57 protein-coding genes, 1 pseudogene and 1 riboswitch (1 of these 59 running past the window's edge) are annotated in these 57,671 nt (G+C 52.2%); of the genes and pseudogenes, 31 read left to right on the forward strand and 27 right to left on the reverse strand.

The features are described from left to right. Both LBJ36_09785 and LBJ36_09790 read right to left on the reverse strand, forming a co-directional pair. Positions 1 to 227: hypothetical protein (locus tag LBJ36_09785; GenBank protein MDR1379323.1), on the reverse strand; the 227-nt coding region annotated here is incomplete at its 3' end. A 387-nt stretch (positions 228 to 614) separates the two neighbouring features. Then, the gene (locus LBJ36_09790) at positions 615 to 740 is read right to left on the reverse strand and encodes a DUF3781 domain-containing protein (GenBank protein ID MDR1379324.1); all 126 of its coding nucleotides are present in this window, start codon (positions 738 to 740) and stop codon (positions 615 to 617) included. Between the two features lie 102 nt (positions 741 to 842). On the opposite strand from LBJ36_09790, the gene LBJ36_09795 reads away from it, so the two are divergent. Then, on the forward strand, positions 843 to 1,076 hold the full coding sequence (locus LBJ36_09795; GenBank protein ID MDR1379325.1) for a hypothetical protein: 234 nt from the start codon (positions 843 to 845) through the stop codon (positions 1,074 to 1,076). A gap of 502 nt (positions 1,077 to 1,578) precedes the next feature. Here the strand turns inward: LBJ36_09795 and LBJ36_09800 are convergent. Continuing rightward, complete coding sequence (locus LBJ36_09800) at positions 1,579 to 2,838, reverse strand: DUF2157 domain-containing protein (GenBank protein MDR1379326.1); 1,260 nt, start codon at positions 2,836 to 2,838, stop codon at positions 1,579 to 1,581. Positions 2,839 to 3,496: 658 nt separating this feature from the next. On the opposite strand from LBJ36_09800, the gene LBJ36_09805 reads away from it, so the two are divergent. Continuing rightward, positions 3,497 to 3,655, forward strand: a complete 159-nt coding sequence (locus tag LBJ36_09805; protein MDR1379327.1) for a hypothetical protein — start codon at positions 3,497 to 3,499, stop codon at positions 3,653 to 3,655. Here LBJ36_09805 and LBJ36_09810 read toward each other — a convergent pair whose 3' ends face one another. Further along, positions 3,656 to 4,309, reverse strand: a complete 654-nt coding sequence (locus LBJ36_09810) for a PAS domain-containing protein (protein MDR1379328.1) — start codon at positions 4,307 to 4,309, stop codon at positions 3,656 to 3,658. Between the two features lie 381 nt (positions 4,310 to 4,690). Between LBJ36_09810 and LBJ36_09815 the strand changes: the two genes are divergently transcribed. From LBJ36_09815 to LBJ36_09860, 10 genes are all read left to right on the forward strand, one after another. Next, complete coding sequence (locus LBJ36_09815) at positions 4,691 to 5,902, forward strand: amidohydrolase (protein MDR1379329.1); 1,212 nt, start codon at positions 4,691 to 4,693, stop codon at positions 5,900 to 5,902. Between the two features lies 1 nt (position 5,903). After that, entirely contained in the window at positions 5,904 to 6,977 is a 1,074-nt protein-coding gene (locus LBJ36_09820) for an MFS transporter (protein MDR1379330.1), read from the forward strand. Then, positions 6,974 to 7,126 carry a hypothetical protein gene (locus LBJ36_09825; protein MDR1379331.1) on the forward strand — a complete coding sequence of 51 codons (153 nt, stop codon included), beginning with the start codon at positions 6,974 to 6,976 and terminating at the stop codon, positions 7,124 to 7,126. The genes LBJ36_09820 and LBJ36_09825 overlap by 4 nt, the downstream gene beginning before the upstream one ends. A gap of 29 nt (positions 7,127 to 7,155) precedes the next feature. After that, positions 7,156 to 8,073 (forward strand): phosphate butyryltransferase, encoded by a 918-nt coding sequence (locus tag LBJ36_09830; GenBank protein MDR1379332.1) that lies wholly within the window; start codon positions 7,156 to 7,158, stop codon positions 8,071 to 8,073. Positions 8,074 to 8,300: 227 nt separating this feature from the next. Further along, positions 8,301 to 9,512 carry a hypothetical protein gene (locus tag LBJ36_09835; protein ID MDR1379333.1) on the forward strand — a complete coding sequence of 404 codons (1,212 nt, stop codon included), beginning with the start codon at positions 8,301 to 8,303 and terminating at the stop codon, positions 9,510 to 9,512. Next, positions 9,512 to 9,730, forward strand: coding sequence for a 4Fe-4S binding protein (locus LBJ36_09840; GenBank protein MDR1379334.1), 219 nt, complete (start codon positions 9,512 to 9,514; stop codon positions 9,728 to 9,730). The genes LBJ36_09835 and LBJ36_09840 overlap by 1 nt, the downstream gene beginning before the upstream one ends. Before the next feature lie 36 nt (positions 9,731 to 9,766). Further along, positions 9,767 to 10,846 (forward strand): 3-methyl-2-oxobutanoate dehydrogenase subunit VorB, encoded by a 1,080-nt coding sequence (gene vorB / locus LBJ36_09845; protein ID MDR1379335.1) that lies wholly within the window; start codon positions 9,767 to 9,769, stop codon positions 10,844 to 10,846. A gap of 22 nt (positions 10,847 to 10,868) precedes the next feature. After that, positions 10,869 to 11,621, forward strand: coding sequence for a 2-oxoglutarate oxidoreductase (locus LBJ36_09850; GenBank protein ID MDR1379336.1), 753 nt, complete (start codon positions 10,869 to 10,871; stop codon positions 11,619 to 11,621). Between the two features lie 12 nt (positions 11,622 to 11,633). Next, entirely contained in the window at positions 11,634 to 12,215 is a 582-nt protein-coding gene (locus tag LBJ36_09855) for a 2-oxoacid:acceptor oxidoreductase family protein (GenBank protein ID MDR1379337.1), read from the forward strand. 86 nt (positions 12,216 to 12,301) lie between these two features. Continuing rightward, the gene (locus LBJ36_09860; protein ID MDR1379338.1) at positions 12,302 to 13,021 is read left to right on the forward strand and encodes a hypothetical protein; all 720 of its coding nucleotides are present in this window, start codon (positions 12,302 to 12,304) and stop codon (positions 13,019 to 13,021) included. Between the two features lie 219 nt (positions 13,022 to 13,240). Here LBJ36_09860 and LBJ36_09865 read toward each other — a convergent pair whose 3' ends face one another. The 5 genes from LBJ36_09865 to LBJ36_09885 all read right to left on the reverse strand — a co-directional run bounded on the left by LBJ36_09865 (position 13,241) and on the right by LBJ36_09885 (position 17,339). Further along, complete coding sequence (locus LBJ36_09865; GenBank protein MDR1379339.1) at positions 13,241 to 14,038, reverse strand: ATP-binding cassette domain-containing protein; 798 nt, start codon at positions 14,036 to 14,038, stop codon at positions 13,241 to 13,243. 17 nt (positions 14,039 to 14,055) lie between these two features. After that, positions 14,056 to 14,934 carry an ABC transporter permease subunit gene (locus LBJ36_09870; protein ID MDR1379340.1) on the reverse strand — a complete coding sequence of 293 codons (879 nt, stop codon included), beginning with the start codon at positions 14,932 to 14,934 and terminating at the stop codon, positions 14,056 to 14,058. Next, a complete protein-coding gene (locus tag LBJ36_09875) occupies positions 14,931 to 15,776 on the reverse strand; it encodes an ABC transporter permease subunit (GenBank protein MDR1379341.1) in 846 nt (281 codons plus the stop codon). Before LBJ36_09875 ends, LBJ36_09870 begins: the two co-directional genes overlap by 4 nt. Before the next feature lie 72 nt (positions 15,777 to 15,848). Beyond that, complete coding sequence (locus tag LBJ36_09880) at positions 15,849 to 16,679, reverse strand: phosphate ABC transporter substrate-binding protein PstS family protein (GenBank protein MDR1379342.1); 831 nt, start codon at positions 16,677 to 16,679, stop codon at positions 15,849 to 15,851. A 189-nt stretch (positions 16,680 to 16,868) separates the two neighbouring features. Next, positions 16,869 to 17,339: a hypothetical protein gene (locus LBJ36_09885; GenBank protein ID MDR1379343.1), complete on the reverse strand. Its 471-nt coding sequence runs from the start codon at positions 17,337 to 17,339 to the stop codon at positions 16,869 to 16,871. Between the two features lie 80 nt (positions 17,340 to 17,419). On the opposite strand from LBJ36_09885, the pseudogene LBJ36_09890 reads away from it, so the two are divergent. The 3 genes and pseudogenes from LBJ36_09890 to LBJ36_09900 all read left to right on the forward strand — a co-directional run bounded on the left by LBJ36_09890 (position 17,420) and on the right by LBJ36_09900 (position 20,194). After that, positions 17,420 to 17,565, forward strand: a pseudogene (locus tag LBJ36_09890) (transposase). A 255-nt stretch (positions 17,566 to 17,820) separates the two neighbouring features. Continuing rightward, positions 17,821 to 19,245: a Na+/H+ antiporter NhaC gene (gene nhaC, locus LBJ36_09895; protein MDR1379344.1), complete on the forward strand. Its 1,425-nt coding sequence runs from the start codon at positions 17,821 to 17,823 to the stop codon at positions 19,243 to 19,245. A gap of 10 nt (positions 19,246 to 19,255) precedes the next feature. Continuing rightward, the gene (locus LBJ36_09900) at positions 19,256 to 20,194 is read left to right on the forward strand and encodes an acetamidase/formamidase family protein (protein MDR1379345.1); all 939 of its coding nucleotides are present in this window, start codon (positions 19,256 to 19,258) and stop codon (positions 20,192 to 20,194) included. Between the two features lie 396 nt (positions 20,195 to 20,590). Here the strand turns inward: LBJ36_09900 and LBJ36_09905 are convergent, their stop codons facing one another. Continuing rightward, positions 20,591 to 20,782 (reverse strand): hypothetical protein, encoded by a 192-nt coding sequence (locus tag LBJ36_09905; protein ID MDR1379346.1) that lies wholly within the window; start codon positions 20,780 to 20,782, stop codon positions 20,591 to 20,593. A gap of 217 nt (positions 20,783 to 20,999) precedes the next feature. On the opposite strand from LBJ36_09905, the gene LBJ36_09910 reads away from it, so the two are divergent. From LBJ36_09910 to LBJ36_09940, 7 genes are all read left to right on the forward strand, one after another. Beyond that, positions 21,000 to 22,094, forward strand: a complete 1,095-nt coding sequence (locus LBJ36_09910; protein ID MDR1379347.1) for a sugar-binding protein — start codon at positions 21,000 to 21,002, stop codon at positions 22,092 to 22,094. 66 nt (positions 22,095 to 22,160) lie between these two features. Continuing rightward, on the forward strand, positions 22,161 to 23,729 hold the full coding sequence (locus LBJ36_09915) for an ATP-binding cassette domain-containing protein (GenBank protein ID MDR1379348.1): 1,569 nt from the start codon (positions 22,161 to 22,163) through the stop codon (positions 23,727 to 23,729). Next, complete coding sequence (locus tag LBJ36_09920; GenBank protein ID MDR1379349.1) at positions 23,726 to 24,919, forward strand: hypothetical protein; 1,194 nt, start codon at positions 23,726 to 23,728, stop codon at positions 24,917 to 24,919. Before LBJ36_09915 ends, LBJ36_09920 begins: the two co-directional genes overlap by 4 nt. A gap of 122 nt (positions 24,920 to 25,041) precedes the next feature. Next, complete coding sequence (locus LBJ36_09925; protein MDR1379350.1) at positions 25,042 to 26,658, forward strand: carboxylesterase family protein; 1,617 nt, start codon at positions 25,042 to 25,044, stop codon at positions 26,656 to 26,658. 424 nt (positions 26,659 to 27,082) lie between these two features. Next, on the forward strand, positions 27,083 to 27,793 hold the full coding sequence (locus LBJ36_09930; GenBank protein ID MDR1379351.1) for an amino acid racemase: 711 nt from the start codon (positions 27,083 to 27,085) through the stop codon (positions 27,791 to 27,793). 36 nt (positions 27,794 to 27,829) lie between these two features. Continuing rightward, positions 27,830 to 29,254, forward strand: coding sequence for an NCS2 family permease (locus tag LBJ36_09935; protein MDR1379352.1), 1,425 nt, complete (start codon positions 27,830 to 27,832; stop codon positions 29,252 to 29,254). Between the two features lie 37 nt (positions 29,255 to 29,291). Beyond that, positions 29,292 to 31,145: an amidohydrolase family protein gene (locus tag LBJ36_09940; protein MDR1379353.1), complete on the forward strand. Its 1,854-nt coding sequence runs from the start codon at positions 29,292 to 29,294 to the stop codon at positions 31,143 to 31,145. 57 nt (positions 31,146 to 31,202) lie between these two features. Here LBJ36_09940 and LBJ36_09945 read toward each other — a convergent pair whose 3' ends face one another. From LBJ36_09945 to miaB, 9 genes are all read right to left on the reverse strand, one after another. Further along, on the reverse strand, positions 31,203 to 32,006 hold the full coding sequence (locus LBJ36_09945; protein MDR1379354.1) for a prolipoprotein diacylglyceryl transferase: 804 nt from the start codon (positions 32,004 to 32,006) through the stop codon (positions 31,203 to 31,205). Between the two features lie 55 nt (positions 32,007 to 32,061). Continuing rightward, entirely contained in the window at positions 32,062 to 32,745 is a 684-nt protein-coding gene (locus tag LBJ36_09950; GenBank protein ID MDR1379355.1) for a Jag N-terminal domain-containing protein, read from the reverse strand. A 138-nt stretch (positions 32,746 to 32,883) separates the two neighbouring features. Further along, positions 32,884 to 33,702, reverse strand: coding sequence for a YidC/Oxa1 family membrane protein insertase (locus LBJ36_09955; protein MDR1379356.1), 819 nt, complete (start codon positions 33,700 to 33,702; stop codon positions 32,884 to 32,886). A 13-nt stretch (positions 33,703 to 33,715) separates the two neighbouring features. Beyond that, on the reverse strand, positions 33,716 to 33,979 hold the full coding sequence (gene yidD, locus LBJ36_09960) for a membrane protein insertion efficiency factor YidD (protein ID MDR1379357.1): 264 nt from the start codon (positions 33,977 to 33,979) through the stop codon (positions 33,716 to 33,718). Positions 33,980 to 34,067: 88 nt separating this feature from the next. Next, a complete protein-coding gene (locus LBJ36_09965) occupies positions 34,068 to 34,433 on the reverse strand; it encodes a ribonuclease P protein component (protein MDR1379358.1) in 366 nt (121 codons plus the stop codon). Next, positions 34,415 to 34,555, reverse strand: coding sequence for a 50S ribosomal protein L34 (gene rpmH / locus LBJ36_09970; GenBank protein MDR1379359.1), 141 nt, complete (start codon positions 34,553 to 34,555; stop codon positions 34,415 to 34,417). The genes LBJ36_09965 and rpmH overlap by 19 nt, the downstream gene beginning before the upstream one ends. A 980-nt stretch (positions 34,556 to 35,535) precedes the next feature. Next, positions 35,536 to 36,987, reverse strand: a complete 1,452-nt coding sequence (locus LBJ36_09975) for a ComEC/Rec2 family competence protein (GenBank protein ID MDR1379360.1) — start codon at positions 36,985 to 36,987, stop codon at positions 35,536 to 35,538. 33 nt (positions 36,988 to 37,020) lie between these two features. Continuing rightward, positions 37,021 to 37,803, reverse strand: coding sequence for a helix-hairpin-helix domain-containing protein (locus LBJ36_09980; GenBank protein MDR1379361.1), 783 nt, complete (start codon positions 37,801 to 37,803; stop codon positions 37,021 to 37,023). 98 nt (positions 37,804 to 37,901) lie between these two features. Then, entirely contained in the window at positions 37,902 to 39,212 is a 1,311-nt protein-coding gene (gene miaB, locus LBJ36_09985) for a tRNA (N6-isopentenyl adenosine(37)-C2)-methylthiotransferase MiaB (GenBank protein ID MDR1379362.1), read from the reverse strand. Positions 39,213 to 39,811: 599 nt separating this feature from the next. Here miaB and LBJ36_09990 point away from each other — a divergent pair. The 9 genes from LBJ36_09990 (at position 39,812) to rnc (ending at position 47,189) form a co-directional block, all read left to right on the forward strand. Continuing rightward, a complete protein-coding gene (locus LBJ36_09990) occupies positions 39,812 to 40,036 on the forward strand; it encodes a hypothetical protein (protein MDR1379363.1) in 225 nt (74 codons plus the stop codon). A 197-nt stretch (positions 40,037 to 40,233) separates the two neighbouring features. Next, positions 40,234 to 40,812, forward strand: coding sequence for a transcription factor FapR (fapR, locus tag LBJ36_09995; GenBank protein MDR1379364.1), 579 nt, complete (start codon positions 40,234 to 40,236; stop codon positions 40,810 to 40,812). Positions 40,813 to 40,962: 150 nt separating this feature from the next. Then, complete coding sequence (gene plsX / locus LBJ36_10000; GenBank protein MDR1379365.1) at positions 40,963 to 41,961, forward strand: phosphate acyltransferase PlsX; 999 nt, start codon at positions 40,963 to 40,965, stop codon at positions 41,959 to 41,961. Between the two features lie 70 nt (positions 41,962 to 42,031). Further along, positions 42,032 to 42,973 carry an enoyl-[acyl-carrier-protein] reductase FabK gene (fabK, locus tag LBJ36_10005; protein ID MDR1379366.1) on the forward strand — a complete coding sequence of 314 codons (942 nt, stop codon included), beginning with the start codon at positions 42,032 to 42,034 and terminating at the stop codon, positions 42,971 to 42,973. Positions 42,974 to 43,041: 68 nt separating this feature from the next. Further along, positions 43,042 to 44,034, forward strand: a complete 993-nt coding sequence (fabD, locus tag LBJ36_10010; protein MDR1379367.1) for an ACP S-malonyltransferase — start codon at positions 43,042 to 43,044, stop codon at positions 44,032 to 44,034. Positions 44,035 to 44,060: 26 nt separating this feature from the next. Beyond that, positions 44,061 to 44,843, forward strand: a complete 783-nt coding sequence (gene fabG, locus LBJ36_10015) for a 3-oxoacyl-[acyl-carrier-protein] reductase (protein ID MDR1379368.1) — start codon at positions 44,061 to 44,063, stop codon at positions 44,841 to 44,843. 29 nt (positions 44,844 to 44,872) lie between these two features. Next, positions 44,873 to 45,124 carry an acyl carrier protein gene (gene acpP / locus LBJ36_10020; GenBank protein MDR1379369.1) on the forward strand — a complete coding sequence of 84 codons (252 nt, stop codon included), beginning with the start codon at positions 44,873 to 44,875 and terminating at the stop codon, positions 45,122 to 45,124. Positions 45,125 to 45,221: 97 nt separating this feature from the next. Beyond that, the gene (fabF, locus tag LBJ36_10025) at positions 45,222 to 46,460 is read left to right on the forward strand and encodes a beta-ketoacyl-ACP synthase II (protein MDR1379370.1); all 1,239 of its coding nucleotides are present in this window, start codon (positions 45,222 to 45,224) and stop codon (positions 46,458 to 46,460) included. Between the two features lie 36 nt (positions 46,461 to 46,496). After that, positions 46,497 to 47,189: a ribonuclease III gene (gene rnc, locus LBJ36_10030; GenBank protein MDR1379371.1), complete on the forward strand. Its 693-nt coding sequence runs from the start codon at positions 46,497 to 46,499 to the stop codon at positions 47,187 to 47,189. Between the two features lie 4 nt (positions 47,190 to 47,193). On the opposite strand, the gene LBJ36_10035 is transcribed toward rnc, so the two are convergent. From LBJ36_10035 to LBJ36_10070, 8 genes are all read right to left on the reverse strand, one after another. Beyond that, positions 47,194 to 48,336 (reverse strand): isocitrate/isopropylmalate dehydrogenase family protein, encoded by a 1,143-nt coding sequence (locus LBJ36_10035; protein MDR1379372.1) that lies wholly within the window; start codon positions 48,334 to 48,336, stop codon positions 47,194 to 47,196. Between the two features lie 20 nt (positions 48,337 to 48,356). Beyond that, positions 48,357 to 48,872 (reverse strand): 3-isopropylmalate dehydratase small subunit, encoded by a 516-nt coding sequence (locus LBJ36_10040; protein MDR1379373.1) that lies wholly within the window; start codon positions 48,870 to 48,872, stop codon positions 48,357 to 48,359. A gap of 431 nt (positions 48,873 to 49,303) precedes the next feature. Then, entirely contained in the window at positions 49,304 to 49,465 is a 162-nt protein-coding gene (locus LBJ36_10045) for a helix-turn-helix domain-containing protein (protein MDR1379374.1), read from the reverse strand. Continuing rightward, positions 49,425 to 49,889 carry a MerR family transcriptional regulator gene (locus LBJ36_10050; GenBank protein MDR1379375.1) on the reverse strand — a complete coding sequence of 155 codons (465 nt, stop codon included), beginning with the start codon at positions 49,887 to 49,889 and terminating at the stop codon, positions 49,425 to 49,427. Before LBJ36_10050 ends, LBJ36_10045 begins: the two co-directional genes overlap by 41 nt. An 81-nt stretch (positions 49,890 to 49,970) precedes the next feature. Next, the gene (locus LBJ36_10055; protein ID MDR1379376.1) at positions 49,971 to 51,227 is read right to left on the reverse strand and encodes a 3-isopropylmalate dehydratase large subunit; all 1,257 of its coding nucleotides are present in this window, start codon (positions 51,225 to 51,227) and stop codon (positions 49,971 to 49,973) included. Positions 51,228 to 51,509: 282 nt separating this feature from the next. Beyond that, complete coding sequence (metK, locus tag LBJ36_10060; protein MDR1379377.1) at positions 51,510 to 52,715, reverse strand: methionine adenosyltransferase; 1,206 nt, start codon at positions 52,713 to 52,715, stop codon at positions 51,510 to 51,512. Positions 52,716 to 52,810: 95 nt separating this feature from the next. Beyond that, positions 52,811 to 52,912: riboswitch (SAM riboswitch) on the reverse strand. Positions 52,913 to 53,135: 223 nt separating this feature from the next. Continuing rightward, complete coding sequence (locus LBJ36_10065) at positions 53,136 to 53,399, reverse strand: hypothetical protein (GenBank protein ID MDR1379378.1); 264 nt, start codon at positions 53,397 to 53,399, stop codon at positions 53,136 to 53,138. 71 nt (positions 53,400 to 53,470) lie between these two features. Continuing rightward, positions 53,471 to 57,671, reverse strand: the 3' portion of a protein-coding gene (locus LBJ36_10070) for an acyl-CoA dehydratase activase (GenBank protein ID MDR1379379.1). The gene runs 221 nt beyond the window's last position; the window shows 4,201 of its 4,422 coding nt (coding positions 222–4,422); its start codon lies beyond the right edge, outside the window — the gene reads right to left on this strand; the stop codon is at positions 53,471 to 53,473.

Here is a 57,671-nt window from a genome sequence, read left to right on the forward strand (position 1 = left end):
ACATAAAGCAGCCCGAAAGCCCAGTTAACCAAAATAGAAAGCATCATGACGAACACAAAAAGAGGCTCGCCCCACGCGTAAAAGAAAAGGCTCGTCAAAAGCAAAACCGTATTGCGAAATGTTCGCCCTTTATGAGGTGAGTTGAAGAACAGGAAAAACGGGTTATAGTAAAGAAACAGCAGTCCGGGTAAAAACAGAAAAAGAAACACCGTGGAGGAGAAAACCAAAGGTCATCGCCTCCTTTCGTTGTCGTAGGCACATTTATCCTCGACCGTTTTGAAAGCGAGCATGAAAGCGAGCATCAAGAAAGACTTTTTATTTCTTAAATTAAAAAAGGGAAAACTGAAAGAAGGAGAGTAAAAAAGTTTTGAAAGAAAAGTAAAAACTAGCCTCTGGGCCTCTGGGCCTCTGGGCCTCTGGGCCTCTGGGCCTCTGGGCCTCTGGGCCTCTGGGCCTCTGGGCCATTATTGAGTTTTTGACGTGTTTGTCAAGATCTTTGTACACAATTCTCAAACTCCCCAGTTTGAATTTTAGGTATTTCCCCTAGGTAAAAATCTTAAACGGACTCCGCTTATTTTGCAACCCTCAATTTATTTTGCAACCCTCGATGGAGGTCAAAATATAAAACGCCGTTTCGGGATGGGCGAATGACTGCTTGCATTGATGGTCAGAACAAACCCTTCGCCGTAAATATACCAATTCTTGCCCTTGTGGATGATAGAATCCCTTGATAGTCTCATTGCATCTATTGTGTTAGCTTATGTTAGCTTTTACTTATTTATCATAACATACGTTATCATATATTGCAAGACATTTTTAGAAGAATAATATCATGGGAAACGATGCCTTTCGAGAAGGCCCGCGGCGGAACCCCACTGGGATTCGGGACTGCGACCGCGCCCAACAAGACCGAGACGCCTTTGTCCTTGGACATGATGAAGGCCATCGAATCTGAGAACGAGTCGGTTTTCGACCGAGAAACGACGGCGGATTTAACCGAGCGGACGGCGGAACTACTGTCTGTCTTTGATCGGGAGCTGAAGTACGAGGTCCTAGAAGAGGCGGGCATGGTGTAGCTTTAGGTGATCGACGCTTGTGATGGCCGGGTGTTGCGCAAGGTCCCGGCGGACGAGGTGATCAAGTTCATTCAGACCATGCAAGTTCATTCAGGCCATGAAGGAAAAACTTGATAATCGAGTGGACATGTGAACATAGGGAAAGGTTTAGTAAAAGTTGAGAGACGCGCGACTGTGCGCCTCCTAAACTCTTACGATAAAGCGATTCTCATCCAACGACTTCAGCCGTTGGATGAGAATCGCAACACCGTCGTTAGCGGCGTTTGTTTTGTATTTGGTTTCTTGCCATATGTCTACTTTCATGTTAAACTCCTTTTATGGCTTATTAACGCGAGATGCGGGGCGGAACACGACCGGGATATTAATGCGGCTGTAAATATTCTCAGAGTGAGGGCATCCACTCTTAAAGGAGAAGACGTAAGACCGGTTTCAGTCGGCTGTCTTTGTCGAATTTAGAATCCCACAACTTTAGTCGTGGAAGTATGTCAACGAAGCGAGAAACTTAAAGACCGTGCGCATCGCCGCCGCTCCTTTCCGTACTTTCCGAATCGGCCTCGGGCTTCTTTCCACTTCTTTTTCTTTTCCTGTTCCACCGGTGGCAGGCAAACGCGGTCAGAAGCAGCAAAACCCCACCCAGCGTGAAGAACAAAGACTTCGAGATGAAGTTGTAGAACATATCGAAATACCACCGCGCCAGAATCACGCAAAACAGAAACACCGAAAACGCTATGTTTCTTCGTTGCTGGGCGATGCGCCAAAGGAGGTACGCGCCCAGCGCGGCACTCGCCAGTACCTGACGGAAGAGGAACCTCTGAGAGTCATCAGAGTAGTCGTGATTCCACCCCGCCCACACAACCCGGAGCGTCAGGGCGAACCCGGCCAGCCCCACACACAACAGCCCTTGCAAGTCGAGATCCGAGGCGTCCAGTATCCACGCCGAAAGAGAAATCAGGGTCCCAATGACCAGAATGCCCACCACGTAAGGCAGGAAGCTTTCACGCGTCGAATTAATGATGCAGAGCCATGTGAACCAGTCGAGGATGAAGAAATTGCTCAGGAAAATTTTTCGAGTACTTCCGCCCGCGAACACCGTTCTGAGCATCGACCTCGGCGCGGAATCGGAGTCCCGTTCCATGCGCCAGGACCACCACGCTGCTGTGACGAGCAGGATCAGCAACAAAGGTGCCTGGTAGGGCATGATGAGCGTGGCAAGGCCGTGGAAATTACCGGAACGCCAAAAGGGGGAATCGATGTACAGCATGTTCATGTAAACGAGTCCAACGCTCTCGTACAGGGTGTAGATCGCGACGCTACGCGCCAACAAAAACGTCGGCAGGTAAATCAGGAGCCACGTCGCCAGAAGATCAATGAGGCTTCTCTGAAGGTGAAATATCTGAGAAATCAAGGCGAGCCCGCCCAAAAGCAGAAATCCCGACAGGAGTAGGAACGTGTCGGACATGACGCCCCAGCCCCGTTTTGCGCAGAAGTACGCGCCCAAGACGCTCACTGTGTAAGAACCCACAATCAGGGCGATTTTCACTTCGTTCGGCAGGGTTTTCCAGTTTGCCGCGATGAAACTAAGGACGCCGAGGCCGATCATCGTGACCCCAAGCGCCAGAATAGCGGTTAGGAAAGAGCCTGGAACGTCGTAGCTCCTCATGATCTCGTCTCTTTGGGTCTCAGAGATCAGGTTCTGATCAACCCACGACCGGGATTCATCCGTCAGGAAGCGCCATCGCATACGCGATATCTTGCGATCCAAAAAAAAACCTCCTTCAAGTCAATATTAGTCAATATTATTGACACACTCCCACGATTAAAGTTGTGGGATTCTAAGATCGACAAAGACAGCCGACTGAAACCGGTCTTACGTCTTCTCCTTTAAGAGTGGATGCCCCAACTCTGAGAATATTTACAGCCACATTGATATCCCGATTGATATCCTGATTGATATCCCGGTCGCGTTCCGCCTCGCATCTCGCGTTGATAAGCCATAAAAGGAGTTTAACATGAAAGTAGACATATGGCAAGAAACCAAATACAAAACAAACGCCGCCGTTGGCGGCGTTGCGATTCTCATCCAATTTCATTCAACAGTTGAAGCCGTTGGCTTTCTCATCGCTTTATCGTAAAATATATTATAATAATCATAAGCGTTCAAGGGGGGTACTAAAGGTGGGTACTACTAGATAAAAATGGATCAAAGTAATAAAGTAGCGTAATAAAAGAGAATATTTCATTTGCAAAATACTAAAACCTCTTCTAATAGGAATTGAAAAAATTAGCTTATTCGAACATCTTTTTAAACCTAACGCCGGGCAGCTAGGTTAGGCCTAAACAATCGTACTATCTACTCCATAATTTTTGATCGGGGTGTTTGAAATTAGGGAAAAGTCTATATCTGGAACGCAAAAACGGGAATAAGCAGTGACATGACAGTTATGGCTCTATTGAACCTTGGGACGAAGCAGAAAAAATTAGAAAAAGTATTGAAAAACCTGCAAAATGTACCACTTTACCTCAATGAATTTATGTCAGTAACACAAAAGACCATTATAGTACCGGCTAGACCCGTATAACTATACCTGTTTTTCATTTTTTTCGGCCCGCAACTCATTGAGGTAGTTGTAGACTGTGTAACGAGAAATTGCCAAGTAACGAGCGATAGTTTGCACACTTTTTTGTATTTTGAGGATACCTTGTTTTTCCAAGTAAGCAATCACTTCGAGCCGCTCTTTTTTGTTCATCAAGCGCACAGGCTTACGTACGATTTTTATGGCTTTCCTGACAGCGTGCTCGATATGCTGAGAGTAAGGAAGCTCTTCGTCTATATCTCTATCGCTTTGCATGGACAAAAACTCGTCCAAGGAATGTTTGAACGCTTCCAAATATGTGTAGTCATAATTGATGCAAAAGGCGATATTACGTCCACCTATACGAGCGCTGATCGTCGACGCCTTGACCAGCTTATTCCCTTTGGTTTCACTTTCATTTCGGTTGATGTAATACCCATCGGCGCTGTTGCGTATTCGTTCGAGAGCCTGAGGGATAAGCGGATCGCCTACCTTTCGCCCGGTGACGTGGCCGTTGAAAATAGCCAAAATAGTGGATTCTGGGTGATCCAAGTCGGATATGACAACCTCGCAGTTGCTCCCGAAGGTTTCGGCCACAAGGCTCGCTAATTTTTCCAAGAAGTCAACAAATTCATCTTCCACGTGATTTTTCACATCCATACAGCGCGCCCCTCCAATCAATATAGTCTAATAGGATTATGGTCTAATAGGATATTGACATTTTTATCATTAATCGCTACTATTTCTCTCATCATTGACATTTTGTTTTAAAATTTTTAGTTTACACTTTTTGTCAAATAATGTATGACAAAAAGTATGACAGAATTGTTCTCATTTTTAAAGGGGGGTGTGGACAATATAGGTGTTTTGCCTCATGCTGTCTTCATTCAATTTCATTCAAGTAAATGACTACTCCTATATCCAAATCTAAGGGATTATGATTTTATTTTCACTTTAGCTTTACTTTAGCTTCACTTTAGCTTCATGGAAGGGATGGATGATCGATGGAGATGATGGAGATGCGGAAACAGGATAAAAACCATGGATAGCAAGTATATCGAGCAAATTAAAACCGCGGCCGCCGGAATGGCGGAAGATTTGACCGCGCTGCGGCGACACCTGCACATGCACCCGGAAATTTCGTGGCAAGAGGTGGAAACGAGCCGCTTTATCGCCTCGAAGCTGGAGAAAATCGGATTGAACTCCCAGATTGGATTGGGGGGGAAACCCGTGGGGGTTCTCGCTGACTTATACTGCGGCGGGGAAAGCCCATGCCTGGCTTTGCGCGCGGATATCGACGCGCTGGGATTCGGCGAAGAGAACGACATGGACTACAAGTCCCTCAATCCTGGAGCTATGCACGCCTGCGGGCACGATGGCCATATCGCCATGCTGCTGGGAGCGGCGAAAGTTTTATATTCCATAAAAGACCGTCTTTCTGGACGAATCCGGTTTATCTTTCAGCCCGCCGAGGAATTTGGCGCGGGGTCGGGCGCCCAAGTGATGGTGAGGGAGGGCGTGCTGGAAGGAGTGGACGCCATCGCTGGGATGCACCTGTGGTCCCACGTTCCATCGGGGAGAGTTCAATGGCGTTGCGGCCCCGTGATGGGGACTGCCGACACATGGGAGGTTTGTTTTCGGGGCAAAGGAGGTCATGGGGCTTTGCCTCACCAGGCCATCGACCCGACCGTCATCGCGGCTCACTTTATCCTGGCGATTCAGAATATCGTCAGCCGGGAAACTGACCCCCTCCAAACTTGCGTCATCAGTACGGGCAAGCTCCACTCTGGAAATGTCGTCAACGTCATTCCAGAGACGGCGGAGTTGTGCGGCAACATCCGCGCCCTTGTTCCTGAAGTCCGCGCTCACGCTGAAGAAGCCTTCCTGCGCATGGCGAAGAACGTAGCCGAAACCTACCGAGGTTCCGCCGAGACGAAATACGTTTCCGTCTATCCTCACCCTGTGAACAACGATGCCGCGTTGACGGAACTTTTTCGAGAAATCGCCGTGCGGGTCGTCGGTCAGGAGAACGTGGAAGAGTCCCCGATACGGATGACCTCTGAAGATTTCAGTTTCTATCAGACCGTGATCCCTGGGGTGTTCTTCTTTTTGGGCTCAGGAGACCCCGAAAAGGGAACGACCGCTCCGCATCACTCTTCTCGTTTCAACGTGGACGATAGTGTTTTGCCCACGGGCGTCAGCTTATTGGCCTGTTTTGCCGTCGCCGCGCTGGAAAAATTGGCGAAAGCCTAGCGTGAATCGCCGGCAGTTCAGGATGAAACACCTCAATCGTTGGGTATACGCTGTCGTAGGCGTTTGTGTCTTGCTGTTCGCTGGCCTGATTTACGCTTGGAGCGTCTTTTCCGTTCCGATAGAGAGCGAATTTTCCACTTGGTCGAAGGCCCAGCTCTCTATGACGTTTACCGTCGCGATGATCTTTTTCTGTCTGGGTGGCCTTTTGGGCGGGGCTCTCGTTGGAACGGCCAAAATCAGCGTCAAGATCAACGTTGTCGCGTCGGGAATATTGTTTTTGGCGGGCTTTTGGCTTACAGCTCGGACCCAAGCTACCTGGCAACTCTACACCGGTTTCGGGGTTATGATAGGATTGGCCTCCGGACTGGCCTACAACGCGGTGATGGGGACCATGTCGAAGTGGTTCCTAGATAGACGGGGGCTGATCTCCGGAATTTTATTCATGGGGTTCGGGCTTAGCAGTCTTCTGATGGGTAAAATCTTTCAGATATATACCGCCGCTGCTCCAGACGCGTGGCGAGTTTCTTTCAAATCTTTGGGCGCGCTTCTTTTTGTGCTCATAGCGGGTAGTAGCGTCTTTTTTGAAAACGCCCCCGAAGATGTTATCGAGGCGGGGAAAAGCGCGGCGCGCGAACGGGAAAATACGGGTTTGCCTCCGGAGCGGATATTGAGGCATTCCTCTTTTTGGCATGCTTATTGCTGGTCCATATTGGCTGGGGCTGGCGGGCTTGTTCTCGTGTCGCAGGCCAGCGGGGTCGTCATGGAGGTAAAACCCCTGACTGAAAGCGGCGTCGTGACTCTCGTGGGCTTGATTTCCGTTTTTAATGGAGTGGGAAGAGTCGTGTTCGGTCTTTTATATGACGCGAAGGGATACCGTTTTACAATGGCGCTCGATGTCTTGCTTTTGTTGGTTGCCGCGGGCTCGTTGTTTGGAGCGATAATCATCGGACGATTTTTCTTGGTGCCGCTGGGTTTTATTCTTGGCGGGCTTGCTTTTGGCGGCGTGCCTACCTGTGTGTCGGCGCTCACCGGTGATTTTTACGGGATGCAATATTGCTCATTTGCACGAATTTGATCTTCGCGTCATTCGGCAGCGCCATTGCCGGGAGGTTGTACGATCTCAGCGGTTCTTACGCGAGCGCGATGCTCATGGCGGGAGGCGTCGGTATCGCAAGCGGACTCTGCCTGTTGGGAATACACCGCCCCAACACAATGGCGGATTAGCGGATCATATCGGAAAGTGGGGTTGTGAAATGATTTTACGCAGTTTTGATGAACTGATTGAAAAAACAAAGGGGTTCTCCAGCCCCCGAAGGGTGGTCGTGGTCGCCTCCGCCGCCGAGCACGCTTTAAAAGCCGTGTTGCGCGCGCAAAAAGATGGCCTTGTAAAACCCGTTCTAGTGGGTGATAAGGCAAAAACTCTGGAAATTCTTTCACATTTGGGCGCGGTTGCACCCGACCAGGATACTTACCAGGATATTTACGACGTTCCCGACGACGACGAAGCAGCGCGAAAGGCCGTGAGTCTCATCCGGGAGGGCAAGGGCGACTTCCTCATGAAGGGCAAATTGGAGACGGCCCAAATGCTCAAACCGGTTGTCAACAAAGAAACCGGTCTTGGAACGGGCGGGCTGATGTCGAATTTTGTGATCTTCCAGGCGCCTCGCTATCACAAACTTCTCGTCGTTACGGATGGCGGCATGGTGACGTATCCCACTTTAGAGCAGAAGAAAGCGATCATCAAAAACACCGTCGAGACGTTGAAGGCTCTGGGATATGAAAATCCCAAGATAGGCGTTTTGGCGGCCGTGGAGAAACTCAATCCCAAGATGCCGGAAACCGTGGACGCCGACGCGCTCCGCCGCATGAACGCTGAGGGTGAAATAAAAGACTGTATCGTGGAGGGACCCATTTCGCTGGATTTGGCCCTTGATCCCGAAGCCGCCGTGATCAAGGGTTACAAAAGCCCTGTCGCGGGAGACGCGGACGTCCTTATCGTCCCTAACATCCATACGGGAAATGCTCTAGGCAAGAGTATCCTCCTGTTCGGCGGCGGTCGGATGGCGAATTTCATCGTTGGGGCGAAAGTGCCCATTGTTTTGGCGTCAAGGGCCTCGTCCGTGGAAGAAAAGTATTTATCGCTGATGGTCGCGGCGACAGTGTCACCTTGATAGTTGCGGCGACGGTGTCACATTGATAGTTGCGGCGATGGTGTCACCTTAATGGTCGCGGCGACGGTGTCACCTTGATGGTTGCGGCGACGGTGTCACCTTGTAAGTCCAAAGCTTGAAGGGAGATGGGTGAGAAATAGTGATTTTTGAAACAGTAATTTTTGAAATGTGGACGGGTACGAGCGTGTTGTTTTGCGGTTATTTTCTAAAATTCAGGAGGTAAGAATATGAATCCGACTCAGGCTTTGACAGTGATGTTGATTGTTTTCGCGCTTGGCGAAGTGGTGGCTGAAAAAACAAAAGCTATTCTATCGGCCACGCTGGTTATCGCCTTTACGCTTCTTATGGGCTTTTGGGCCAAACTGCCAAGCGGTTCTTTCGTTTTTCCTCACGAGTTGTTCACCATTTCCACTATCGGACCTACGGCGGGCGTGTTGATTGGAATCCTCATCACATCCCTGGGAACACTGATGGACGCTCAAGAGTTGATGCGACAATGGAAAACCGTTTTGATTGGGGGCATCTCTGTCGTGATTGCGACAGGGGCTATTTTGATCGTCGGCTCTTTCATTTTCGGGCGAAATCTGGCTTTTGCGGGAGCTCCTATTTTTGCAGGGGCCAACGTCGCGAGCTTGATCATGCTTGATGCCGTCAAACAGAAAATCATCGAGCCGGAGATTGTTCAAAGCCTTTCCTCGTTTATCCTGCTCGTGTTGGTTTTTCAGAACTTCGTGGGGATTCCAGTTTCCTCGTTCCTGCTCAGAAAAGAAGCCAAGCGATTTGTCAAGGACACAGAAAGCATGAACCTTTACCTGCAAAATGAGATTCCGTTGCAGGGTACCGCCGCTCCGAAAAAAAATCTACTGCAATTTCCCGCTTCCTTCAACAGGCCTATCGTCATTCTCGCCAAACTGGCCATTGTGACTTGCATCGCCCAATATTTGGCTGGGCTGACCAATGGAAATGTCCATTTCTTTGTGGTGTGTTTGTTGGCGGGTATTTTCTTCACGGAACTGGGTTTTTTGGAGAAGCAGGCTCTGAGCAAATCGGGCTCAGGTACGCTGATCATGTTCGCCACGACGATGGTCATCTTTGCCAACCTCACTCAAACCACGCCTGAGCTTCTCATGAGCCTCATTTTCCCTCTGGTGGTCTGCCTGGCTGTGGGAACTCTCGCTACGGTCGTTTTCGGCGCCATTGTCGGCAAGGCTCTGGGCGTGAGCCCTCTTCTGGCTATCCCCATCGGGCTGACCTGCACTTTCGGTTTTCCAACAACTTTGTTTATTTCTCAGGAGGTTGCGGCGGCTATCGGCAGTACTCCTGAAGAGAAGAAGGCCATCGAAAATTATATCCTGCCGAAAATGATCACAGGGGGCTTCGTGACGGTCACTATCGCTTCTGTTCTTGTCGCGGGGTTTGTCGGCAATAATTTACTGTAATGCCGCTAGGAAAAATGGCGCGGGTCGAAATACGAGCGGAAAGCTGCAAAAGCTGCGGATATTGCGTAAAGTTTTGCCCCAAAGAAGTTTTGATTATTGGGAAGCAAGTCAACTCGAAAGGATACGAATATGTGGAGGTCCAGAATGGGGATTCTTGCGTCGCGTGTACAATGTGCGCGGCGATGTGCCCTGACGCCGCAATCGAAATATACAAGTAATTGAGGTAATTGAAGTAATTGAAAAGGAGAAGAAAAATGGCAAGGGTATTTATGAAGGGCTGCGAAGCCATCGCGGAGGCGGCTGTCCGTGCCGGGTGCCGTTTTTTCGCGGGGTATCCCATCACGCCCCAAAATGAAATTCCGGAATACTTGGCGAGAAGAATGCCGGAAGTGCATGGAGTCTTTATTCAGGGCGAAAGCGAAGTCGCCTCCATCAGCATGGTCTATGGAGCCGCGTCCGCGGGAACTCGGTCCATGACGTCCTCCTCCAGCCCAGGGATATCCTTGAAAAGCGAGGGTATTTCTTATTGTGCCGCGGCGCGCGTTCCGATCGTGTACGCGAATATTTGCAGGGGCGGACCAGGCGTTGGCTCGATTCAGCCGGCGCAGATGGATTATTTGCAGGCGACAAAAGCCTCCGGCAACGGAGGCTTCGAGATGATGGTCTTCGCGCCCTCCTCGGTGCAGGAGGCGGTGGACATGACCTATAAAGCCTTCGACTACGCGGATCGCGACAGAAACCCCGTTCTTGTGCTTTGTGACGGTTTGATCGGCACCCTGATGGAGCCGGTCGAGTTGCCCGATATAAAAACAGACCAGGAGGTCGCGGATATCAAGGAATCTAAAAGGCCGTGGGCGTGCGTAGGGCACAAACTGGACTACGCGAACCGTTCGTGGATTCAACCAGGGCATTGGTCCACTATCGCTATGCAACAGTTCAATGAGAGGGCGGCGGCCATGTACGACTCATGGGAAAATGACGTTCAGGCAGAGGAGTCTGGACTGGAGGACGCCGAAGTCGTACTTACCGCCTATGGCGCGTCTGGCCGCGTCGCCAAGTCGGTGGCCGAGCTCCTGAAGACGCGGGGGGAAAAAGTCGGCTTGATACGCCCGCAAACGATACACCCCTTTCCCTTCGCTTCTTTCGAGAAACTCGATTACGGAAGGGTAAAAGCGGTGCTCGACGTGGAAATGTCCATACCGGCGCTGATGGTGCAAGATGTGGACCGGGCCGTGAAAAATCGCTGTCCTATCCATACCTGTCTTTGTTCCGGCGGCAACATTATGAAAAAAGGCCAAGTCCTGGAAGCAGCCGCGAAAATCTTAGAACTATAGGGGATAATAGGAGACAGTCGATATGGAAAAAATTTATTCGAGGACTCAGGGAATCCGCGATGGTATGGTAAGCGGTTTTTGTCCGGGATGTATGCACGGCACGGCGATGAAATTGATCGGGGAACTCCTGGAAGAGATGGATCTTTTTCACAGGGCGGTCGCTGTATTGGGTATCGGCTGCGGCGGGCTCCACATGGACTATATGGCTTTCGACAATATCACCGCCCCCCATGGCCGAGCTTGCGCGGTGGCGACGGGCATCAAACGCTCGAATCCAGAGTCTCTCGTGTTCACCTACCAAGGCGATGGGGATTTTGCCGCCATCGGTCTCGCGGAGTCTATTTCCGCGGCGAACCGCGGCGAAAACATCAGCGTTGTTTTTGTCAACAACGGGATTTACGGCATGACGGGCGGACAGATGGCGCCTACCACGCTTCTGGGAATGAAAGCTTCTACCGCTCCGAAGGGACGCGTCGCGGAAGAGCACGGTTACCCGATGCACATGTGCGAAATATTGAACCAGCTCGAAGCCCCTGTATATTTGGAGCGCACGAGCTGCAACACTCCGCAAAATGTTTTCAAGACAAAAAATGCCATCCGTAAGGCGTTTCGGAATCAACTAGAGGGCAGGGGTTTTTCGATGGTCGAAATCGTCACAAGTTGTCCTACGAACTGGGGAATGGACGCTTTGGCCGCTCTGGGGTACATCGAGGAAAAAATGCTACCGGAATTTCCACTCGGCGTTACCCGCGATAAAATTCCAGGTCAGCAGTAGGAGGGGATAAGCATGGAGACCAATTTGCTCGTGGCCGGATTTGGCGGACAGGGCATCATGATGTTGGGAAAACTGCTTTCCCACGCGGCGTGCGACTCCACGCGAAAGAATGTCACGTTTTTTCCCTCTTACGGCGCGGAACAGCGGGGCGGTACCGCCAACTGTTACGTCGTGATCTCCGACGAGCCGATAGGGGTCCCGGTGGGAGACGTGATGGATGACCTCATCGTCATGAACGGCCCTTCGCTCGATCGATTCATCGGCGTATTGAAAACGGGAGGCAGGCTCTTCATCAATAGTTCCATTGTGAAAGAGAAAATTATGAAAGAGAAAATCGCCCGTGAAGACGTGGCTGTCATCAAAGCGCCGGTGACGGAACTGGCTCTTGCAATGGGCTCGCCCAAGGTTTTGAACGTTATCATGTTGGGGGTTTACATCGGCTACACCGGTATTCTGGACGAGAAGATCATGGAGGAGACTCTTCTTCAGCAGCTGGGCAAAAAACAGGATCTGATTTCACTCAACAAAGAAGCCTTCCATAAGGGCCTAGAGAGTGGAAAAAAACAGCGGCGACATCAATTAGGCGACATTTAAGGCGACATCTAATGAAAGAAATATGATTAAAAGAATATGATTGAAAAAATATGATTGAAAGAATATGATTCGAGGTCGATGAAATCGTGACGCAAATCCAGAATTTCCCAAATTTGACAGACGCCTGCAAAAATTTTGTCTTCATCGGCGAAGCGGGCAGCGGGAAAAGCGAGATTTCTCTCAACTTCGCAAAACGCCTTGCGGAACTGGGCAATTATCCCGTGCATTTTTTCGACATGGACATGGTCAAGCCTCTGTTTCGTTCGCGGGATGCCAGAAAAGCGGTTGAAAAAGAAAACGAAAGGAAAAACATCGTGTTCCACTATCAGGAGCAGTTCATGGACGCTCCCACGTTGGTGGGAGGAGTCGTTGCCTCGCTGAAAGACAGAGATCGGTATGTCGTCATGGATGTTGGTGGAGATTATATTGGGGCGCGCGCCATAGGAGGGTTCGCGCCCTACATTGATAACGACGATACGAGGGTTTATTATGTTCTGAACGTGTTCAGGCCGTGGTCCTGGGACATCGAGCACATTGACGCGACGCTTGGGAAAATCCTCGGCGTCTCTCATATTCGCGCCGTGAAATTGCGTATGGTCAACAACCCCAACAACGGTTACACGACAACGAAGGAGGAGTTTCTCTCTGGATGCCGGCGAATGTCCAACATCGTTTCCCCCTACGCTGTCATCGATTTCGCGTGTGTGCACGAGGAACTGTACGTTCAGGTGAAAGATGAACTAAAAAATGAACTGGACGTTCCCGTTCTGCCTATTCACCTCTACCTACCTGATCTTTGGAACTGACGCGGGATTCCGAACTCTCTTCGGATACGGTAAGGCGTTTTTTCACGAAAATATAAGCTCTCCACGCCAGAGGGTTCAGCCTTGCGCAGATAGTCGGAGAAGTTATCGAAGCTCTGTGTCATTTCGGCTGAATGACGGTCAGCGCGCAAGTTCACCAGCTCGAAACTTCAGATTTGAGGAACCTGTCGGATATAAAAATACTAAATCAGCCTTTCCAAATCAGTCTCTCCAAATCAGTCTCTCCAATAGTAATTCCGCTTCATTGCTGTTGGGCAATGCCGACGCCGATAGGGTTTCTTCAATTCTACCTTCTGTTAAAATGGCTATAAAATCCGCCAGTTTACGGGCTTGAGACAGGCTGTGGGATATCATGATTATGGAATATCGACCTTTGAAAGAGAGGATAAGTTCTTCTATTCGAGACGCGGCAGCGCGGTCCAGAGAAGCTGTGGGTTCGTCCAAAAGCAATATTTCGGGTTTCAAAGCGAGGGCGCGAGCCAGGCAAAGCCTCTGCTGCTGACCTCCAGAAAGCGCCTGAGCTGGGCGGTCAAGGCGGTCGCGGACTTCATTCCACAATCCTACTTCGTTCAAGACGCGACTCATGGCTTCCTCGGCCTCGTCTTTTCCAAGTTCCGCGACCAACGTCAACGGCAGTATGATATTTTTGCGGATGCTCAGAGGCAAGGGATTGGGGGCTTGAAAAACCATTCCCACAAGACGCCGCAATTGATCGAGCGGCATTGCGCTTTCTCTATTTTTTGCATGAACCGACCGGATATTTCCGTTCAGAACGACTGATACTTCTCCCTGCCCGCTGTAGTTTTCGAAATGTTCGTTCAGTCTGTTAAGTGAGCGAAGCAAAGTAGTTTTTCCCGATCCCGACCGCCCAAGAAGGGCACTCACTTGCTTGAATGGAAAATCCACGTTAACGCCATGTAGTACCTCGTGCTCGCCGAACGACACGACTAGGTTGCGGACGGACACGCAGTATTTCCGATGCTCATTATCCCTCTCCATCGTAAAAAGCCTTTCTCTCATCGAATCCCTTTCCATTTTCGTTCCAGGCTTCTTTGTAGGCCCCATGCGCAAAACAGCAATCCACCCGAGAGCAAGAGCAGAACGAGAGCCGCGCCGAAGCCGGAGCGGAGTTCCTGTTGGTCGGTATACTGTGCGGCAGTATAGTAAATACGGAACGGCAGCGCCTCGAATTTGGAGGTTAGTCCCGCAGGAAGCCCAGCGTTAGCCACTACGCCGGTCAGCATGATGACGGCGGTGTCCTCCGCCGCTCGTCCCATAGCGAGCATGATTCCCCCCAAAATGCCCTTTCCCGCCGCAGGAAGCAGAAGGCGGCAAACCGTTTGGTCGTGAGAAAAGCCCAATGCCGCGCCCGTAAGGGCAAGATTGCGCGGAAGAGCCTCCAGCGCACCACGGGTAGCCACGACGAGCGCGGGTAAGACCAAAAGCGACAGACAAAAAGCAGCCAGTAAAAGACAGGTGGTTCCTCTGGGAAGGAATGTCCGCCGCAGGTAGACGATAAGAACAAAACCAAAAAGCCCAATGACGATCGAGGGAATGCCTGCCAGAAGATCGACGGCCAAACTCAGCCAATATTTTTGCCGGGGCGTAGCGTAGCAAGCCAGAAAGGTTCCGCACCCGATGCCCGGAAATAGCGCGAAAAACATGGTCACGCAGAGGAGAGAAAGCGTTCCTGCAACAGCGGGCCAGATGCCGTCCCACACGGGTTTGAAACCCAACAACGCCTCTGCCGGGGAAACGGCCCCGAAAAATAACTTTTTCCCCAACATGGGAAAACCTTTCGCAAAGAGGAATATCAACAGCACCGCCAATGTCCCGCAAACAACGACAGCGGCAAAGCAGCTCACCAGCGTTAGCAACATTTCGCTCTTTTTCATCGTCCATGGGTTTCCTGTTTTGAAAAAAGCGCCAGGAGACTGACGGCCGCGCTGCCCGCGAGAAGCAAACCTCCAGCCAGCAATAAAGAAAGATTCTCGCCTCCACCGATATTCGAAGAAAGGACCAGACTGATGTGCGCGGTGAGGGACCGCATGGAATCCAGAGGCGTAGATGCGAATTGCACGGCGTTTCCGGCCAGCATCGTCGGCAGTAGGGCATCTCCCAAAGCTCGTCCAAATCCGAGGATCGCGGCTGACAGCAACCAGGACCGGGAAGCGGGAATCACGACACGATTCAGGTTCTGTATGGGGTTCATCCCCAGCGCGGCAGCCGTTAAAGAGGTTTCCGCCTCGATAGTTCGCATCGCTCCATCCATAACCACGGTCATAGTTGGAATCCCTTGGAAGGCAAGCATCACTCCTGCCGCCAACCAACAGAAACCCGAACCTCCTAATGCGTCACGAATCAGGGGCACGAGAAGAAATACGGCGGTAAAACCATATACCACGGTCGGAACGGCTGTCATAAAGCGCAGAGCGACATTGAGCACTGCAGAAAGCCACCGGGGCCCCAACCCTCTGAGCACACAGCAACAGCCCAGGGAAAGCAGCCAGCCGAGGCAAAGGGCGGACAGGGAAAGGAGAAATGAGGCATGAATCATGGCCGCAATTCCGAATTTGCCCCTCTGAGGGCTCCATACGGCCCCAAATAGAGAAAGCCCCCGTCCGACCCAGAGAGCTTCCGTTGCGGAAAAAAAGATAAACGCAAACATGGTCGAAAGCAAAGCCCCCACAGAGAGCGCTAACACGCGCAACCAGAAAGAAGCTGACGTTTGGTGCATTGTTTCCCTCCAAATAGGGGTCTTTTCCGACACTTTTCACCGAAAGACCCCTATTTTTCTTGATAAACTGAATCAGTCTTTGGGGATAGGAATATAGCCGTTATCTTCGATGATCTTCGCCCCATCCTTGCTGTAGATATAGCCGATGAAAGCCGCAGTTAAGCCGGTAGGTTCTCCTTTGGTATTCATATAGAGGTTACGCACGATCTTATAGGTACCGTCAGCGGCGTTTTCCTGCGAGGGCACCATTCCGTCCAAGACCACGCCCGTAATGGAGTCCTCAATATGTCCGATTCCGACGTAACCGATGGCTCTTTTATCCTGAGCAACGGCTGTTTTCATCGCGCCATTGGAAGCAACGACGTTGACGGATGGGGCCAGTTCGGTTTCTCCCAGTATTTTTTCGGTGAAGGTTTCTCGGGTGCCGCTGCCGTCCTCACGTCCGTAGACGTTGATTTTACCTGCCTCACCACCAAGTTCCTTCCAGTCCGTTATTTTGCTGGAGTAGATGTCGGAGACCTGCGCGGATGTCATTTCCTTAACGGGATTGGCGGGGTTGACCGTCACAGCGACTCCGTCAATAGCAAAAGGAAAAGTCTTCAAACCGAACTCGGCAATTTCGCTGTCCTTGAGCGGCCTTCCAGTGTTGCCGATTCCAACGAGGCCCTCTCCCACCTGTTTCACTCCGACACCTGAACCGCCGCCCGCAACGGTGATTCGAATATTGGGATAAGCGGTCATAATCTCCTGAGCCGCCTGCTTCATGACAGGAATATGGGCGGTCCCTCCCGCAATGTCCAAGGCGCCTTTGATATCTTTGAAGACGTCTAGAGGCGCGGCAAATGCCGCCGCCGTAAAAAGAGAAAGCACAAAAGCAACGATCAGAGCTTTTTTCAGGTTCATACCGATCCACTCCTTTAATTTTTTGGATAAATTATACAAGTACAATAGGCTCGTTCGTTAAACCTCCTTGCGGCAAAGGTTTCGTGAAGTACAAAGGTTTCGTGAAGTATATGATAGCACAGTGGAGAGGAAGCACCTGTCTATTTCTGCTGAAATAACCCGATAGTCGCGGTAAAAATTAGCGGGTCTTCAGCTTCTTAAAGTAGCCGTTAGCCGGTTTTGATGGATAAAGAGGTCCAAGGCGTCCAATATATCATTGACAACCACGTCGGAAACGGCAAAATTCGGCGCGAAGCACCCTTCCGCGCCGAATACTGTGATTGCCAATTTGCTTTCTTTCAACATCTGTAGATCGTTTTTGCCATTGCCCACGGCGGCGGTAACATCGGGCCCCAAGAAACAGAGCAACTCTTGTTTGCGTTCGGCGATGTCCTGTCCATGATGAATTTTTATTTCCACGGGTAGCTTGCCGCATTGTTGAGAGACGCTGCCGTTGGTGTCGGCGGTAACAATAAAAATTTTGACTTCCTGTTTGGCGATTTCCCAAAGGCGTTCTGCCACTCCATCAAGCAAAACTCCGTCTTTCGCTATCGTTCCGTTGAAATCCAAAACTAAATATTCAATCTTAAAATGATTGCCATCCGGCATTAGAATTTCCAAAGTTATCTCTCCCACTGCTCAAGATTGTTTTTAACTTGATGTTCATTATTATACGGTATTATTATACGGTATTGAAAATCTCACGGTACGAACGCAGCATCAGACCTTTCGTCATTGGGCGTAAAAATTGGTTATTTTCCTCCACGGTCGATGAAGCGAAAGCCAGCTCTGTAATCTATTTGTTATAGAAACAGCGAAGAAAAACTCACTTAAGCCTTTCAAGTATCCTTTTCCTGCTCTTTCCATGTCCATTTTCTTTGACGTTGACGTTTACGAAAATTTCGTTGCGAAAGTTGAGTGGCAATTTAGAGATTTACCATTCAATTTTAAGAATATAAAAAATGCTATACTATGCTATACTATAAGAACGGTGAAGTCTTTTATCATTACTATGAGAAAATAGCAGTTTAACAACGCCTTAGAGATAATTATTTTTTATTTGGCTAATGGCTTCGCCTCAAACATTTAGGAGGGATGAATCATGACGAAGGCACGAACAAAAAAAACTCCGAGTCTTTTGCTGGCTCTTATGCCGGTAGTGCTTACCGTGTTTATACTGATCCTCTCGATCACGACATTCGGTTTGGATGTTCAAGTTCCGCTGATCATCGGTACGTGTATCACGGCTTTTATCGCTATTGTCTTTCTCGGCTATACTTGGCAAGAACTGGAAGACGGCGCCATTGAATCCGTAAAGAGCGTCATGCAAGCAATCTTACTGTTGATCGTGATCGGCGCTACAATCGGCACTTGGATCGCTGGCGGTGTTGTCCCTGCCCTCGTTTATTATGGATTGAAAATTATCACGCCTGGCTTGTTCCTGGTCGCTTCTATGGTCATTTGCAGCGTGGTTTCCATCGCTGCGGGAGGATCTTGGGCTACAGTAGGAACAATAGGCGTTGCGCTTATCGGTATTGCACATGGCTTAAATATCCCAGGAGAAATGGCTGGCGGCGCGATCATTTCGGGGGCTTATTTCGGGGATAAAATGTCGCCGTTGTCCGATACGACAAATTTGGCTGCCGCAGTCGCCGGTTCCACACTTTTAGATCATATCAAACACATGTTTTACACCACAGTTTTTGCGTATGGCATCGCCCTAGTCGTTTTTGGAATTATGGGTGCGCGTTTTGCTGATCAACCCCTCGATTCAGCGCAGATCAACGGTATTTTGGATGCTCTTTCCAGCAAATATGTCATTTCCCCTTGGCTATTGCTGGTTCCTGTGTTGGTTATCGTTATTGTGGGCATGAAGGTCCCCGCCATCCCTGGATTATTCGCCGGAACCATTTTGGGTTTGCTTTGCGCTATAGGCGTGCAGCATTCTGGTTGGAGCGTCGCGTTGAACTCCATCATGTACGGTGTTGTTTCCGAAACTGGACATGAAATGGTAGACGGTCTTTTGACCAACGGTGGATTCATGAATATGATGTGGGTTATTTCACTGATTATCTGTGCGCTGACCTTTGGCGGCATACTGGAAACGGCAGGTATGATGAACGTTATCGCCATGAGTTTGCTTAAACTGGCCCACAAAACCGGTTCCTTGATCATGGTGACGGTGGTTTCCGCAATATTCTCCAATGTTTTATTGGGGGACCATTGCATTGCCATAGCCATACCTGGCCGTATGTATAGAGGCGAGTATAAAAAACGCGGTTTGGCGCCGCGCAATTTATCCCGTGCGTTGGAAGACGGCGGCACGGTCACTTCGCCATTGATTCCCTGGAATACCTGCGGTGCTACCATGTCCAAATTTTTAGGGGTGCCGACCCTGAGTTATGCGCCATACTGCCTATTCAATATCCTCTGCCCCATTTTTTCCGTCATTTTCGGATATACTGGATTTACGATTATGAAACTGGAAGATGACCCTTCTGCTGAGGAATACACGAGTAAAAAATGAGGAGACGATTATGAACTTGGATCAATCCGCGCCGGTGTCCAGCGGTCATACCGATCACTATTTGAAACGACACAGCGTTATCCACTCTATGAGTCGCGCCAACAACCCGGCGCTGTATATGTGTTCTGGGGAAACTGTAACAGTGGAAACTTATGATTGTTTCCATGATCAATTGCTGGATCCACAGGCTGTCTTCGAAGATATCGATTTTTCGAAGCTCAACCCTGCTACCGGACCTATCTACGTAGAAGAGGCCGCTCCGGGAACCATGCTGAAGATCGACATACTAGACATACTATTGAATGAATGGGGCTGTACGGAAATTGATCGAGAATATGGAACTTTGGCCGACCTCGTCGAGCAACCTGTTGTCCGGCGTATTCCGGTGCGACAAGGAAAGGTTCATTTCAGCGAACACTTGCGGTTGGACCTGCATCCGATGATTGGTGTAATCGGCGTAGCGCCTGAAGACGGAGAAGTCGCGACGGATTGTCCCGCCTCCCATGGCGGCAATATGGATTGCACTTTGATCGCTCCGGGTGCCACGTTGTATTTACCTGTTTTTGTCCCAGGCGCGCTGTTTGCCCTAGGGGATTTACACGCCTGTATGGGCGATGGTGAAATCGGAGGTTGTGGTTTAGAGGTCGCCGGACAGGTAAAATTGCGATTGAGCATACTCCATCAGCGCGTACAGGGCTTTCCTATTGTAGCCAACGCGACTGAGCTAGCTGTGATCGCCTCCGAGGCCACAATAGAAAACGCGTGGACCCTGGCTGTACGACAAATGTACACTTTGCTGCGAAACGAAACCAGCTTATCCTCAGATGAAGTCATCATGTTGCTTTCTCTTTGTGGGAATTTGGCTATTTGTCAAACGGTAAATCCCCAAAAAACTGTGCGCATGTCCATTCCGCTTCGATACGCGCTGGATAGCGGCTATAGTAAGTAGATAAGTAGAATGGAGAGTACATGGACTAGCATTTTCGAAGGCCCCAAAACTAATTGGGGAATCTTTGACGTTTTTTGCTAATCCATTAATATCAATCATTATGAAAAGTTACATTATGAAAAGTTACGGTGCGGAGGAATTTTTCTCAATTATTTTATCTCCATTTTTATACGTTTATCTCATAAAGGGACCTTCATAAAACGAATCTCAGAAAACCTCTGGAAAGATTGTTAAAAGCTTGATAAACTGTAAAAGACGCCATGACGGTATTTCTGTCCAGCAGCGCGGTCAGTGTGAAGGAGGCGCGAGAAAGTTGTTCGTTGACCACGAAAAAATCTGATAACAACTCCCTCAGCTTCCGATTCCGATTGGATCTCGTGTTGAAGCGTTCATTCATTAGACAGCCTGTGTGATCCGCAGACAGCCTGTGTGATCCGCGAAAATGACCTGAGAGATCCCGCTGACGTTTAAATTGCGGATTTGTTCGAGCAGGGTATCCGCTTCGAAGCAGCAGCCCAACACGGCGTCGTTCGATCGTCGGCGCTGTTGCGGAGATAAAGGTTTACGGAGAAATTGAGATATCGGCATTCAATCAAATCCCCTTCATCATATCAGTTCATCATATCAGTCAGAGAGAAACTCTTTTCAGTCAGAGAGAAACTCTTTACGCAATAGTTCGAAGGTGAAAATATTTTTTATATTTTTTATAACAATATTTTATGGGAAAAAAAACGTCGATGATTTATACTAACATATTGTCGGCTGTAAGTTATTTTCAATATATTAAGCAGAGAGGTGGAATATCATGAGAAAATCGCTGTTTGCGGTAATGCTCGCGCTTGTTCTTTCTCTACCTGGCCTTGGAGTTTGGGCGGAGGCGGCAGGTGTGGACGTCGGAATCGTCCTCCCTACCAAGGACGAACCGCGGTGGCTTCAAGACCAGGCCCGTTTCGAATCGGTCATAGCGGATACGGATTACAATGTGGAGGTTTTGTTCAGTCAGGGATCGTCCGCCACTGAACGCACAAACGTGGAAACATTGATAGCCAGGGGCATCAAGGTCCTCATCATTTGCGCTCACGACGCGGCGGCGGCCAGCCTGACGGTTGAGACGGCAAAAGAGGCCGGCATTACGGTCATCGCGTATGACCGTCTGATCACTGAAACGAAGGCAGTGGACTACTACGTGACGTTCGATTCTGTGGCGGTGGGAGAAGCGATGGGTCGGTATCTCGCGGACAACGCCTCTGGAAAAAACCACTCCCTGTATCTGTACGCGGGCGCCGCGACGGATAACAACGCGTTCCTGTTCTTCGAGGGCGCCTGGAACATTCTACAGCCGAAGATCACCGACGGGACGTTCGTCATTCGCAACTCCTCCGAGGCCGCCACGCTTCAAGGGGAGGCGAAACTGACCCGTGATCAGCAAGCCCGCATCATCGGTCAGATTACGACCGATTGGGATTTTAACGTGGCAAAGTCCAAGGCCGAATCCAACCTGACCGCCGTCGCCGCGGATCAGAAGGGGCTCTGCTTTGTGCTCGCGCCAAATGACGGGACCGCTCGTTCCATTGCGGATGTGTTCGCGGCTGACGCCGACGTGAACGGCTATTTTGTGACGGGGCAGGACGCAGAACTCGCCTCCGTGCAGTATGTTATTGACAGCAAGCAGTCCATGACCGTTTTCAAGGACACTCGGACGCTGGCGCAGGACGCGATGGAGATGGCCATTGCCGTCATCAAAGGAGAGAAGCCCTCCACCGACACGACGTACAACAACACGACGGTGGATGTGCCGGCGAAACAGACCCCGGTAGTCGTGGTGACGAAGGACAATGTAAAGTCTGTTCTCATCGACTCTGGTTATTACGCGGTTTCTCAGTTTACAGGAATCAATTGAAAGTATGATCGAAAGTTTCGGGGCCGGCTCGCGCGCGAGGCGGCCCTTTCGAAGGGAGCGTCGGCAGTGAGCGATTTCATTCTCGAAATGAAAAACATCGTCAAGACATTCCCTGGAGTGCGTGCACTGGATAACGTCAGTTTTCAGGTCAAACGCGGAGAAATTCACTGTCTTGTGGGGGAGAACGGAGCCGGCAAATCTACCCTCATGAAGGTGTTATCCGGTGTTTATCCGTTTGGTTCTTATGATGGGGGTATCTATTTAGACGGTTCGCTCGTGCGTTTTCAGTCGATCAGGGACAGCGAAAAAGCGGGCGTCGCCATCATCTATCAGGAACTGGCACAGTTTCCCGAACTCTCGGTTTACGAAAATATTTTTATGGGGCATGAAATAATGAATGGACGCGTGATCGACTGGAACAAGACGATTGTCCGCGCCGGAGAAATCCTGAGGCGCGTCCGTCTCGACGTCAATCCCGCGACCAAGATCATACGACTCAGCGTGGGGCAGCGGCAACTGATCGAGATAGCCAAAGCGCTCTCCAGGGATGTCAGTCTGCTGATCTTCGATGAGCCCACCGCCGCGCTCAACGAAAGCGACAGCGCCAGCCTTCTCGATCTGATCAGAGAGCTCAAGTCACAGGGAATCACCTGCATCATGATTTCCCACAAACTCAAAGAGATTGTTTCCATAGCGGACAGCATCACCGTCCTGAGAGATGGAAGCACCGTCTGTTCTTTTGACGTCGCCGACGGCTCTATTTCGGAGGGCGAGATCATACGGCACATGGTGGGCCGCGAGATAAACGAAATTTATCCGAAACGCCAGCGTACCGAGTTCGGAGAGATATGCTTCGAGCTGAAAAATTGGTCCGTGATCGACCCTGTCACCGGACGAGAGACCCTGCACGACGTCAATATAAACGTGCGCAAAGGCGAAATAGTTGGACTGGCGGGTCTTATGGGATCCGGACGCACGGAACTCGCGCTCAGTCTGTTCGGAAACACTCGCGCCTATCGCATCACGAACGGTGAATTGACCGTGAATGGCAAACGGGTGAGATTCGCGCATCCCGGGGACGCCATCAAAAACGGCGTGGCTTACGTGACCGAGGACCGAAAGCGCAATGGATTGATTTTAATCCAGGATATTCGTTTCAACATCACGATTGCGGCTCTGGAAAAGCTGGTAGAAGGAATCGTCCTCAACCTGAACGAGGAAATCCGGATGGCAAACGACTACAGGGAGCGAGTCAACATCAAAGCGACGGGCATTCATCAGGCAGTCGGCAATCTGTCCGGCGGAAATCAGCAGAAGACGTCTTTGGCCAAATGGCTTTTCGCGACTCCTGAGATACTCATTCTGGACGAGCCGACCCGCGGCATCGACGTCGGCGCGAAATTCGAGATTTACACGCTGATGAACAGGCTGGTGGAACAAGGTATGAGCATCATCATGATATCCTCCGAACTTCCGGAAATCCTGGGAATGAGTGATCGGCTGTACGTCATGTCCGAGGGAACCATCGCCGGAGAAATTTCAGCGGCAGAGGCCACGGAGCGGAAGGTAATGGAGATTGCAACCGGAACCATGAAAATATCGGCAATATCGGAGATATCGGAGGCGTCGGTATGAACGCAAGCAGTCAGAACGCAGGGCAGATCTCGACGGTAGGATTGTCTTCTTTGTTCAAAAACAATATCCGCGATTACGCGATGTATTTTTCTCTCATGTTCATTTTTGCCATATTCGGTTTTCTCACGAACGGGCTTTTCTTGTCCCCACGCAATTTATCCGACCTCATCAATCAGACCGGTTACGTGGCCGTATTAGCGATAGGCATGACCTGCGTGCTCATCATCGTTCAGATCGACCTCTCCGTGGGGTACGTGGCGGGCTTCACAGGAGCGCTGGCGGCGATGCTGATGAACAGAGGGTGGAGCACCTTTGCCGTTATCCCGTGCATCATGTTCGTCGGAGTGCTCATAGGCATGTACCAGGGTTTTCTGGTGTCCTTCGTCCACGTTCCCGCGTTCGTCACCACGCTCGCGGGGATGTTTATGTTCAGAGGACTTCTTTCGATGGTGACAGCGGGCACGGGCACTATCATTGTGCGGGACGAAGTTTTTCGCTCTCTTTCCAACGGCTTCGTCCCGGATCCCTTCGGCGGAAGAGGGCTGCACGTTCTGACGCTGCTCATAGGTATTGTCGGAGCCGCTCTGATCATCGCTAGTGAAACGCGCGCCCGGACTAACATGTTACGTTATCGTTTCAATGTGATATCAACTCCTCTTTTTTTGGTAAAAATAACGATGTTTGCCGCTATTTTGCTCACGATCACGTGGATCTTGGCTTCATATAAAGGACTGCCGTGGACGGCGGTCATCGTGAGCGTCGTTCTGTTGATTTATAATTTCATGCTCAATAAAACACGTTTTGGACGCAGTATATACGCTATCGGAGGAAACGCGGAGGCTGCCGAGCTGTCAGGTATAAAGGTCCAAAAGGTGACGTTCATGGTATTCGGCTCCATGGGTATGTTGGCGGCTCTGGGGGGAATCCTTTACACGTCGCGCCTCGCGTCCGCTACTCCGGCGGCGGGTCTTGGCTTCGAGCTCGACGCCATCGCCTCTTCTTATATAGGAGGCGTATCCGTGCGGGGCGGGGTTGGAAAAGTGACCAATACGATAGTGGGCGCTCTGGTCATTACGTCGCTGACAAACGGAATGAACCTTCTAGGCGTCGATATTTCTTTCCAGTATGTCGTCAAAGGCGCCATCTTCATACTTGCTGTCGCGTTCGACGTCCTCTCCAAGAAAAAGTGATTCCGAAAATGATCCGAGTCGAAGGGAGGTAGATCGACAGATCAATCGTAAATGAGACGGCAGAGCACGTGGAGCGGTTATTTGGGCTAAAAAGTTTGTTGCAAACTGAAGGGAGAATGAAAATGAAAAGAACGACAGTAGCGTTTTTGAGTTTGTTTTGCCTCGCGTTCGGTATTCTTGCCGTAACGTACACAATGGCGCAGGCTGCCGACGGCCCTAAGCCAAGCCTCTTGAATCCCCCCATCGCTCAGGTGAAGAGCGGACAACTCCGCGGCTATATGAACGGCGACATTTACGTTTTTGCGGGAGTTCCCTACGCGAAAGCCGAGCGTTTCGAGATGCCGAAGTCGGTCGATGCATGGGAAGACGTCAAAAACGCCCAGAGCTACGGTACCATCGCCCCAATCCAGCGCATGACCAGGGTAGGCGACGATGAGTTCGTATGGCCGCATCGTTACTGGGCTCAAAGTGAGGAATGCCAGAACCTGAACATCTGGACCAAGAAGCTGGACCCCGATGCAAAGAAGCCGGTTTTGGTCTTTTTCCACGGCGGCGGTTATACAAACGGTTCCGCAATAGAGTCCTGGGCCTATGACGGAACGAACCTGAGCGATTACGGAGATGTCGTGGTCGTGACGGTGAACCACAGACTCAACGTCCTCGGTTATCTTGATCTCACCGCTTACGGTGATCAGTATAAATATTCCCCGCATGTGGGCTGGGCCGACCTCGAGATGTCCCTCAAATGGATCCAGGAGAATATCACGACGTTCGGCGGCGACCCCGGCAACGTGACCATATTCGGTCAGTCGGGTGGTGGTGGCAAGGTCATCACCCTTATGCACATGCCCTCCTCGAAAGGTCTCTTCCATAAAGCCATTTCTCAGAGCTCTGGGTCGGGGTTCAACTTCGGGAAAACCACGAAGGCTATGTCCACCAGGATAGCCGCCCTCACCTTCCAGAATTTGAACATTAAGGAAGGCGACGTGGACGCACTGAAGAAGGTCCCGTACGATACGCTGATCACGGCGGCAGACGCGGCGATCGCGAAAGTGCGGGAGGAAGACCCGCAGAACGTCGCGTATATCAACTGGAACCCGATCCCCGACAACGACTACGTTCTCAACGACTACTGCGACTGGGCGAAGGACATGCCCTTCATGAACGGAAGCGTGTTCAGCGAGCAGATACCGACGTTTAGAATTGGCGACGGGCGGAAAAACGAATGGAGCGCTGACGAGACGAAGGCAAATCTGAAAGCGCGTTTCGGCGACAACGCGGAAGCGGTAGCGGCCGAGTTCGCGAAGCTCTTTCCGAACAAGAGAGTGGGCGACGCCTATTTCTACTCCACTAACGGGCGCAACAACATACGCAAAACCTCCGATATAAAGCATGCCGCTGGCGGTAGTGGACTAATCTACGAGTATCTTTTCGCCTACGAGTTTCCGGTCAACGGAGGAACGACGGCTTTCCACTGCAGTGAACTCATATACGTCTTCCATAACGTGAGCATACCGATCATCTCGATAGCGACGGGCGGCACCGAAGAGTCCTACAAACTGCAGGATGTTATAGCCACGGCATGGCTCAACTTCGCGAAGACCGGTAACCCGAGCCAGGAAGGACTAGAGTGGAAGCCCTACACCGCCGAGGGCAAAGAAACCATGATATTCGACGCCACGAGCGAGCTGCGTTCTTTCGACGACAGCAAACTCTTCGAGCTGATGCCCCTGCAATAGGCCCTCAAGACTGCTTAAAAAAGTACTTTGACATACTCCCACGACTAAAGTCGTGGGATTGTAAGATCGACAAAGACAGCCGACTGAAACCGGTCTTACGTCTTCTCCTTTAAGGGTGGATGCCCCCACTCTGAGAATATTTACAGCCGCATTGATATCCCGATTGATATCCCGGTCGTGTTCCGCCCCGCATCTCGGACACGTCCATCCGTCCATCCGTTCATCCACGGACGGACACTTGAGCTTACCTGAAGCACGGTGCATAGGTGCATAGGTGCTAGGTGCATAGAAAGAGGCGACTCAATCTTTTTCTTTTCTCCCTCCGACGTGCTGAGGATCGTAAGATGCCTATATTTTCCGCCTCCCAATTCTGGTAAACTCAAAAGATAAGCAAAAAAACAAAAGTTGGATGAGGGGAAGGATAATGGCTTTGAAACTGGAAAAAACCTTGGGGATTCTGGGCGGCATGGGACCGGCGGCGACGGCTGAATTTTTAAGGCTCTTGGCGCAAGACGTTCCAGCCCAATGTGATCAGGAGCATCCCCGTGTTCTTTTACTATCGGAACCCGCTACGCCGGACCGGAGCCGGGCGATTCGTGGAGAAGGCGAAGACCCCACGCCCTTGCTGCGGCGAGGAGTGGAGCGCCTAATCGAGTGGGGAGCGGAGGTTTTGGCTGTTCCTTGCAACACGGCGCATTTTTTCATTGATCGCTTTCGGCAAAACTTGACCGTGCCCCTCATTCATATTGTCGAGGCGACGGTAAATCAGGCGAAGAAGCGGAGCGATGGAGGCGCGTGGCTTCTCTCCACCTGCGGAACTCGGCAGAGCGGTCTCTACGCCGAGTACGCGCACCGGGTGGGTTATCGGTTTCTGGACCCCACGGATGAAGAACAGGAGCGCGTACAGCAAAGCCTAACCTACGTCAAGGCTGGGCGAATCTCGGAGGCGGGAGTGGTCCTGCGTGAGGTCATAGAGGCGCTGTGGAAGCGGAATGACACGTTGATCGTCACGGCTTGTACGGAGCTGCCCTTAGCTTACGCCTCATCCGGTCTTCCTCCAGAAAAGGAGATTTCCAGCCTCCAGGCCCTCAGCGCAGGCTGCGTTGAATTTCTCTATCCCAGCACCCTATCATGAAGCAAATATAAATAATTTAAAGGAGGCGGAAGAAAAATGAAGCGTGGTTTCATCGACGGGTATTTCATGATTTCGGAGCGCGGGAGCACTGTCTGGACGGAGATTTTGGGCGGAGTTGTAACTTTCATGGCTATGGCCTATATTTTAGTGGTTCACCCCAGCATCATGGCTGCCGGCGGGAAGGGAATGCCCAGAGAAGCGGTGTTCACGGCGACGGCGATAATTGCCGCAGCGTCGACGATCCTCATGGGTTTTTGGGCGAAACTCCCTTTCGCCTTGGCTCCGGGTATGGGCAGCAACGTGATCATGATCGGGCTGGTGACGGCGGGCTTGGCCACGTGGCAGCAAGGGATCGGCATGGTGGTCATTTCGGGCGCCTTATTCATGCTGGTGAGCTATCCTTTTCTCAGACCGCTGCAGCTCTTCGGCGTTCAGGATAAAAAGATTCTGGACTTCAATCTGCGGAAGATGGTGGTGGACGCCATCCCTATTAGCGTAAAATTCGGCGTCAGTTTCTGTATTGGCCTGCAATTGGTGATTTTGGGAGCGGGTTCGTCGGGTATCCGCCTAGCTCTGGTGGAAAATAACGCCTTCGTGCTGGGAAACCTAACGGACCCTCGATTGATTTTGGGCATTGTGGGTCTGATCGTTATTTTGGCGATGGTGTTTTTGCAGAGAAAGGACGGACGTTCGCTGGTCCCGGGCGGCTACCTCATTGGGATGCTGCTGATCACGGCGGCGGCCATCTATCTGCAAATGGTGAGAACGCCGGAAGCAATGGTCCAAACCCCACCCAGTGTTCTGCCGGTTTTCTGGGCCTTCGACTTCAAAGGCGCTTGGGCGCTGGAGTATTTGCCCTACGTTTTGGTGTTTTTCATGGGCGACTTTTTCTCGACGGCGGGCACTGCCCTCGCCTGTGCGGAAAAAGCCGGTCTGATGGATGAAAAAGGCAACGTGCCCAAGCTGAACGAGGTTTTTTGGGTGGATTCGCTGGCGACCGTAGTAGGGGCGTTCTTCGGCCTCACGGTGGTGACCACTTTCGTGGAGTCCAGCGCGGGCGTGGAGTCGGGCGCCAAAACGGGTTTCGCCTCCTTGGTCACTGGAATTCTGTTCATCGCGTCGCTGTTTTTGTCCCCTCTCTTTTTGATGATTCCACCCATCGCCACGGGAGCGGCTTTAATCGCCGTGGGCATCGGGATGATGATGGGGATACGTCGTATTGTGGCTCAGACCCAAAATGACCAACTAGAGTTGATTTCCGTGCTGCTGATGGCCTCCTATTATGCGCTTCTGCGCAATGTCGCTGGAGCGATGTGTTTCGGCATCGTTATGAATACGGTGCTTAAGTCCATTCAGTACACCTACCGCCGGCCCCCGTTGGATTGGGTGAAACTCACGTCGGGCATCGGACTGTTTTTATTGGGAATCAGTTATTTTGCCGTCCAAATTTGGTCACGATAAATAAGCAAGCAATAATAGACAAGAACGGAGAAAACTCATGAGAAAACTGGACCTATGGCGGTACGCGGATATGGTGACGCTTCAACGCGCCGCGCGAGGAGAGACGCAGGCGGACCTGGCTGTCGTGCGCTGCCAATTAGTCAACGTGGCGACGCATCAGATCTATCCAGTGGAGGTTTACGTCAAAAACGGCGTGATCGTCTACGTCGAGAGTGACAAAAACGCGTTTTGCGAGTTGAAGGCCAACGCCGCGAAGGTATACGATGCTGGGGGTTCTTTCTTATTGCCTGGGTTGCTAGATTCTCATCTGCACGTGGAAAGCTCCATGCTGACACCCTACAACTTCGGGTGCGGCGTGGCGGTTCACGGCACCACTTGTGTGTTCACCGACTGTCACGAACTGGTGAACGTGGCGGGTAAAGAGGCCTTCGTTTATATGCTGGAGGACGGCAAAAGATCTCCCATTCGGCAGTTGATGCTGGTACCCTCCTGCGTTCCCTCGGTTCCCGGTCTGGAAAACGCCGGGGCATCTATTACGGCGAACGACGTTCGGGAAATGGCCCGACTGGACCCGGAACGAGTGGTGGGTTTGGCGGAGGTAATGAACTACCCCCAGGTGATCGGCGGCGAAAAGCTCATGCGCGACATTTTGCAGGCGGCCAGGGAAAGCGGCCTCTACCTGCAAAGCCATTATTACGAACTCTTTGGCCGAAACCTGGCGGCCTATCTGATCCATGACCTGGGCGGCAATCACGAACTTCGCACCGCCAAAGAAGTGGACGAGGTCTTGAGACAGGGCGGCTGGGTGGACCTCCGGGGAGGCAGTTCGATCAGCGCGAACTTCAAAGAGCTTTTAGAATCTGTGAAACGGTTTCCCCACCCTACGAGCCTCCGCGTGACGGTTTGCACCGATGATCGGCACGCGAAGGATATTTTAGACGGGCATATTAACCTGGTGGTGGCCCGAATGGTGGCCGAGGGAGTGGCCCCCACGGTGGCAATCGCCTGCGCCACGCGTAACATTGCCCAAGAATATGACATTGCCAACTTGGGAGAGGTGGCAGTAGGCAAACTAGCGGACATGATTGTCGTTCCTCGCTTGGAGGACATGCGTCCTACAGCCGTATTCGTGGGCGGAAGCCTCGTGGCGGAGAACCGAGTATTGCTGACGAAGGGCGAACCCAGTGTGCCTAAGCTGAGGCACAGCGTGAAGCTGAAACCAATAAAGCCGGAAGACCTGTTGATCGCCGCTCCCAAGGTCGAAACGTCGGGGAATGGGGCAAATAAAACAGTAAAAATAAACGCGATCGACTTCACCGCGAAAATCACCACCTTGGCGCCCACGGAGCTGCCGGTGGACCGAGAGGGTCATCTGGCCTTGCCGCCAAGCGAAGACCAAAGGAAAGATCAAAGGAAAGACCAAAGGGAAGACCTTGCGTTCATTATGGTGTTCAACCGATACGGCAAGGGGACCAAAGCAGCCGGGGTCGTTCGGAACTTTGGTTTGACGCAAGGTGCAGTGGCGACCACTGTTTCCCACGACAGTCACAATCTAGTGACGGTATGGAAGAACGCCAACGACGGAGCGATGGCAGTCAATGCGTTAATCGAAGCTGGCGGTGGAGAAGTGACCTGTATCGACGGCAAGCTGGCGCTAATCGAGCTTCCCGTGGGCGGACTCATGAGCGATCTGCCGGCGGATCAGGTCGCGGCCAAGCTGGAAACGTACCAGGAGCATTACTACAGAGCTTTCGGCGGGGCAAAGGTTTCCCTTCTCAGACCCGCTACCACCTCTTTAATTGTGTCGCCGGAGTATAAAATATCCGACATGGGAATCGTGGACGTGCTCAAGCAGAAAGTGATCCCCCTTTTCCCCGACCAAGAAGTCTGAGGGTTTCAAGTGGATAAAATATTCGCCGTTGAGCGCGTCAGTTGCTCAGCGGCGAATCTAAAGCTGTTGTTCCTGGACCTCGCGAGTTTTACGAAACGCCCTCCAGGATGTCGCCAACCATAGGACCTCTAAGGGCATCGCCGCGATCAGCGCCCCATGGGAAAACGACAGGCCGCCCGATCCCGTTTCGAGTCTCAGAGAATCTATCGAAAGTCGCATGATCGAATATAGAAGAAGCCCTAGCGGAGTGATCAGCGCGTGTGTCCATAGTTTTCCTTTTTTTAAGATCTCTCTTTCTTTTAAGATCCCTCTTTCGATAGCCAGCAGCGACAACAAAATCGCTCCGGCGGAAAGAGAGTAATAAATCTGAGTAGGGTGCCGTGTCACCGACAGAGCGTCATAAGGAAAATGAAGAGCCAGCGGGGAAGCGCTTTGGATACCCACGCAACATCCCGCGAAAAAACACCCCCACCGTCCCAAGGTCATCGCGAGAAGAGCGGGAGGGCTTCCGGCCTCGCAAAGGTGGTTGAAGGACACCCCCGTGCACCGGCAAAGGACGAGCGCTGTAAGGACAGCCCCGCTCAACGCCCCCACCTCCGCAAGCCCCCCTCTGTTTAAGTCCAGAATCAAAGACGGGTCATTCCAGTAGGTGGAGAAATTCCAGATATATTCAAAAGCACGAGCACCCAAGAGCATCCCCATAAAGCTCCAACTGATGACCCGTCGCCCTTGGTCGTCGTCAATTTCGTAGATTGCCAGGCGCCGAATCATCCAAGCCAAGGCTACAGATAGAGCGGAAAACCACAGGACATAGTAGGTCTCCACTGGAATGCCGCTGATACGAAACAGCACGGGATACATCAAACCACACCCTTCTCGTCATGTACGGCATCTCGGTGAAAACCCCCAGTGGGGCTTATCTTCTGCCTCGGTATTTGCTGCTCTTTTTCCTTGCTCCGCATTGACTCTCCTGGCGCTCCTTGGCTCCCAGCTTCGGTATAACCACAACCTTGCGGTCTGGCGCCTCACCCACCGACTGAGTTTCCACGTCGGCGTGATTCTTGAGCGCCGTGTGGATCACCCAGCGTTCCCAACTAAGCATGGGATCTAGGCGCAAGGGAGCTCCCCGCTCCACAACCCTACGGGCCGTTGCTTCCGCCAGGCGTTCGAGGCTCTGCTTGCGGCGTTCTCGGTAGCCGCCTGAATCCAGGCGAACTCGCGGCTCGTCTCCTGGTGAGCGGAGAGATAAGTTCAGCAGGTATTCCATGGCCTTCAAGCTGTCGCCGTGGCGTCCCACCAAAATATTGGCGTCCTGCCCCTCCAGGGAGATCATGTGGTTATCGCGAAGTTCAGGGGTTACGCGTAAATTCATGCGCTCCAGCACATCCGTCAAAAAAGAGCGGCTTTTGAGCAGCAATAAAGGATTTCTCGGGGTCACCTGTACTTTTAGTTTCCTGCCAAAGAGACCGAAAAAACTTTTTTCCTCGCTTAGGATCTCCGCGCTCAAATCCTTGACCGATACACCCCACTGATCGGACGCCCGCCTCAATGCTTCTTCAGTAGACGTTGTTTCAAAAACAAGATATGTCTCCTGCTCCACAGTTTTATCCTCTTTTCCGATCTTTTAGCGTCCTAATACCTACTTACTTATAACTAGTAGATATGTCTTATTCAAGCGTTCAAAACGATTTTTACATCGCGTTCAACTTAAATCACTTCATCTTGTCGACGATCTGATTCAATCGGCCTTATGAGGTTTTTCCTTCAACAAAATCGGCTTATCTTGCATCTCCAGTTTGGTTTTGCGCACGATACGAAGCTGGTGCGCCACGCCCAAAAGAGAGGAAACGCCCCAGTAAAGCAGTACTCCCCCTTGAATATTCAGGCATACCCAAAGCAAGAAAAAAGGCATAAACCAACTCATCATCGCCATCTGAGGGTTACCAGAGGAGGTGAGATGTTGTTGATACCACGTCAAAAAGCCGATCACCAAAAGCAAAACGGTATTGGGCAGCCATATTCCCAGGTTGGAAAACAAAAGGCCAGGATTGGTCATCGCGGAAAAAACGACGATCACAGGACCCAACTGGTCTTTAGGAAGAGCCTGTCCCAATTCATTCACGAGATTGATGGCGGATGCTATCGTGGACAGAAAAGTTTCTTCGAGGCGAATGGACAAAAACGTAGCGTTGATAAACTCCTCTTGAGTCGAGGCCTCCCGCAGGACGTTATAAAGAAGGATGAAAATCGGTATCTGTATCAGGAGGGGCAGACACCCGGCGGTGGGGTTGATTTTATTTTCCTTGTAAAGAGCCATAACTTCTTTGTTCAGTGTTTCTTTGTCGTCTTGATATTTATCTTGGAGCACCTTCAATCGTGGTTGCAGTTTCTGCATCTTCTGCATACTGGACATTTGCTTCTGCGTCAAAGGATGCGTCGCGAGCCGCACCAACAACGTCAGAGCAATAATGGCCAACCCCCACGAATGGGTCAGACCGTAAAACATTTCCAAAAGCCACATCAAAAAATTGCCGGCTTGCTGCCATAGATATCCCACCAAAGTCACCATCCTAGTTTTTTTTGCGTCTCTCATGTTTGTTACGTTTTTTACAAGGCGGGGGATCGTAACCTCCTTCGTGCCAAGGGCCGCATCTGGCGATCCGTTTAATAGCCAGGCACGAGCCCTTGTAAAAACCCCACTCCGCCAAAGCGAGAATCGCGTATTGGGAACAACTTGGGTAAAATCGGCATCGTGGTCCCAATAGAGGGGAAATCCACTTTTGATACCCTCGTATCAAGCGGATCGCCCCCCACGCAACGACATTCGCTCCCATCACGAAACTCACTTCCCTATTATATTCAATATCAACAACTTAAGCAAAAAACTCCGCGAGAGATTTTTCCTTTAACCCCATTTGTTATTCACCGCCAACAGGGCCCCGGCCAATCGGAGGTCAGAAGTCCTTTTTTGAGGAGAACGGCGGCCATATCGCGATAGACCTCGCTCGCCTTAGCACAAAGGGCATTGTCTTTCAGGGAAACGACGACGATCACGTTCGGGCACACCCACGGACGAAGCCGCCGAAAGGCTTCCCTCAGGACTCGTTTGCTGCGGTTGCGAACATGGGCTTTACCCTGGCGTTTGCCGGCCACATAGCCGGAGCGCGGGTCTGTTCCCATTCCTCTCAAAAACAACAACCGCACCAGTTCTCCTTGTGCTCGAAGACCGGTGCGGAAAATGAGATCAAACTCCCACCCTTTTTTTATCGTTAAACCATCGTTAGGCACTTGCGACCCTTGCGCCTTCTGTTACGCAACACCGCGCGTCCCGTAGGCGAAGAAGAACGCGCGAGAAAACCAATTTTCCTTTTGCGCGGTTTTCGATGAGGCTGATAAGTTCCCTTTTTCATAAACGTATACACTGATCCTTTCAATATACTAATACCTACTTATAACTAGTAGATATATTTCGCATAATATTCCTTTGATGATTATGAAGTCAAAGGCAAAGCTGAATCTCGCAAAGCTCGTAGAAATATTCCAATATATTCCACAAATTGCTATTATAGTCCCGAACTACAACAACATTTCCATCAGAATAGAGACACATAATCTCTACAGGCAAACGTTCAGATACCCGGGACAATAGTCACTACACGGCCTTGGTTTTCGGCTTTAACATCAACAGCTATTGGAACGCGTATGAACCATCTACCAGACCCAGAATCAATTGTAATTCTGCCTTGATGGCCTACCTCCTTATTGTCGAAACACACAATTGTCGAAACACGCAACCCTGTTACCTGCGCCGCTTGAGACATCGTATATTATTTTACCATAACATATTATGACACTTTATGATAGTTTATCAGATATAATTATAAATTATAAATATAAATATATTATAGTTTATCCAGATATTATATGTAACCCTCCTAATACTGAGATTACTCATCACTGAAAACATTGAGCGAAACAAAAACTCCTTAAAAACCGTCGACGAAACCTCGATTCGGAATCTTCACACATCAATATTCTGCTATTATCATATCGGTTCAAAACGTTCTTATAAGACAAGCATTAATAGTATAACACATTTTTTACGATAAAGCGATTCAGATTTGAGCACGGCGGGTATCAAGAATTGGACGGAGCGGAAGCGGCGTGTCAAATTGGCGTGTCAAATCGGAAACACTCCGGCAGATGCCGCTGGATTATCAAACATATGTCTTTAACATACGTCTTTAATGAAGACATTGAGGAACATGGTAGTACGAATGAGGGAGGAAAATACGATAATGGACTTATATTTCTTTCTGGCTCGGTATTAAAAATTCCACGATACATTTCTTTTTTCTTTACCAAAATTTTATACTACCAAAATTTTATACTACACGCCGAACAAGGCAAAGGACGCCAGTGCCCCCAAGGGAACCAGAACCGCCACGTTGCGCCACGGGACGAAAAGAGCGCGGCAGAGCAATAGGATAAAAATACCGGCACAGCAGTAGGAGGCAAAAAAACCCCATTCCGCTTGCCAGGGAATCAGGCGCGCCGCACCGTCGGCAATGATTCCCCACAAGGCGAAGGCGCCCTCCAGAATGCCGGCTCCGAAAGCCGCCCCTGGGATTCCAAATAGGCACATCAGGGCGATAATCGACGCGACGGTCAAGGCAAAGCTGAAAAAGGCTGGCGCCGCTAAGTTGATCAACACACCAACCCAAGGTGAGGCTCCGAAGGTCCAAGAGACCTGGGGAAAAGTGACGATCCAGATCAACGGGCTGACGCCAAGCCAGAGCAACCCGTCATCCGAGCTGAGGCGTTCCGCAGCGGCGGCGATGGTCACGGCGGCCAAAACCGACAAGCGCCACCCGATGTCCCAGAACCAGAAAGGAGAACGCAACAACAGCAACACAGCAGCCAAGGAGACGGAGTTGATGGCGCTACCCGGCCGTCCCGCCAGTTCTCCCAGGAGGGCCACTTGGATCATCAGCCCCGCCCGAGCCGCACTAGCCGAGGCTCCAGTCAGAAGGATATAAAGCCACAGCAGAAGACTCAACCCCAAAAACCGCCTTTTCCCCCTCTTGAAAAAGTATGACGCGGCCGCCACCAAAATACCCACGTGAAAACCGGACACAGCCAAGAGGTGACTCGTCCCCCAAACCCTGTGAGCGGCGTTTAGGCCTTCGTCTCGCTTGCCCGTCCAAGAAGCGTTGAGGTAGGCGGCCGTCAAGTGAGGCAGGCGCAGAGCAAGGGCCCGATAGAGACCGTAGCGCCATCGTTGAAGCAGAGCCTCCGCCGAGAAGCGGAGGCCGAAACCGGGAATAGCTCCAGAAAGAGATTCGACTTTGGCGGAGGTCAGTTGCGCCATCATTCCCCGGGCACGCCAAAAACGGTCTTCCCGGAAGTCACTGCCACTGGAGGTGGATCGGAAGAGCTTGGGTGTTCCCTCCACTCGAACCCGATCTCCTTCCACCACGGTTGCGAAAGGAAGTTTCAGAACAAATCCCCCCTGATGCGTTTTTACCGTCACGGCCTGAAGCCGGCCCCAGGGACGGCTCTCCACCACGATACCGGTTGTGACGACGAAGCGAGGAAGAACGGGCGAACGAGTCAGGCAAAAGGCAATCCAGGAAGAGCACAGAAGCTCGATGATGAGCATGAGCACCGCCGCGCGCCACTGGCCCTTCAGCTCGACGCGATAGGAGCAGACCGTTACCCCCACCGCTGTCAGTAACGAGATCAAGGGCATCGCCCAAGGGATTACTCGGCCCTCCAAGGCCAACATCACCGTGAGGCCGGCCAAAATCGCCAGAAAAGGGGATCGAGCCAGAAGTATCATGCTTGATTGAAAATTACGCTCACAAGCCAATAATCATGGGCCAACGGTTACGTTGCCGCGCAGCCCTTCCAGTTTTTTCGCGCCAATACCCTTGACCTGTAAAAGATCGTCCACCGCTCGGAAGAGACCGTTTTCTTGACGATGTTTTATGATGTTTTTTGCCAGAGTGGGGCCGATGCCTTTCAATGAAGTCAGCTCTTCCTCCGAGGCCCGGTTGACGTTCACGAGGCTGGAAGTTTTGGGTTTATTCCGCTCATGCCGCGACGCGGAGTAAGTTTGCCGCGCCTGAGTTTGGGGCGTTTTCGGCGGATTGGGCATCGAGGGGACCTGAGTCGCGTTCGCCCCTGTCGTCGGAGTTTCTCTAGCGGGAATGTGAACGTGCAGTCCATCCTCCAACGAAGAGGCCATATTCACGACCACGGGATCGGCGAGGCTGTCCAAACCTCCTGCTGCCTCCACTAACTGAAAGAGCCGCGCGCCAGCGGAGAGGCGATAAACCCCCGGCTTGCGCACTTTGCCTGTGATATACACCACCCACTCTGAAACCGGAGTTGAATCCGGAGTTGAAGCTGAATCCGAAGTCTCCTGGATCGCCAATACGTTGACTCCAGTGGTCGTTTTTGTGTCGCGCGAACGCTGGCGCGTTTCGGAAACAGCCGTCACCCTTTCGGTTCGGGGAGTTTGCGGAACCGCGTTTTCGATTTTTTCCTCACGAATCGTCAGTGACCGCGCCAAGAGGCCAGCCGCCAAAAAACAGGTCATGCCTGTCGCGAACAAGAGCCTACCACGGTGCTTTTCCCAAAGCTCCTCCCACATGTTCCTCTCTCCTCTCTCTCTTCTTTAATTTTCTCTTCTTTTTTTCTCTTCTTCATTACTTTTCTTTCTTCTTCTCTCTTTTCTTCTCTCTCTTATCCTTATCGAACGACGACACCCCTGAGGCACCAAGACTCCGCCGAAACGACCTCGGCCGTGACGAAGCGACCCAGAAGGTCCTTCGCGCCATCCAACAAAACCACTTTGTCCATAGGTGTGCGCCCCTGGAGCAGCGTCTCGCCCTTGGGAGCGGCTCCGTCCACCAGAACGGAATATCTTCGCCCCACCAGCTTTTTATTGATTTCGAGGGTGATGGCGTTTTGCAGCGCGTTGACGCGGTTGAGACGCTCCATTCGCACCTCTTGGGGTAAGGCGCCAGGCATGGTGGCGGCCGGCGTTCCCGTTCTTTCGGAGTAGGCAGCTGTGTGGACGAAGTCGAAGCGTATTTCTGAAAGAGCACTCATGGAATCCTCGAAATCCTCCTCTGTCTCCCCCGGGAAACCCACAATCAGGTCACTGGTGAGCCCTACCTCGGGAAGAAGGGAGCGTACCATCCGCACTTTATCCACGTACTCAGCTCGTGTGTACTTGCGGTTCATGAGCTTGAGGACTCGATCACTGCCGGCTTGGATTGGAAGGTTCAGCGAAGGAGCAACGTTCGGCTCGTCGAGCATCACTTGTAGAATCGCCTCGGTGAAATCTTGGGGTAGGGAGGTCACAAAGCGCAGCCTCTCCGCACCCGTGTGGGCCACCTCGCGCAGCAGCTCGGCAAAGCCGTAACCGCTTTGAAAATCTTTACCATAGCTGTTGACATTTTGCCCCAAAAGAGTGATTTCTTTCGCGCCGTTGGACATAAGGGCGTGAACTTCGCGCAGAACTTCCACCGGGGGACGGGAGAGGAAGCGTCCGCGGACGTGGGGGACGATACAATAAGTACAAAAATTATCGCATCCGTGGGCGATGGTGACGTAGCCGCGATATTTATTTTCTCGCGTTTCCGAGAATTCGTCCAAATCGTGGAACTCCCGCGGGTCCTCGTCCAAGAGAGTCACCCGCTCTCCCGTCATAACGCGTTCGAGGCCTTCGGGCAGCATCCCGATGTGCCGAGGTCCCGAAACCAAGCGGACCCACGGATAACGGGAGAAGACCCTGTCTCCCAGGTTCTGGGCGATGCACCCCGTCAGAGCCACATAAGGCCGCCTATTTCGTTCCCAGAGAGGGGCGTAGCGTCCCAGTTCGCTCCATACCTTTTGTTCCGCTTTGCCGCGAACGCTGCAACCCGTGAAAATTACCAGGTCGGCCCCGCCCTCGTCCGACTCCGCCCAACCCCGGCGCGTCAAAGCCGTGCGCACTCTGTCGCTGTCGTAGACGTTCATTTGACAACCATAAATCTTCATGTGAAAACGATACACGGATTTTTCCTTCCCCCTCGACACATCAAAAACTGTCGAGCCCCTAAACCAGCGAGACTCGGCGCTCTAAGTCTACGATTAAATTCTTTTCGACGCAAGCCTGGGAGCCTGGGGTTGTATTATAGTGAATTAAAGCAAAAGGCATAAAGTTAGAGCCATTCTTTCATGAGCTTGAATGTTTACGATAAAGATTGAGAAGCTGAAAGAGGCAAAAGGACGCGTGAACTTTTACGATAAAGCGATGAGAAAGCCAACGGCTTCAGCCGTTGTTAGATGAGATTGGATGAGAATCGCAAGGCCGCCAATGGTGGCGTTTGTTTTGTATTTGGTTTCTTGCCATATGTCTACTTTCATGTGTCTACTTTCATGTTAAACTTCTTTTATGGCTTATCAACGCGAAATGCGGGGCGGAACACGACCGGGATATCAATCGGGATATCAATGCGGCTATAAATATTCTCAGAGTGGGGGCATCCACTCTTAAAGGAGAAGACGTATCTTAAAGGAGAAGACGTAAGACCGGTTTCAGTCGGCTGTCTTTGTCGATCTTAGACTCCCACAACTTTAGTCGTGGGAGTATGTCAAGGACAGGTGGTCTCTTGGGCAGGGAGTTGGAGGGCGTCCCGGGCTGTGGGGTATGCTTTTTTTCGCTCGCCGGCGGAGCGCCGTCTGTCTTGTTGTTGTGTGGTTTATCGCGACGGGGGCTGACGGCGTACGCGGTGTTTGGAGTGGGAGTACAGAGGCGGCTTCTCGGTGAGGAGGGTGTCGGATTCACCGTCGATGGGCGTGTGGACATGAAAAAATACGCCTGGGATGGTCGCTGAAACAGTACTTGGGACGAAGGGGTTTATGGGGCGAGTATCAAACTTCCATTTATTTTTGCATTCTGCCCTTGTTGTTTTTGCATTCTGCCCTTGACGTATATGATTTTCGCTTTTATACTGCATATCCAGGTTAGCGGAACAGATATTAGCACCAGGTGTCAATAATTTTACCAGCGATGCTTTTGTCACGATACTCGATGGGGGCGTTTGGGATTAAATCCGAAAAAAAAATTCGTCAGCAGCGCCTGGCGAAATTGCTTGACGATAATCCAATGGCGACAGACCAAGAACTCGCGTTCCTTCTGGGGGTGAGCGTGAGCACAATGCGTTTGGACCGCGCTCTTATGGGTGTGCCCGAACTTCGCGAGCGGATCAAGCGTATGGCGCAGGAGGCGAGCAGCAAGCTGCGCTCCTTGAGTCAAAGCGAAATCGTTGGCGATCTGTTGGAACTCGAACCCAACCACTGGGCGCTTTCGGTATTGCGCACTACCCAAGAGATGGCTTTTCGCACGACGGACATTTTATGGGATCACTACATTTATGCTCAGGCCAGTTCCATCGCGGTGGCCGTAATCGAAGCCACGGCGGTGATCATCGACTCGATGCGGGGAGAGTACAAAGGACACGCTAAGGTGGGTGACGTGTTGATCGCCAGGGCCAAAGTGGGCGTCAGCAAGGACAATCGTTACATCGTCAGCGTGCGAACCCGGGTGAGGGAAAAGGAAATATTCGTCGGCCGCTTTATCACCGAGATCTTGACCGCGAAGATCCCATGAACTCTGAATTTGCCCAATACCTCAGTATTCAGAAATAAAGAAATAAAGAAATAAAGAAATAACAGCGGATGGCCTTTGAAAGGTTTTGTTCATAATGGGGATAAACGCGATTATTGAAGGAATTATTGATGGAATGGACCTGTGGATGCGATGAAGACATTAACGATAGCTCTCGACGCGATGGGCGGCGACAATGCGCCCTATGAAATTTGTAAAGGCGCGGCTTTGGCCTGCAAGGAATTTCCAGATTTGGAGATGATCCTGACGGGGGACGAGGAAAAAATCAAACCTTGTTTGAAGGTCGTTTCCAGAGATGTATTGAATAGAATACGGATCGTGCACACGACCGAAATTGTCGCGATGGACGAACAGCCTACCACCGCGATTCGGAAAAAGCGAGACTCCAGCATGAGGATCGCCATGGAGATGGTGCGGGCGGGGGAGGCTCAAGGATGTCTTTCCGCCGGAAATACGGGGGCAATCGTGGCGGGGGGCGTCTTGGTGGTGGGGAGACTGCCGACCATCGAGCGACCCGCTTTGGGGGTACCTCTGCCAACCATCAGTCGGTGGACGTTTTTGCTGGATGTAGGTGCTTCCGTGCGCTCCAAGCCCATGAACCTGTATCAGTACGCTCAAATGGGCAACGTGTACTCCAAGAAAATTCTAGGAGTCGCCGAGCCTGAGATCGCTCTTTTGTCCAACGGAACCGAGGAGATCAAGGGCGACGACACCGTGGCGGAAGCCAGGGAAATGCTGTGCGGGAGTCCTTTGAACTTCAAGGGTTACGTGGAAGGAGATGATATTCCCTGGGGCCGGGCGGACGTCGTGGTTTGTGACGGCTTCATGGGCAACGTGATCTTGAAGTTCGGGGAAGGTCTGATGCAGGGCGCCAAGTCTATCATCGGCGAGGAAATGGGACATCGTTTCATGCCGAAGATAGGGTTGCTTTTCATGATCCCCATGGTCAAAGCGCTCTGGGCTCGTTTCAACTACGAGAAATATGGAGGCACACCTCTTCTGGGAGTCAAAGGAACGGTCATCAAGGCCCATGGACGTTCAAAAGCACCCGCCATTTTAGGCGCGTTGACCGCTGCTCGAAACTTCATCGTCAAGGACGGCGTAGGGCAAATTCGCGAGGAACTCGAGTGAGGCGTGGGATAAGATGGAAAACGATTATGGAAACGCTTATGAAAAAGATGACGGAAAAGATGATGGAAAAATGAGGCAAAACAACCGGGTTTGTAAGCTGCTGGGAACGCAATATCCTCTGTTGCAGGGAGGCATGGCTTGGGTCGCCAACGCCGAACTGGCCGCGGCCGTCAGTAACGGCGGCGGGGTGGGGATCATCGCGGCGGCCACGATGCCGGCGGAGATACTGGAGCGGGAGATTTTGAAAGCGCGACAGCTGACGGATCGCCCCTTTGGGATCAATATCATGTTGATGTCCCCTACGACACCCGACGCCCTGGCAATGGCCGAGAAACACAAGGTTCCCATTGTCACCACGGGAGCGGGCAGCCCCGGCAAGATTTTGGATCGCCTTAAGCCGCTGGGAACGGTGGTCATTCCCGTGATTGCCTCGGTGGCTCAAGCCAGACGCGTCGAGAAACAAGGCGCGGACGCTGTGGTGGCCGAGGGGATGGAAGCCGGAGGACACATCGGGGAGCTGACCACGATGACCCTCGTTCCCCAGGTCGTCTCCGCTCTGAACATTCCGGTCATTGCTGCGGGCGGCATCGCGGACGGGCGCGGAGTGGCGGCGGCTTTCGCTCTGGGTGCCGAAGGCGTTCAGTTGGGGACGCGCTTCATTTGTTGCAAAGAGTGCACCGTCCACGAGAATTTCAAGAAAGCCATACTGAACGCCAGGGACCGTAGCACCGCCGTCACGGGGCAAAGTACCGGACACCCCGTGCGCTGTCTTCGCAACAAGCTGACGGCGGAGTTTGAAAAAATTGAAAACTCTCGTGCCTCCCCTGAGGATATCGAACGCCTGGGCACGGGAAAGCTGCGCAGCGCCGTGGTCGATGGGGATGTGGAATGGGGTTCCCTTATGGCCGGGCAGTCGGCCGGGATGGTGCGTGAGATTCTTCCCGCGGCGGAGATCATCGAAAAACTTTTTTCTGAGGCAAAAGATATAGCCAATCAACTTAAAAATAGGTAATGACTAGACAGTGTAATGAAGAGGCAATGAATGAATGAAGAGGCAATGAATGAATGAAAAGGCAATGAATGAATGAAAAGGTAATGAATGAAGAGGTGGCACAATTGAGTTATGCGCTTTGTTTTCCCGGTCAAGGGGCGCAGGAGGTCGGAATGGGCAAGGCCTTGTACGAATCTTTCCCCTCAGCCAAAGAGATTTTCGATGAAGCCGACGACGCCCTGTCTTTTCATCTCGCGCGCGTGATCTTCGAGGGACCGGAGGAGGAATTGCGGCGCACGGCCGTCACGCAACCCGCTATCATGACCGTGAGCGTGGCTTCCACACGGGTGCTGGAGCGGGAGATGGGCGTGAAACTCGCTCCGTTCTGCGGGGCGGGACATAGCCTTGGTGAGTACACCGCGCTGGTAGCCGCGAAGGTGTTGTCTTTTCGCGACGCGGTGGAACTGGTGCACAGACGGGGCCAGTGGATGCAAGAAGCTGCTCCCGAAGGAATGGGGGCAATGGCGGCCATCTTGGGCCTGAAGGCCGAAGAGGTGGTGGAGGTTTGTTCCTCCGTCGCGCCCCATATGGAGTGCCAGACGGCGAACTTCAACGCGCCGGGACAGATCGTCATCTCCGGCCAGGCCGAGTTCGTGGAAAAAGCTATCGCCGCGGCGAAGGCGAAGGGCGCGAAAAGAGCGGTGCCGCTCAACGTCAGCGCTCCGTTCCACAGCCGCCTGATGATCCCGGCTGCCGAAAAACTCAGGGTTCAGTTTGGGCAATATCCATGGAAAGATCCAGAATGGCCCATCGTATGCAATGTGGATGCCTCGCCCCTTTCCTCGGCGGACGCGATCCGAAAGGCGCTGTTCGAACAGAGCTATAGTCCCGTGCGTTGGGCGGATTCTATTGTAAGAATGGCCGATGATGGAGTAGATGTCTTTTTGGAGCTGGGACCGGGCGACGTCCTCTCCGGTCTTATCAAACGTTGCCGCAAGGGACTCACCGTCATGGCGGCCGGAACCCCGGAGAAACTCGAACAAATGGCGAAGACCCTGGCGGAAGGAATATGGCGGATATGACGGATATGACGGATATGACGGATATGATGGAAAATGAGGCAAAGGTAGCAAAGGTGGAAAAAAATGCCGAGAAACGCCGGGTGGCTTTGATCACGGGGGCGGGACGCGGAATAGGACGCGCGATTGCCCTGGAATTGGGCAAAAAAGGTCTCGATATTGCCGTCAACTACAAGAGCAGCGCCAGCGCTGCGGAGGAGCTTTGTGGAGAAATCGCTTCATTTGGCGTAACGGCCGAGGCTTTCAAGGCGGATGTCTCGAAGGCCGGTGATGTAGGGTTGTTGTTTAAAGCCGTGGAAGAGTCGATGGGCGCGGTACAAGTTCTGGTCAACAACGCGGGGATTACCCGCGACAACTTATTGATGCGAATGAAAGAAGAAGAGTGGCAAGACGTGATTGCCGCCAATCTAAATTCCGTTTTTTACTGCACGAAAGAGGTCATTCGAGGAATGATGCGGGCCCGGTGGGGACGTATTGTTTGCGTCGCGTCTGTGGTGGGGTTGGTGGGTAACGCAGGGCAGGCCAATTATAGCGCGACCAAAGCAGGACTTATCGGATTCGCTAAGTCGGTGGCCCGGGAATACGCGGGAAAGGGTATTACCGTCAACGTGGTAGCTCCCGGTTTTATCGAGACGGATATGACTGGCGTGTTAAATGAAAAAGCCCGCGTCGCTGCCTTACAGCAGATCCCGGTGGGACGCTGGGGACGACCAGAAGATGTTGCGAAGGCCGTGGCGTTTTTTGCCTCGGAGGAGAGCGAATATATCACGGGGCAAATATTGGCTATTGACGGCGGCATGACAATGTGTTAAGGATATAATGGGAAGGGGGTGAATTTGAAATGAAGAAAGAAGAAGTCCTTTCCAGGCTCAAGGAAATTATCGTGGTCCGCCTCGATGTGGAGGAAGATCAAATCGTTCCAGAGGCGTCGTTCGTCGAGGACCTTGGCGCGGATTCGTTGGATATCGTGGAGCTGATTATGGGAATCGAGGAAGAGTTCGACATCGAGATTCCCGACGAGGACGCGGAGAAGCTAACCTCCGTCGGCGAGGCGATGAATTACACGTTGGGGAAAATCGGAGTCGACGACTAACGTCGTGGGGTGGTTGCGGGGGAGGGCGCTTTGAATGCCTTCCCCCGAGCTTCCGAAGTGTAAAATCTCAAGAGATATTCCGAGGAGTGACGCGGGAATGAGAAGAGTAGTCGTTACGGGCCTGGGACCTTTAAGTCCCATAGCCATTGGTAAGGATGCGTATTGGCAGGCTCTCAGAGAGGGCAAAAATGGAATCGGCCCCATTACGATGTTCGACCTCGGTGATTGCCCTGTAACGTTTGGGGCAGAAATAAAGAATTTCGACCCAACTTCCTGGATGGACGGCAAGGAAGCCAGGCGGTCGGATCGAGTCATCCAATTCGCGGTGGCTGCCGCGGAGATGGCGGTAAAGGACTCCGCCCTGGATACCGCGTCGCTGAACCCCTACAAATTCGGAGTGTATATTGGTAGTGGTCAGGGTGGCATCGAGACGTCTTTTAACAATTTCCAGACGATGAAGGAAAAAGGATCCAGAAGGATCAGTCCTTTTTTTATTCCCATGATGATCAGCAATATGTCCACGGCCTACGTGGCCATCCGCCATCAGGCCAAGGGTCCGAACCTATGCGTGGTCACGGCTTGTGCCACGTCTCTCCACAGCATGGGGGAGGCGTATCACGCCATTGTGCGGGAGGATGCCGACGTGATTCTGGCAGGAGGAACCGAGGCCGCGCTTCGGGCGATCAGCATCGCAGGGTTCGCCTCCATGAAGGCGCTTTCCACGCGTTTGGATTCCCCCGAAACGGCCAGTCGCCCCTTCGAGAAGGACCGCGACGGTTTCGTCATGGGAGAGGGAGCGGGAGTATTGGTTCTTGAAGATTTGGAGCACGCTCGGGCGCGGGGAGCGCATATTTACGCGGAGTTTGTGGGCTATGGAACATCTTGCGACGCGGGTCACATTACGGCTCCCGACGAAAATGCGGAGGGCGCTATTTACGCCACCCGCAGAGCTATGGAAATGGCGGGCTGGCAGCCGGAAGACGTGGATCACATCAACGCGCATGGCACTTCCACGCCGCTCAACGACAAAACCGAGGCTTTGATGATCCATAAGGTTTTCGGGAATCACGCTAAAAAAGTGGTGGTCAACTCGACGAAATCTATGATCGGGCATTGCCTGGGAGCGGCCGGCGCTCTGGAGACCATTGCGGTGATCCAAGCCATTGAGGAAGGTTATGTGCATCCTACGTTGAACTACTTCACACCGGACCCGGAGTGTGATCTCAACATCGCCACGGGCAGCGGAGTGAAAAAGCCCATCAACAGGGTGTTGGTGAACAGTTTTGGCTTTGGCGGGCACAATGGGGTTCTGGCCTTTCAGAAATATCTAGGATAACGGACGGGCCGAAAGAAAGCCCTTCAACATAATCTTATGGACGATTTTTCCAATTTGCATGTTTTCCAGGAAAAGCTGGGATATTTTTTTCGCGACAGAGGGTTGCTGGCAACAGCCCTCTGTCATGCGTCTTATGCTCATGAAAATGGGTTGGCGGAGAGCAACGAGCGTTTGGAGTTCCTGGGAGATTCCGTCTTGGGGATGGTGGTAGCCCGCGTTCTCTACGAGTCCTGTCCTGATGCCACCGAGGGCGAGCTGACTCGTGATAGGGTGGAGTTTGTCTGCCGGGACGCCCTTGTCCGGTGGGCGGAGAGCCTGGACGTCGAAAGCGTGCTGCTAAAGGGGAAATCCCTAAAGCCCGCGCCGCCTTCCGTCTTCGCCGACGCGATGGAGGCCGTCTTGGGAGCGGTCTACCTGGATGGTGGCCACGACGCCGCGACCCGGACGATCCGTCGCTATCTGTTCGGGTTGGGGACTTCGCAAATGAATTCAATCAAAGGCCTAAAGAACGGCGGGGCATGGGACGCCAAGTCGAAACTCCAGGTCCGTCTTCAGTCCGAGGAGATGGGATTGCCCCGCTACGAGGTGTTGTCCGTGACGGGACCCTCGCACGCTCCTTCGTTTCACGTTCGGGTCTTTGCTGCGGGGAAAACCTGGAGCGGCAGGGGCGCGAGCCGTAAAGCCGCCGAACTCGCCGCCGCCGCCGCCGCTCTCGAAGAAATTGGATAGGAAATTACGCGATTTTTCCCGCTACGCTATCTCCCACAGCTTGACAAAGAGCGCTGCCCCCCAGTTCGATAGGTTTCGCGGAGGCGTCTGATTCCTCCAAATAAGAGCTTACCGCCGCGTCGATGGCCTTTGCTCCCGCGTTTTCCCCAATGTGGTCGAGCATCATCACGGCACATAAAATCGCCGCCAAGGGGTTGGCTTTGCCCGTTCCCATGATGTCTGGCGCGGAACCGTGTACGGGCTCGAACATCGAAAGCTTTTCCCCGATATTGCCTCCAGCGCCGAGGCCTAATCCTCCCGTCAATCCCGACAAGAGGTCGCTGACGATGTCGCCGAAAAGATTCGGACACAAAATGACGCCGTGTCCCCAAGGTTTTCTCGCCAGTTGATAGCACAGCGCGTCCACGTTTCGTATCGTCAGAGCGATTTCGGGATACTCTGCCGCGACGCGCCTCGTCTCCTCGTCCAGGAACCCGTACAGGAAGGGGACGGCGTTGGCTTTACTGGCAAGCACGACCTCTTTTTCGCCCCGTTGTTTCGCCAGATCGAAAGCATAGCGCGTCACCCGTTCCACACCGGGGCGTGTGAGAACCCCGATTTGCAGCGCCGCCGGGCAATCGGGGTCGAAGGCGGCATCCAGCCGCCCGGAAAGTTTATAGGGTCCACGTTCTGCTTCGAAGGGGATTTTCATACCGCCGCCTCCTTCGCCTCCTTGGGTGACGGCGCCCACCCCCATATAAAAATCCTCCGTGTTTTCGCGCACCACGATGGAATCGATATGAGTTCCTTCTGGAAGGGGGACGGGACAGGGAACGTTTTTGTAGCTTCGCGCCGGACGCAAGTTGATGTACTGGTCGAAGTGGAAGCGGAGTTTCAACAATATCCCGCGCTCTAAAATCCCCGGTTTCACAGAGGGATCACCCACCGCGCCCAGCATCATCGCGTCGCAAAGCCCCATTTCCGTCAGCGCGGATTCGGGGAGAATCTCATTTGTCCGGTTGTAATGACCCGCGCCGAAGGGATAGCTCACCCACTGCACCTTGAAATCATGTCGCGCGCCCGCCGCCTCCACAACCTTGATAGCCTCGGCCGTAACTTCCGGTCCGATCCCATCTCCGGGCAGGAGCGCGATTTTATAGTTTTTCATACTCTCGTCTCCGTTTCAGTCTAGCTTTTCGTTTCTATCTGCTCTATCTGCCGACGCGCCCACGAGACCAACCCTCCTGAGTCAATCAGGTCTCGCAGAAACACGGGGAAGGGGTTGGCCGTCCAAGTGTTGCCGTTGGTTTTATCGGTAACTGTGCCTTTTTCCAAGTCGACCTCGACCACGTCGTCCTTTTGAATGCCATTCACGGCCTCGGGACATTCGAGGATCGGAAGACCCACATTGATCGCGTTGCGGAAGAAAATTCGCGCGTAAGATATCGCTACAATACAAGACACTCCCGCCCCCGCGATGGCGATGGGAGCGTGCTCGCGACTCGAACCGCAGCCGAAGTTATTCCCCGCTACGATGATGTCGCCCCGCTGTACGTTTTTCGCGAAGGTTTCGTCGATGTCTTCCATGCAGTGGGGCGCCAGTTCCTCCGGCAAGCTGGTGGAAAGGTAGCGCGCCGGAATGATGACGTCCGTGTCCACGTTATCGCCGTATTTCCAAACCTTGCCCGTCAAGATTGTCTTCACTGGATATTCGCTGCTACTGAAAACCTACACAAATGTGTAATAGCCCAGATTTTTCCTTCTTCATCCTTTCCTCTTTCGCCAAAGCTACTCAAGTTTGTACGGAAGTCCAAAGGCTTAAATTCCCGGTAGCCCACTGTACATAGCGTTACACTATTCTATAGTGTTTACAATACTTAAAATCCTCGATTGTGATTAGGCTGGCTTGGTCCTCACCAGCGCACAGACTATTTTGTTGATATTGTCTTTTCTTACACAATCAAGTCTGTAGTAGGCTTTCTGGACTTTGATACGCTGTTTGTCTAGGTTTGCAAATTTTACAGTAGCAGGTTTCACCTTCTTTCTATAAATTAATTTTTAGAAAAAATTTAGGTTGCTCTCATTTAAGCCTGCGTTTTAATTTCCTACAAGTATATATCCATACTCTTTCAGCTTTACTCAGCTTTGTGGTTTTGCTGGTTCGTGGTTATGAATAGGTTATACACGAAACGACAAACACCGATAGTCCGGTGTATCTTCTCAATTTTCTCAACATGCTCAATCTTCTCAACATGCTCAGACACTGGATCTATTTCTGTTTTGTAAGCTAGAATCATGTTCCAGTGCCTCCTTCAAAGATTTTTTGTAGTCTCGTAACCCACATAACCTTGAGCTAAAACGATGAACTATCGTCATTAAATCCTGGATCATTTCTTGCTCTGGACTCAATTCCTTTTCGCAAATAAACTCGACATCTCGTAGCCCCAATTCACCGCAATATTGTTCAATAACTGTTTGCTGTTTTCTTAAGTCAGGCTTCTGAGCTTGGCTGGAAACCCGACAATACGCAACGACTCTGACACGAGAATTTTCCGACTTCAAACGCAGAAAATCTTTTAATCGGTTCTCGGTATAAATCCTCCGCTTTGTTTTACTTCGTGAAGCGGGTTTTAATTTATCCTCCCTGTCCCACTTCTGTAGAGTTTTTACTTTAACGCCAAGAAATTCTGCCGCTTGCCTCGAATCATATGCCTTATCTATAACATTATATTACACTTTATATACTAATTAGTAAAGATAGAAACAATCTCTTTTTTATCGAGAATGAGATCAGACTTTTATTCAGACTTCTCTGGGATCCGCGACACGACCGAGGATGGCGCTGGCCGCCGCCACCAGAGGCCCAGCCAGGATGACTTCGCTTTTCGGGCTGCCCATGCGGCCGACGAAGTTGCGGTTACTGGTGGAAACGCAGCGTTCCCCCGCGGCCAAAATGCCCATGTAGCCGCCCAGGCAGGGTCCGCAGGTGGGGGTGCAAACCACCGCTCCGGACTCGGTCAGGTCTCGAATGTATCCCCTGTCCAAAGAGGCGTTGTAGACCTCGTAGGACGCGGGGATAACGATCAAGCGCACCCGGTCGTGAACTTTGCGTCCTTTCAGAATGCGTGCCGCCTGTTCGATATCGGAAATTCGTCCGTTGGTGCAGGATCCGATGAAGACCTGGTCGATTTCCATCTCTTTGCATTCTTTGGCCGCCTTCACATTCTCCGGCAAGTGGGGGAGGGCCACCACGGGCTCTAACTTGTCCAAGTCGATGGAGATCGTCTTCGCGTAAACAGCGTCTTTGTCGGGGAAAATGGGGGTATACGCGCGTTTTGCCCGCGCGCTCACGTAGGTCAGAGCCGTTTCGTCGGGCACGAAGAGCCCCGTCTTTCCGCCTGCCTCAATCGCCATGTTCGCCATCGTCATGCGCCCGTCCAGAGGTAAATGGGACAGCGCGTTCCCGTGAAATTCGAGCGCCATGTAACGCGCCCCTTCGACTCCCAGTTTGCCGATGACGGACAGGATCAGGTCCTTGCCGCCAAGCCAAGGGGAGAGGTTTCCCACGAAATCGACGCGACAGGTCTCCGGGACTCGCAGCCACGTGCTCCCCAACGCCCAAGCCGCCGCCAGATCCGTGGAACCGACCCCCGTGGCCAGTGCCCCCAACGCGCCCCCCGTGCAGGTGTGGCTATCGGCTCCCAAGATGATCTCGCCGGGCAGAATGTATCCCTGTTCGGGCAAAAAAGCGTGCTCCACTCCCACCCGACCCACTTCCCAGAAGAGTAGATTCTGCTTGCGGGCAAATTCCCTGCTGATCTTCGACTGCTCCGCCGACGCGATGTCCTTGTTCGGCGTGAAGTGGTCCAGCAAGACCGCGCAGCGTTCCGCGTCGAAAACCTTTTCGGCCCCCATGTTGCCCAATTCTCGGATCGCGGGCGGCGCTGTAATATCGTTAGCGAAGGCAAAGTCCACCTTCACCCCGCAAATGTTACCCGCCGCCACAGGGTCTTTGCTGTGCGCGGCAATGATGGCCTCCGCCATAGTAAAAGCGCTCATGCACAAATACCTCCCTCATTTTGAGTATGAACTGAGTATGAAAAAAGGGATCCGAACTCGCCGGATCCCTCTCATTTCGGTTTCGCTTTTCGGCTCTGCTAAACGCCAGAAAACGCCGACCCAAAGAAAAGGGAATCCGCGCGCACACAAAATCCAAGGAGGAGAAGACCGAAACGCGATTTCTCGAAATTCAACTTGTTCCGCGTCAACACATTTATTCCCCCTTTTCTCGTTTTTCCAGCGTAAAAAGTTCTTTGATTCTAGAGCGAAGCGGTAAAGCTGTCAAGCACCCGCGGCTTTTTTCAGCGTCTCAGCGCGGTCCGTCTTTTCCCAGCCGGGTAGGGGAGTGATGTCGATGCGTCCCATGTGTCCATAAGCGGCCAAAGCGCGATACTGAGGTTTTCTCAGGTCCAGGTCGCGAATACTGGCGGCGGGGCGGAAATCGAAGTGTTTGCGTAGAAGCTCCGCGATCTTATCGTCAGAGATTTTTCCCGTTCCGAAAGTGTTTACGTTCAGAGAGACCGGTTCCGCCACGCCGATAGCATAGGCCACCTGGACCTGGCACTGGTCGGCGATCCCCGCGGCCACGATGTTCTTAGTGGCGTAACGCGCCATATAGGCTCCGCTGCGGTCTACCTTAGTGGGATCTTTGCCGGAGAACGCCCCGCCGCCGTGAGGCACCCAGCCGCCATAAGTGTCTACAATAATCTTGCGTCCCGTCAAGCCGGTATCGGCCATGGGGCCGCCTTTCACGAAGCGTCCTGTAGGATTTACCAGAATGCGCGTGTTGCCGTCAATCAAGTGCGTCGGAACGATGGGCGTAATGACGTGCTCAATGATGTCAGCGCGAATTTCTTTGAGGGTGGCCTCGGGGTGATGCTGGGACGAGATCACGATGGTATCGGCGCGCACCACCTTGCCTCCCTCGTATTGCAAGGAGACTTGGGTTTTGCCGTCCGGGCGCAGGTAAGAAATCAGCCCGTCCCGCCGTACCTTGGTCAACTGCCGAGCGAGATTGTGGGCCAGAGCGATGGGCATGGGCATGTATTCTTCCGTCTCGTTGCAGGCATAGCCGAACATCATGCCTTGGTCTCCCGCTCCGATTTTTGCGATGTCCTCCTCGGTGATCGTTTTATCCCTCACTTCGAGAGCGTTGTTCACGCCCAGAGCAATGTCGCCCGACTGTTCATCAATGGCGGTGAGCACCGCGCAGGTTTCTCCGTCAAAACCGTATTTCGCGCGGGTATAGCCGATTTCCTTCACAATCTCGCGGGCCAGTTTTGGAATGTCTACGTAGGTTTTTGTCGTAATTTCCCCCGCTACCATCACCATACCCGTGGTGCAAAGCGTCTCACAGGCCACTCGTCCGTTGGGGTCGTCTTTCAAGATCGCGTCTAAGATGCCGTCGGATATCTGATCCGCCACCTTGTCAGGGTGTCCCTCCGTAACGGACTCCGAGGAGAAAATGAATTTTTCTGCCGTTGCCATACTATCAACTCCTATCAAATGTCGAAAATCGAAAACCCATAAAAAAACGCCCTTCCGTCAAGGAAGAGCGCCCACTTACTGACTTTATTCTCTTCCTCTCATCATCCAGCCCACATAGGCTGCTGGTATTGGCACCTGATACACTTCCAGGTTGCCGGGCTTCATCGGGCCAGTCCCTCCACCTCTCTCGATAAGAGTATTAAATTGTCTGTCACAAATATCTATTACAAAAACTTCGCATATAAAAATCTTTAGGAACAACATGCTTTACACACTAAAAATAAATTATATCGTTTCTTAGGGCAAAGTCAAGAAATTTTTGAGGTCAAATATAAAAATGTCGATTACAAAATTGACATACTCCCACGATTAAAGTCATGAGATTGTAAGATCGACAAAGACAGCCGACTGAAACCGGTCTTACGTCTTCTCCTTTAAGAGTGGATGCCCCCACTTAAGAGTGGATGCCCCCACTCTGAGAATATTTACAGCCACTTCCAGGACCTCGTACTTCAGCTCCCGATCAAAGGCGGATAGCAATTCCGCCGCTCGCTCCGTCAAATCTGTTGCCGTTTCCAGGCCCCAAACCGCCCTGTTCTCGGATTCGCTGACCTTCATTAATAATATCCAAATATCCAAGGGCAAAGGCGCCTCGGCCTTGTCGGCCTTATTGGGCGTGTTCACAAGAGTTTAAGGGGTGACCTACTATACAAAAATAGGTCAAAATCTCCCAGGAGAACATTCTCCATCGACGCTCACATTCTGGCCGTTCCCATCAGCAATTTGATCCGATTGAGCTGGTTGACATTGCTGGCGCTCGCGTCGTAATCCAGCGCGAGGACATTCGCGTCCCTGTAAAGGCGCTTGAGTTCCTTTATAACGCCTCTGCCGGTCACGTGGTTCGGTAGACACGCGAAAGGCTGGACGCAGAGGATATTCTTGACTCCACTTTCCATCAAGTGCATGATTTCGGCAACGAGTAGCCACCCCTCGCCGGCCTGGTTCGCGGGCGACACAAGAGCCTCGCTCCGGGACGCCAATTCACGAATGGTGGGAATTTCTCCGAAGCGAGTTCCCTTCAGGGCCTCACGCATAGGATTTCTCATACGCTCTAGAAAACCCACGCCAAGCTGCCTCAAAAAACTTGAAAACAGGCTCCTCGATATTTTTTTTCGACAACCAATAGGGTCGAAGACACAGTAAAGCACAAAACTGGCAATGTCCGAGACCACGGCCTCGCCGCCCTCCGCCTCGATCAAATCCACAAGTCGTTCGTTGGCTCCCGCGTGATACTTGACCAAGATTTCGCCTACAATTCCCACTTTTGGGCGTGGAACCGGGTTGACGGGCAAAGCGGCGAAATCTGACACCATGTGCCGCATATCGTCTTTGAAAACGGCCCATTTCCCTTTTCCAACGTTTTTGTCGCAACGAGCGACCCAATGGTTGTAAAGTTTTTCCGCGCTTCCTCGCGCGAGTTCGTAAGGGCGGGTTCCGTACAGCAGTCTCATCAGCATGTCCCCATACAACATGCCCAATAGACATCTCCAAAGAGCGCGTAAAGGAATCGAAAACTTCTCGGTTCCCTCGGCGTTTGTGTTTAAAGCGTTAGCGGCGAGAACCCTGACGCGTTTGAACCCGGCGGAGTCCAGCGCCTTCCTCAGAAGCGGCACGTAATTGCTTGCCCGGCACACCCCACCCGTTTGGGCGTAAAAACAGTCCGTCCTGTCGAGGTCGTACTCTCCGCTCGTCAAAGCTCTCAGGAACTGCCCCACAACCATCATAGAGGGGTAACACACATCGTTGTTGACGTACTTTAGGCCTAGCTCCACTTCCGCCCGTCCCCCCTCCGGGAGCACGCGGAAATCTAAGCCCTCTTTGCCCATCGCGGTCCGCAAAAAGTGGAAATGATGCGCGGAAAGAGGCGGGCAAAGGATTGTACGGACTCCCTCAGTCCGTGGTGATCGAGGGTATCGAAAATCCGAGAAAGACGGGATCCTGTCCGAATCGTCCTGATTTTCGACGCCACCTCCCTTGTTCATAGAGGCCAGTAGAGACCGAATTCTTATTCGCGCCGCCCCATTGTTTTTCCCCTCGTCGATTCGGAGCAGCGTGTGCGGCTTACCAGCACGCTGGAGCAACTCCACGACCTGGTCAGCGCTGATGGCGTCCAGACCGCAGCCGAAGGAATTTAACTGCACCATCTGCACGTTCGTGAAGTCCGAATGACGCGCAACCACCGTGGCGGCCCTATAGAGGCGGGAATGATACGCCCATTGATCCACAACGTACAAGGGGTCCATGCCCTCGATTTCTCCCGTTTTGTGGCAGATCGAGTCCTCGGTTAGCACCGTCACGCCATAGCTTGCCATCAGGTCTGGAATTCCGTGGTGGACCTCAGGGTCCAAGTGATAGGGATGCCCGGCTAGGACCACTCCCGCTCCTCCGGTTTTGCGGAGATACGCGACGGCTTCCTCTCCGTATTGCTGGACATCGGCTCTATAGATCCGTTGCGCCTCCAAGGCTTTTTTGACGGCTGCCTTCATTTCCCATGACAATGCCCCGATATGGGCGAAGGCTTCATAAAGTCCCTTCATTGTTTGGTTTTCCCAAAGCGTTTGGTTTTCCCAAAGCGAAAAACCGAAAGGAAGCGTTGGGCGTATGAAGTCCGCCTCTTTTCCTGAAACTTCCACATTGAGCGCCGCCACATCAGGATACCCGACCACCACCGGACAATTGAAACTTTGATGGGCGTCCGCAAATTCTCGGGGCGCTCGTAGAAGGACCGGGTAGAAAATTCGCTTTATGTCTCGCGACAAAAGGTCCGCCACGTGTCTGTGGACGAGCTTCGCGGGATAGCAGAGGGCCTGGGACGGGATTGTATCCATGCCCAGGTTTTCATCCGGGTGAGCGCGCGAAAGCTCCACGCGAAAACCCAGTTCAGTGAGAAACGTGAACCAAAAAGGATAGTCCTCATACATATTGAGCGCTCTCGGAACTCCAATGATTCCTCTTGGAGCTTGATTCTGGGGAAGGGGGGTATAGGTTCCAAAAAGCCTTTGATATTTTTTTTCCCAGAGATTGGGCGGAAGGTTTGCCTTTTTTTTCTTGTCTCCGATTCCCCGTTCGCAACGGCTACCCGATACGCAGCTTCGGCCGCCTCCGAAATCCGTGAAGGTCAAAAGGCACCTGTTGCCGCACCCAGCGCACCGCGAGGTGGACGTTATGCCATTCAACGTTTCGAGGCTTTTCTTATCGATCAGCTCGATCAGCCGGCTTTCTTCTCCATTATTTTTGTTGTCTCTGTCGTCATTATTTTTATTGTCTCCATCTCTCGCGAGAAGCGCTGCCCCAAAGGCACCCATGAGTTCGGAGATATCTGGACGAACCACCTCCCGGCCGGTCACGAGCTCAAAGGCTCGGAGCAGAGCGTCATTCTTGAAGGCGCCTCCCTGAACAACGATTTTCTCCCCCAGTTCCTCCGCTCCCTTCAGCTTCAGGACCTTGTACAGCGCGTTGCGGACCACTGAGTAAACGAGCCCCGCGGCAATATCGTGGATGCCCGCTCCCTCTTTTTGCGCTTGCCGGACCCGCGAGTTCATGAAAACCGTGCATCGCGACCCCAAATCCACCGGCATGAGAGATTCCTCCGCCATGAGGGCAAAGTCCTCCACCGACACTCCTTGAGCTTCGGCGAAACTTTGTAAGAACGAACCGCAGCCGGAAGAGCAGGCCTCATTCAAGAAAACGCGGGTGATGACGCCGTCGCGCACGCCGAAGCACTTCATGTCTTGGCCACCGATGTCGATGACGAACTCGACGCCGGGTAGCACGAATCCTGCGGCGCGCGCGTGAGCTACGGTCTCTACCTCGCCAATTTCGACGCCAAAGGCCGTCTGTATAAGTTTTTCCCCGTAGCCGGTGACACCACTTTTCTTAATCCGTGCCCCTTCCGGCAACTGGGAATACAAGTCCATCAGAATCTCTTTTACCGTTTCAACGGGCTCCTTCCCACCCGTCCGGCAGTATCGGGAAAACAGCAGATCTCCGTCCCGGCCGATCAAGACGGCTTTCGTCGTCGTAGAGCCGGCGTCCAAACCCAGATAGGCGTCGCCAGAGTACGAGGCCAGGCTTGTCCGTTTCACGCGATGGGCAGAGTGTCTTTTTTTGAACTCCCGCTTGGAATCTCCGTCGACGAAGAGCGAGCTAAGCACCGTGGAGGAAATGTTTCCGGTTATCTCCCCCGCCATCTCCCTCGTGGATAGAAAAGTGGATAGAAAAAAGGAGGCTTTCTTCTGAAAGTTGCCGAGACCCACCGTTTCACTTTTTTTACCGAGAATAGCCGCGCCGATGGCGACGAAAAGGTGGGAATTTTCTGGGAAAACGCTTTGCTCCCGAGATAGTTCCAGAGTCTCTATAAAACGGGCGCGAAGCTCGGAAAGGAAGTACAGAGGCCCTCCGAGAAAGGCGACGTTTCCCGATATTTTTCTCCCGCAGGCAAGGCCGCTTATGGTTTGACCGACGATGGCTTGAAAGATTGACGCGGAGATGTCCGCTTTGGCTGCTCCCTCATTCAGAAGAGCTTGAACGTCCGTTTTGGCGAAAACGCCGCAGCGCGAGGCAATGGGGTATAGGGTTTTGTGGTGTTTTGCCAGCTCATTCAGGCCGGCTGCGTCCGTTCCCAGCAACGCCGCCATCTGATCAATAAAAGCTCCTGTTCCGCCCGCGCAGGTTTCGTTCATTCTTTGATCCGCGCCGGAGGGATCGAAAAACGTCAGTTTCGCGTCCTCTCCGCCCAGTTCTATCGCCACATCCACCTCCTTTAGATATCTCCCGATGCTTGCGGAACACGCGACCACTTCCTGAGCAAAGGGAACTTCCATTCCCTTCGCTAAAGCGAGAGCCCCCGATCCGGTTACGGCGATGGTGACGTCGGAGCTATGAAAAATTTCCTGA

The sequence above is a fragment of the Synergistaceae bacterium genome (assembly GCA_031267575.1).
Taxonomy (GTDB): Bacteria; Synergistota; Synergistia; order Synergistales; family Aminobacteriaceae; genus JAIRYN01.

Excerpts from the sequence above, each read along its gene's own strand:
- fapR (MDR1379364.1), top strand. The coding sequence starts at position 40,234 with ATGGGGGCGTTTGGGATTAAATCCGAAAAAAAAATTCGTCAGCAGCGC.
- LBJ36_09930 (MDR1379351.1), top strand. The coding sequence starts at position 27,083 with ATGGCTTTGAAACTGGAAAAAACCTTGGGGATTCTGGGCGGCATGGGA.
- LBJ36_09925 (MDR1379350.1), top strand. The coding sequence starts at position 25,042 with ATGAAAAGAACGACAGTAGCGTTTTTGAGTTTGTTTTGCCTCGCGTTC.
- LBJ36_09900 (MDR1379345.1), top strand. The coding sequence starts at position 19,256 with ATGAACTTGGATCAATCCGCGCCGGTGTCCAGCGGTCATACCGATCAC.
- LBJ36_10055 (MDR1379376.1), bottom strand. The coding sequence starts at position 51,227 with ATGAGCGCTTTTACTATGGCGGAGGCCATCATTGCCGCGCACAGCAAA.
- LBJ36_09905 (MDR1379346.1), bottom strand. The coding sequence starts at position 20,782 with ATGCCGATATCTCAATTTCTCCGTAAACCTTTATCTCCGCAACAGCGC.
- LBJ36_09975 (MDR1379360.1), bottom strand. The coding sequence starts at position 36,987 with ATGATACTTCTGGCTCGATCCCCTTTTCTGGCGATTTTGGCCGGCCTC.
- yidD (MDR1379357.1), bottom strand. The coding sequence starts at position 33,979 with ATGGGAGCGAATGTCGTTGCGTGGGGGGCGATCCGCTTGATACGAGGG.
- rpmH (MDR1379359.1), bottom strand. The coding sequence starts at position 34,555 with ATGAAAAAGGGAACTTATCAGCCTCATCGAAAACCGCGCAAAAGGAAA.
- LBJ36_09865 (MDR1379339.1), bottom strand. The coding sequence starts at position 14,038 with ATGGAGAGGGATAATGAGCATCGGAAATACTGCGTGTCCGTCCGCAAC.
- LBJ36_09880 (MDR1379342.1), bottom strand. The coding sequence starts at position 16,679 with ATGAACCTGAAAAAAGCTCTGATCGTTGCTTTTGTGCTTTCTCTTTTT.
- LBJ36_09790 (MDR1379324.1), bottom strand. The coding sequence starts at position 740 with ATGAGACTATCAAGGGATTCTATCATCCACAAGGGCAAGAATTGGTAT.
- fabF (MDR1379370.1), top strand. The coding sequence starts at position 45,222 with ATGAGAAGAGTAGTCGTTACGGGCCTGGGACCTTTAAGTCCCATAGCC.
- LBJ36_09935 (MDR1379352.1), top strand. The coding sequence starts at position 27,830 with ATGAAGCGTGGTTTCATCGACGGGTATTTCATGATTTCGGAGCGCGGG.
- LBJ36_09980 (MDR1379361.1), bottom strand. The coding sequence starts at position 37,803 with ATGTGGGAGGAGCTTTGGGAAAAGCACCGTGGTAGGCTCTTGTTCGCG.
- LBJ36_09840 (MDR1379334.1), top strand. The coding sequence starts at position 9,512 with ATGCCGCTAGGAAAAATGGCGCGGGTCGAAATACGAGCGGAAAGCTGC.
- LBJ36_09795 (MDR1379325.1), top strand. The coding sequence starts at position 843 with ATGCCTTTCGAGAAGGCCCGCGGCGGAACCCCACTGGGATTCGGGACT.
- LBJ36_10045 (MDR1379374.1), bottom strand. The coding sequence starts at position 49,465 with ATGATTCTAGCTTACAAAACAGAAATAGATCCAGTGTCTGAGCATGTT.
- LBJ36_09945 (MDR1379354.1), bottom strand. The coding sequence starts at position 32,006 with ATGTATCCCGTGCTGTTTCGTATCAGCGGCATTCCAGTGGAGACCTAC.
- LBJ36_09810 (MDR1379328.1), bottom strand. The coding sequence starts at position 4,309 with ATGGATGTGAAAAATCACGTGGAAGATGAATTTGTTGACTTCTTGGAA.
- LBJ36_09830 (MDR1379332.1), top strand. The coding sequence starts at position 7,156 with ATGATTTTACGCAGTTTTGATGAACTGATTGAAAAAACAAAGGGGTTC.
- nhaC (MDR1379344.1), top strand. The coding sequence starts at position 17,821 with ATGACGAAGGCACGAACAAAAAAAACTCCGAGTCTTTTGCTGGCTCTT.
- acpP (MDR1379369.1), top strand. The coding sequence starts at position 44,873 with ATGAAGAAAGAAGAAGTCCTTTCCAGGCTCAAGGAAATTATCGTGGTC.
- LBJ36_09920 (MDR1379349.1), top strand. The coding sequence starts at position 23,726 with ATGAACGCAAGCAGTCAGAACGCAGGGCAGATCTCGACGGTAGGATTG.
- LBJ36_09815 (MDR1379329.1), top strand. The coding sequence starts at position 4,691 with ATGGATAGCAAGTATATCGAGCAAATTAAAACCGCGGCCGCCGGAATG.
- LBJ36_09835 (MDR1379333.1), top strand. The coding sequence starts at position 8,301 with ATGAATCCGACTCAGGCTTTGACAGTGATGTTGATTGTTTTCGCGCTT.
- plsX (MDR1379365.1), top strand. The coding sequence starts at position 40,963 with ATGAAGACATTAACGATAGCTCTCGACGCGATGGGCGGCGACAATGCG.
- fabG (MDR1379368.1), top strand. The coding sequence starts at position 44,061 with ATGGAAAATGAGGCAAAGGTAGCAAAGGTGGAAAAAAATGCCGAGAAA.
- rnc (MDR1379371.1), top strand. The coding sequence starts at position 46,497 with ATGGACGATTTTTCCAATTTGCATGTTTTCCAGGAAAAGCTGGGATAT.
- LBJ36_09870 (MDR1379340.1), bottom strand. The coding sequence starts at position 14,934 with ATGAAAAAGAGCGAAATGTTGCTAACGCTGGTGAGCTGCTTTGCCGCT.
- metK (MDR1379377.1), bottom strand. The coding sequence starts at position 52,715 with ATGGCAACGGCAGAAAAATTCATTTTCTCCTCGGAGTCCGTTACGGAG.
- LBJ36_09875 (MDR1379341.1), bottom strand. The coding sequence starts at position 15,776 with ATGCACCAAACGTCAGCTTCTTTCTGGTTGCGCGTGTTAGCGCTCTCT.
- LBJ36_09855 (MDR1379337.1), top strand. The coding sequence starts at position 11,634 with ATGGAGACCAATTTGCTCGTGGCCGGATTTGGCGGACAGGGCATCATG.
- fabD (MDR1379367.1), top strand. The coding sequence starts at position 43,042 with ATGAATGAAAAGGTAATGAATGAAGAGGTGGCACAATTGAGTTATGCG.
- LBJ36_09850 (MDR1379336.1), top strand. The coding sequence starts at position 10,869 with ATGGAAAAAATTTATTCGAGGACTCAGGGAATCCGCGATGGTATGGTA.
- LBJ36_09940 (MDR1379353.1), top strand. The coding sequence starts at position 29,292 with ATGAGAAAACTGGACCTATGGCGGTACGCGGATATGGTGACGCTTCAA.
- fabK (MDR1379366.1), top strand. The coding sequence starts at position 42,032 with ATGAGGCAAAACAACCGGGTTTGTAAGCTGCTGGGAACGCAATATCCT.
- LBJ36_10035 (MDR1379372.1), bottom strand. The coding sequence starts at position 48,336 with ATGAAAAACTATAAAATCGCGCTCCTGCCCGGAGATGGGATCGGACCG.
- vorB (MDR1379335.1), top strand. The coding sequence starts at position 9,767 with ATGGCAAGGGTATTTATGAAGGGCTGCGAAGCCATCGCGGAGGCGGCT.
- LBJ36_09910 (MDR1379347.1), top strand. The coding sequence starts at position 21,000 with ATGAGAAAATCGCTGTTTGCGGTAATGCTCGCGCTTGTTCTTTCTCTA.